We start from the raw sequence: 55,585 nt of genomic DNA, 5'->3' as shown, positions 1-55,585 counted from the left end.
TGCGCAAGCAGAATGCCTTTGGTTTCGCGCACTTGCGTCGCCAGAATTTGCGAGAAGCGGGTTCGCTCGCCAATGCGGTAGATCAGTTTCTTGCTGTTGGCAACGAAGGTGCCGCGCCCCTGTTCGGCCCGCAGGACACCTTCCTTGGTCAGGGCGGCTATGGCGCTGCGAGATCGTGTGGCGATTGACGTCGAAACGAGTAGCCAATTCAACTTCCGGTGGCATTCGCGCCCCGCTGGTCATTTTCCCCGCCGTGATGTCGCCCCTGATCTGATCGGCGATCTGGCGCCAGATGGCCACGCCACTGTTGCGGGTGATGAATCGTTCTGAAGGCACGCTCTGTCATGCTCCTGTCATTGACGGGATCTATAGCTAGGTTTATTGTCTAGTTGTATAGATGAATAGACAAATAGCAGTGAGGTGTCAATGAGCAACGAACATTCTGGGGCCACCCCAGCCGCTGGCGAAACTGATTTCGGGCGCAAAGCCGCCATGGCTTTGCTGGCGCAGGCGACCGTGCAGGAGCTGACGCAGTTCTGGGGGCAGTGGGCTGACAAGCCGCGGGTTGAAACGCTGCGCGGGCCGGAAACCGGACTTGTGATGGTGCGCGGACGGATCGGCGGCGGCGGCGCTCCCTTCAATCTGGGCGAAGCGACTGTGACACGCGCGACCGTACGGCTCGGCAGCGGCGCAGTTGGCCATGCCTATGCGCTCGGACGGCAGGGCGAGAAGGTGCGCCTTGCGGCTGTCTTTGACGCGATTTGGCAGGAACCGGTTCATCGCAGGGCTGTTGAGGATGCGATCCTTACTCCCATTGCGCAACGCCTTGATGACAATCTCGAACACAGACGAGCCGAAACGGCAGCGACGAAGGTCGATTTTTTCACAATGGTGCGGGGGGACGACTGATGCGTGCAACGACACAGGTTTTTGAGGGCGGCTTCAGGGATACGGTGCGCAATTCGCAGGAAATTTTCCGGGCGCTCATGGACGCTATGGCCAACCCTGGTCGCGTCATGCCCGTGCGCGATCTTGTCAACGCCCCCGCGCCACTCGCGCCGGTTGCCGCATCGATTGCAGCGACACTGTTCGACCATGACGCAACCGTTTGGTCCGACAAGGCAATCGCCGGTTCAGAAGCTGCAATTGGTTGGCTGAAGTTTCACACGGGGCTTGAATTGACAACGAATCCATCCGACGCGCAGTTTGCCCTCATTAGCGACGCCGAAACCATGCCTTCGTTCGAAGCATTCGCCAAAGGAACCTCGGAATACCCGGATCGCTCGACGACCCTTATCTTGCAGATCGACGGTTTCGATGGTGCCGGGGAACTAAGGCTCGAGGGTCCCGGGATCAAGGACATCCAGACCTTTGCGCCAAGTCAGTTGCCGAAAATGTTCATCGATCAATGGGCCGCCAATCGCGGTGCCTTTCCGCGCGGTATTGATCTGATCTTTGCTGGCAAGGGCGCGCTCGCCGCTTTGCCGCGCACGACACGCATTTCGAAAAGGGAGGCTTGAGCCATGTATGTTGCCGTCAAGGGCGGTGAAGCCGCCATTCGCAATGCGCACAAACTGCTGGCTGACCGCCGCCGTGGTGATCGCTCCGTGCCTGCGATCGGGCTTGAGCAAATCGTCGAGCAGCTGGCGCTGGCGGTAGACCGCGTGATGGCGGAAGGTTCGCTGTACGACACGGAACTCGCGGCGCTGGCGGTAAAGCAGGCGCGGGGAGACATGATCGAGGCGATCTTTCTCGTCCGGGCCTATCGCACGACGCTGCCGCGTTTTGGCTATACCAAACCTGTCGAGACTTCGCTGATGGCGATCGAACGCCGCATCTCGGCAACGTTCAAGGACCTGCCAGGCGGCCAGTTACTGGGACCGACATTTGACTATACCCATCGCCTGTTGGATCCGGAGCTGGCAGGGGATGTCGCGGTAGAAGTCCCTGAACGCCGGGTTGAATCGCATGAACAGACACCGCGCGTCACCGACATTCTTGGTCATGACGGCATGATCGAGATCTGACGGCGATATGCCAGAGGGGGCCGATACCGGCGATCTCACGCGTGAACCTTTGTCGTTTCCGCTGGAGCGCGACTTGCGACTACAGGCGCTGGCGCGCGGCGATGAAGGTTTTCTTCTCGGGCTCGCCTATTCGGCGCAACGCGGCTATGCGCGCAGCCACCCCTTTGCCGGCGAAATCCGCATTGGCGAAGTCGAAGTCGAGCTTGAGGTTGCTGAACTCGATTTTCCGCTGACGCTTGGCCGCATTCGGGTGACCGAGTGCCAGATGGTCAATCAGTTCAAGGGTTCATCGAGCGAGCCCCCGCAATTTACGCGCGGCTATGGCCTTGTCTTTGGGCAGAGCGAGCGGAAATCGATGTCGATGGCGTTGTGCGATCGGGCTTTGCGGGCGCGGGAACTAGGCGAAGACATTACTGCTGCAGCACAGGACGAGGAATTCGTCATTTCCCATAGCGACAATGTGCAGTCGACCGGTTTCGTCGAACATCTGAAACTGCCGCATTACGTCGATTTCCAGGCGGAACTCGACCTGATCTCGCCGCATGCGCTCCGAGCATGAGCGCCGCCACACCGAAAACAATGGTACTCAAGAGGCAGCAGAATGACAGAGCTTGCGACGTACAATTTCGCCTATCTTGACGAACAGACGAAGCGGATGATCCGCCGTGCAATTCTCAAGGCCATAGCCATTCCGGGTTATCAGGTGCCTTTCGCCTCTCGCGAAATGCCGATGCCCTATGGCTGGGGGACAGGCGGCGTCCAGGTGACTGCCGCAGTCATTGGCCCTGACGACACGCTGAAGGTGATCGATCAAGGCGCCGACGACACCACCAATGCCGTATCGATCCGGGCCTTTTTCCAGAAGACCGCCAACGTTCGCGTAACCACGAAAACGACGGAAGCGACGATCATCCAGACGCGCCATCGCATTCCAGAGGCTGCGCTGCAAGCGGGGCAAACGCTTGTGTATCAGGTGCCAATTCCGGAGCCGCTGCGTTTCCTCGAGCCGCGCGAAACCGAAACGCGAAAGATGCACGCGCTTGAAGAGTATGGGCTGATGCACGTGAAGCTCTACGAAGACATCGCCCGGCATGGTCATATCGCCACCACCTACGCCTATCCTGTGAAGGTCGAAGGCCGGTATGTGATGGATCCTTCGCCCACCCCAAAGTTCGATAATCCGAAGATGCACAATTCACCGGCGCTGCAATTGTTCGGGGCAGGGCGCGAAAAGCGTATCTATGCCATTCCGCCTTATACGGAGGTGGTTAGCCTCGACTTCGAAGATCATCCATTCGAGATCCAGACATTTTCGCAGCCCTGCGCGCTGTGCGGCGCCAAGGGAAGCTATCTCGACGAGGTCATCCTCGACGACAAGGGCGGCAGCATGTTCGTCTGTTCCGATACGGATTTTTGTGAAGACCGGCAGGCAGAAGGCCAGCTTTCGGCCAACCCAGCGGAGGCAGCAGAATGAGCGAGACACCACTCCTTAAAGTCAGTTCGCTTTCGAAATTCTACGGGAGCCGGATCGGCTGCCAGAACGTCACATTCGAGTTATGGCCGGGTGAGGTCCTTGCTGTCGTGGGCGAGATCCGGTTCGGGCAAGACGACGCTGCTTAATTGCCTGGCGACGCGGCTTGCGCCATCTGCCGGGTCGGTGGAATACCGGATGCGTGACGGTCAATTCCGCGACCTCTACCGCATGAGCGAGGCCGAACGGCGTTTCCTGATGCGCACCGATTGGGGGTTTGTCCACCAGAATCCTGCCGATGGATTGCGGATGACTGTCTCTGCCGGCGCCAATGTTGGCGAACGGTTGATGGCAGTCGGCGACCGGCACTATGGCAAGATCCGCGCCACCGCGACCGATTGGCTGGGCCGGGTGGAGATTGCCGAGGACCGTATCGACGATCAGCCGCGCGCTTTCTCCGGCGGCATGCGCCAGCGCCTGCAAATTGCCCGCAACCTTGTGACCAGCCCACGTCTTGTCTTCATGGACGAGCCAACCGGAGGTCTCGATGTATCGGTGCAGGCAAGGCTGCTCGATCTTCTGCGCGGCCTCGTCAATGATCTCGGTCTCGCAGCAATCGTCGTTACGCATGATCTTGCGGTGGCACGTCTTCTCTCGCACCGCATAATGGTGATGAAGGATGGCCATATCGTCGAAACAGGTCTCACCGACCGCGTGCTGGACGACCCGCAGGCGCCTTACACCCAGCTTCTCGTCTCTTCCATTTTGCAGGTCTAGAAGCAATTCCAGGAAAATGTGCAGCGGTTTTCTGTCCGGAATTGCGATAAAACAAAAAGGTAAAATCATGCCGACACCTCTCGTTGTTTCCGATGTCGCCAAGAGCTTCACCATGCATCTGCGTGACGGCATTCGACTGCCCGTCGTGGCAAACGTCTCCTTCTCCATCAAGGCCGGTGAATGCGCGGTGCTTGGTGGTCCATCCGGGGCTGGCAAGAGCTCGATCCTGAAAATGATCTACGGCAATTATGCCGTGGATGCCGGCCAGATCATTGTGCCGTACCGCGATCGGCTGATTGATGTCGCAGCTGCCGATCCGCGCACCATGCTCGGCATTCGACGCGACATGATCGGGTACGTCAGCCAGTTCTTGCGCACCGTGCCGCGTGTTGCGGCATTGGACGTGGTGGCCGAACCGCTGATCGCGCGCGGTGTGGATCGCACCGGGGCCCGCGACAAGGCAGCGTCATTGCTTGCCGGGCTCAACCTGCCGGAACGTTTGTGGTCGCTACCGCCGGCCACATTTTCCGGTGGTGAGCAGCAGCGCGTCAATATTGCACGCGGCTTCATTACCGACCATCCGATCCTGCTGCTCGATGAGCCGACAGCATCTCTCGACGCCAAGAACCGCGATGTCGTTGTCTCGATGATACAGCAGAAGAAGGCTTCCGGCGTTGCCATGCTCGGGATCTTCCACGACGAGGACGTGCGTGAGGCTGTTGCCGATCGCATTATCGATGTTACGGCGTTTTCAGTATCAAACGAGGCTGCAGCATGACCAGGCTTTCAGAAACGCCGTTCATTCACGCGACCGCGTCTGTTCATGATTGCCAACTCGGTCGATACACGGAAATCTCCGAGCGCTGCCGCATCAGCGAAGCCATCCTTGGCGACTACTCCTACATCATGCAGGACGGTGCTGTCTGGTGCGCAACCATAGGCAAATTCGCGAACATCGCCGCGAGCGTTCGCATCAACGCGCCCAATCATCCGACATGGCGGCCGACACTGCATCATTTCACCTACCGATCCAGTGACTATTGGGAAGATGCCGGCGTCGACGAGGCATTTTTCGAATGGCGCCGGACGAACTTCGTCACCATTGGCCACGACGTCTGGATCGGCCATGGCGCAACCATTTTGCCGGGTGTCACCGTTGGCAACGGGGCTGTGATCGGGGCGGGGGCGGTCGTCTCCAAGGATGTCGTGCCCTACACCATTGTCGGCGGGGTTCCCGCCCGCAAAATCCGCGATCGCTTTGATGGGAAAACGGCTGAACGCCTGCAGATCCTGGCATGGTGGGACTGGGATCACGCAAAATTGCGCATGGCTCTCGATGACTTCCGCACGTTGGATATCGAGGCTTTTCTAGAGAAACATTCAGCCTGATCAAAGCTTTACACAGTTGTCACGCAACTGAAATCAAACTGCCATCGCAGCTTCACACAATCGCTTTACGACAGTTCAAGGCCAAAGGGATGAACTGATGCTGAAGATTGAAAATGTGACGAGGCGTTTTGGCAAGTTCACTGCCATCGACGATGTCAATTTGGAAATCCCGCAAGGTCAGATGGTTGGTATTATCGGCCGTTCAGGCGCGGGCAAATCGACCCTGCTGCGCATGATCAACCGGCTGGTCGATCCCTCCGAAGGGTCAATCTTCTTTGAGGGAACCAATGTTGCGCAATTGAGAGGTTCGCAGTTGCGAAATTGGCAGCGTGACTGTGCGATGATCTTCCAGCAATTCAACCTTGTGCCGCGCCTTGATGTTCTCACCAATGTGCTGCTTGGCCGTCTCAATCACCGGTCGACCATCAAGAGCCTTTTCGGCATGTTCTCTCGCGAGGAACGCGCCATGGCGATCGCTGCTCTCGAGCGGCTGGATATCGCCAAGACCGCCTTGCAACGGGCCGGAACGCTCTCCGGAGGGCAGCAGCAACGCGTGGCCATCGCACGCGCCCTCATGCAAAACCCCAAGATCATTCTTGCCGACGAACCCATCGCCTCGCTCGATCCACGCAATGCCCAGGTTGTGATGGAGGCGCTGCGTGACATCAATGAGAAGGAAGGTCTGACAGTTGTCACCAACCTGCACACGCTGGATACGGCGCGGCATTTCTGTCAGCGGATCATCGGCATGCAGGGTGGCAAAGTTGTCTTCGACGGAACGCCGGACGACCTGACAGAACTTGCTGCGCGCCGCATCTATGGCGCCGACGGTATCAAGGACGCGTTTTCAGAAGCCATTACATCGACAAGCATCAGCCGCGGCGCACCAAAGCCGATACCGGAGCTGGAGGCCATTCTGGCCGCGCGTTGAGCGCAACGAGATCGTCTCGCCCACGTACGGGCTCATATGAAAATAGATCGCAAACCCATTTTTGGACGTTTGACAGGAGAGAACCATGTTGCTCAAGAAAGCCCTACTGAGTGCAATCGCAATCGGCGCAATGCTCGCTGGTTCGATGGCCCGCGCTGAAAACCTCGAAACATTCCGCGTTGGCATTATCGGTGGCGAAAATGAGGCCGATCGCCTGCGCAATTATCAGTGCATTGTCGATCAGCTGCCGAAGGTCCTCGGCGTCAAGGAAGTGAAGCTTTTCCCGGCGACCGATTATGACGGCGTTATCCAAGGTCTGCTAGGCGGTACACTCGATTATGCAGAACTTGGCGCGTCCGGTTTTGCAAAAATCTACCTGACCAACCCAAAGGCGGTCGAGCCAATCCTGACGACGGTTCAGACCGATGGTGCGACCGGGTATTATTCGATCATGGTTGCCCGCAAGGACAGCGGCATCAAGTCTCTCGCTGACATGAAGGGCAAAAAGCTTGGTTTTGCTGATCCGGATTCCACGTCCGGCTATCTTATCCCTGTGACTTCACTCCCGAAGGACATCAAGACTTCAGTCAAGGATTACTTCAGCGAAACGGGTTTCGGTGGCGGTCACGAGAACCTCGTGCTGGCCGTCAAGGACGGCAAGTTCGATGCCGGCACCACCTTTGGTTCGGGTGTTGGTAAATTTGACGAAGGCTATACATCAGGCAACCTGCGCAAAATGGTCGACAAAGGTGTCATCGACATGAAGGACTTTGTCGAACTATGGAAATCGCCGCTCATTCCGAACGGTCCGATCGTTGTTCGCACATCGCTCGACAGCAACCTGAAGTCCAAATTCAAAGACTACATGATGAACTTGCCGAAGTCCGATCCCGCCTGCTTTGCAGCGACAATGGGCGGTGACTTCAAAGGTTATACGGAAGTGAACACCGAATTCTATCAGCCGATCATTGACGCCCGCAAGGCTCAGATCGGCGGATAATTTCACAAAAACCGCCCACGGCCAGTTCCCCCGGGATCTGGCCGTGATTTTTTTGTGCCCTGGAAGGATAGATCAATGAGCCGAGCCATTTCCGCCGAGCTTTCCGCTGACGGCATCCAGATCGAACGGCACTGGCAGGAGCTCGCCGCCCGCCGCCGCGCTTATTCCTGGCTCATCTCGATATGCCTGCTGGTTGCAGTGGCTGGCTCCCTCTGGTTCGCCAATGAGTCAAATGCCGGCAAATTCTTCGACCGGCTGCCACATTTTTTCGATTTTGCGGGCGATCTCATTCCGCGTGACGGCTGGGAAGTCTGGCGTGCCATGTTCGATCTGCCATCGCCCTATTTCGACGGAAGTATGAAATATGATTATCCGGAGGGGGCGGGTCTATCTGTTTGGCGGATTCTACTTTCCGGAATATTTCTATAAAATGCTGGAAACGCTCAATATTGCGATCCTTTCCACGCTCGTTGGCTTTATTTTCGGCTTCCTGCTCTGCTTTCTCGCCGCCAAGAATCTGGTGAAGAGCAAGCTGATCCGTTTCGCGGCGCGCCGCTACATGGAAATCCTGCGTGCATTCCCCGAAATCGTCATCGCCGGCTTCTTTGCGGCGATATTGTCACTGGGCCCGATCCCCGCAATGTTCGCCGTCGGCATCCACACGATTGGAGCGCTGGGCAAGCTGTTCTTCGAAGTCGTCGAGAATGCAGATATGAAAGCGGATGAAGGTCTGCGGGCCGTTGGAGCAAACTGGTTCGAACGGGTCGGCTTCGGCATTGTCCCGCAGGTCATGCCGAACTTCATGTCCTACGCACTGCTCCGTCTGGAAATCAATGTCCGCGCCTCGACCATTATCGGTGCTGTCGGTGGTGGCGGAATTGGCGAGGAGTTGCGGCTGTCGATCGGCCGGGGCCATCAGGCAAAGACGCTCGCCATCGTGCTGCTGTTGCTGGTGACGATCATCGCCGTCGATCAATTTTCCGCCTGGTTGCGCCGCCGTCTTGTCGGCAATCAGGCCTTCGCTTTTGGTGGGAAGCAATCATGAATGCACTCTCGTCCGCCGCCATCACCGATTTTGAAACGCGCCACCCTGCTGTCTTCAACCCACCCGTGTGGAAGCGCTTTATGCCGCTTCTGATCGGTGCTGGCATTGTACTTTATGTCGTTTATTGCTGGTGGTTCTTTTCCATAGGAGCCGTGCTTTCCAGCGGCCAATGGCAGCGCGCCGAACTCTATGCACGCGACTGGGTTTCCTACGCAGTCAGAACGACCGTACGCATGTCGCCCACAGCAACAACAGTCACATATCCGCGGTTTTCCGAGCTCGGCGACAATCCAAAACCGGATTGGGTGGTTCAAAACGGCAACAATGTCGCCATATCGTTCGGCGCGGGCAAATCGCTTGATATCAATGACAGCCGCGTGATCGCCACACGCAATGGCGAAAGCCTGACGGTTCTGATCGCAGCCGACGGTGCCAAGCCTCAAGGGGCGCTGCCTGAATGGGCGACGCTGAAAGAGGATCAGGTGACCGTCACTTTCGGTTTCGCCGGTCAGGCGGACATCATTCCGGAACGCGTTGTGGTGAGCCGGCGGTTTCCCGGATGGGCGAATTTTGTGTTCGATACCAATTCGCCCTTCTGGAACAAATCATTCGGCGAAGTGGCATCGATGATCACAAGCGGCGAACGCATCAAGCCGGAAATGTCCAATGCTGCCCTCGCATTCGACAATATCTGGTACAATTCGTCATGGCAGCACGGCGACGTCTGGACGAAGCTGATGCAAACCATCGTCATGGCCTTCATGGGAACGCTGCTTGCGTCACTGGTTTCGTTTCCGTTAGCATTTATTGCCGCCCGCAACATCATGCCGAATTTCTTCGCCAACCAGATCACCAAGCGCTTCTTCGATTTCTTGCGATCGGTCGATATGCTGATCTGGGCGCTGTTCTTCACCCGTGCCTTTGGTCCTGGGCCGCTCGCCGGTATCTCGGCCATCTTCTTCACAGATACAGGCACCTTGGGCAAAGTCTATTCCGAGACCTTGGAAAATATCGACGACAAGCAGCGCGAGGGTGTGAAATCAGTCGGTGCCTCGCCATTGAATGTGCAGCGTTACGGTGTCGTGCCTCAGGTACTGCCGGTCTTTGCCAGCCAGGCGCTGTATTTCTGGGAGTCCAATACGCGGTCCGCGACCATCATCGGTGCAGTGGGGGCAGGCGGCATTGGTCTCAAGCTCTGGGAGGCTATGCGTACAAACACCAACTGGCACAATGTCGCCTATATGGTGGTGCTCATTCTTGCGGTGATCTTCATTTTTGACAACATATCCAACGCGCTGCGCTCACGCTTGATGGGAAGGCAGCAGCATTGAGGCAGGTTGTGTTCAAAGGCTTGTCATAATCGGAGCGTAACGCGAGAGTGTTCCGGAGGAATCAATATGCGCTATGCAATCTACTTCACGCCGCCATCCAGCGATCCGCTGCTCAAAGTAGCGGCGAATTGGCTCGGCCGAAATGCCTTTACCGGTCAACCGGTGAGAACACCGCAGATTCTGTGACCTTGCGCATGAAGATTTTGCCCAGCTAACGGAATCGCCGCGGCGCTATGGATTTCATGCGACGCTGAAAGCGCCATTTCACCTCGCGGACGGCATCGAGGAACGAGAACTCTTGTCCGCACTGATGCATTTTTCCTCTTCAATCGATCCGGTTGAGATTCCGAAACTGCGGATCGCCTGTCTCGACGGGTTCTTCGCGCTCATTCCTGCAGAGCCGCTTGATCGTCTCGATCAATTGGCGAATGATGTCGTTGTCGCATTCGACCGTTTTCGCGCACCGCCAAGCGAGCAGGAGATCAAACGTCGCGAGCCTGACAAAATGAGTGTTGCACAGCGCCGAAATCTCGAACTGTGGGGCTATCCTTATGTATTCGAAGATTTTCGCTTCCACATGACACTCACTGGACCGGTGCCTGAACGGGATCGGCCGAAAATTGAACGTATCTTGAGTGAGTTCCTTGAGCCAGTTCTTGAAGAACCGGTCGAAATCAACAATCTCGCTCTGTTCACTGAAGCCGAAGCCGGGTTCCCTTTTGAAATACACTCGCTTCACCCGCTTGCGGGAACCAACCGAAGAAAGACTGCATAAATGTCTGCCGAACTGATCTTGAACAATGCAAAAATCGTTCTCGAAGATGAAGTCATCGCAGGATCGGTTGTGATCCGTGACGGCAAAATTGCCGGCATATCAGAAGGCAACGTTGAAGGCGGAGAGGATTTTGAGGGCGATTATCTGATTCCCGGTCTGATCGAACTGCATACCGATCACCTTGAAGGCCATTATTTGCCGCGCCCGCGGGTACGATGGAATCCGATTGCCGCCGTTCTCGCACATGATGGGCAGATCGCGACGTCGGGCATCACGACCGTTCTCGATGCCCTGCGGGTAGGGTTGGACGAGGACGCGGACATCACAGCTGCAGAAACCCGCAAACTGGCCGACGCGATTGAAAACAGCGTCAAAGAGGGCCGTCTGCGTGCGGATCATTATTTCCACCTGCGTTGTGAAGTTTCAGTGCCTGATTGCCTGGAGGGCTTCGCCCATTTTGATAATGACAGCCGGGTTCGGCTGGCATCGCTGATGGATCACGCGCCTGGTCAGCGCCAGTTCGTCAATCTGGAAACTTATACCTACTACTATCAGCGCAAGCTGAAACTCTCCGATCAGGAATTCAATGCATTCTGTGAAAAACGCATAGCGGAATCGGCCAGGAATTCCGGCCCGCAACGAAAGGCGATTTCCGATTTGTGCCGCGAGCGGGGCATTGTGCTGGCCAGTCATGACGATGCGACTGCTGCCCATGTCGATGAAGCGGTCGAGCAAGGCATTCATGTGGCGGAGTTTCCAACGACGCTGGAAGCCGCCGCCGCCTCAAAACAGGCAGGCCTGTCAGTGCTGATGGGCGCACCAAACGTGGTGCGCGGCGGCTCACATTCGGGAAATGTCTCGGCACGTGAACTGGCCGAGCATGGCTATCTCGACATTCTTTCATCTGACTATATTCCGTTCAGCCTCATCCAGTCGACGTTCTTCCTCAGCGAGGCGGTCGATGGCATTACCTTGCCGGACGCTGTGCGTCTGGTGACAAAGAATCCAGCACAGGCTGTCGGGTTCGACGATCGCGGCGTCATTGAGGTCGGCAAGCGCGCTGATCTGGTGCGGGTGCGTGTCGATGAACATATTCCTGTGGTTCGTACCGTGTGGCGCGAAGGCCGACGGGTTGTATGATGGCGGCTGCGATGATCGAACGTGCCCTCAATGAGGCGTCTGCGCCGCTTCGCAATGGTGCCTTTGTCGCCGTGGTCGGGCCGAGTGGTGCCGGCAAGGATACCATCATCGATTTCGCCAGGGCGGTGCTTGGCGGCGAGCCGGGCTATCATTTCGTGCGGCGGGTCGTGACACGTCCGTCCTCCGCCGATACGGAAGTTCATGACACGTTGAGTGAGGAGCAGTTCCTGGCGGCAAAAAGGGCAGGGGAGTTTAGCCACTCCTGGGAGGCCCACGGTTTGTACTATGGCCTGCCACGATCTGTCGACGACGAGATTGAACGTGGTGCAGTCGCTGTTGCCAATGTCTCGCGCGGGGTCCTGCCTGCACTTCGCGAGGCCTATTCCAATTTTCTGGTCGTCCATATCACGGCTTCGCATGAGGTTCTGGCGAAACGGCTGTCCTCCCGCGGACGCGAAGATGCTGAGGAAATCCGCCGGCGTTTGACGCGGGCCGCTCCAAATCCATGCGATCCTTCCGGCGCGGTCATGATCGATAATTCCGGGGCTGTCAGCGATTCCGGTAATGAGTTTGTTGCGGTATTGAAAAGGACCGCCGCGTTTGTGGCCGTTTCCGAACAGATGTAGTGTTTAAGCAAACAGCCGGTAAGTACTGAAAGAAATGGGAAAAAATCCGGAAGCGACGCTTCCGGATTTTCATAAGAGCAAGACGGTCAGAAATCGCGCTGGAAACGGATGATACCGCCCAGTGCGTCGTCGTTGCCGCGATCTCCGTCAAACCTGGTGTAGTCCACTTCTGGCGTTACCGTAAAGCCGGGAACAAGCACGTAAGCGACGTTCAAAGCCGCAGCGACTGTGCCTTCAGACTCATAGGCGAGCTGAGCATTGACGGTTGCCTTGTCGGTCACTTTGGCGGCCAAGCCACCCCATGCAGCCCAGTCTCCGTGCCAAGGCGCTAGGAAATTGCGGTTTGTGCGTGTGTCGTCATAATTGGACTGATAGCCGCCCATGACCCAGGCTGTCACCGCGTCGGTGATTTTCACGTCCAGTCGAGCCTTGCCGGCAAATTCTTCGACGTTGGAATCGTACCCTGCAATGGCGGAGATTGTGCCCCAACCCTGTTCATACTTCACCCCGGCTAGAACATGAGGCATGTAGTCCTCGATGACGTAGTCGGCATAACCGTCGTTGATCGAGCCCTGTTCGGCGGCAATGATTGCAGAGAAACCATTACCGCCAGCAAAGGTATAGCTGATCTGGTTCGTTTCCCAACTGTTGTAGTTGATCACATCGTCCTGGATGATATCGCCAGCGTAACCGTTCCACGAGCCGAAAATTTCATCAGCAATACCGACACGGAAGCCGCCGAGCTCGATGAATGCCTGGGGAATGCTCGCGCCTTCGTTCAAACCATCTTCGAAGTCGAAGCGCGTTTGGATGTAGGAGCGCAACGTACCAAGTTCGGTTTCCGACCGGGCATCGAAGCGGACCTCTGCGCGCGTGTGCTTGACCCAGGTACCTAACTCGCCACCGTTGTAGACGTCATCGCCGCCTTGCGCGTCATAGCGTACATAGCCGCTGACCTTGAGGCAGGTTTCTGTACCCGGGATATAGAAGAAGCCGGCGCCATAGGCGTCGCATACGCGGACATATTCAACTGGTTCCGGTTCGGCCACGACGACCGCATCCGCGGCGCGCGCACCAGAAACTGCGATCAGGGCAGCAGTGGAACCCAGGAGAAGGCTCTTGATATTCATTTCAGATCTCCGATCAGGAAAGATTTTCATACAAGCTCATGTCCCCGGAACGGATGCTTAGTCCTGTTTTTTGAATGGCGCAAAACCGATCTATTATCGAACCGCGGGTTCGGAAATCGGTGTTGCGATTTTAACACGTGACTAACAAACAGTGAGATTCGGAACCTGGTTGTCAGCATCAGGGAAATCAATTGTGCTAATCATTGGCGGCACACCTTCCGGGCATCACCGGCGGTCGCAACCTGTCTGTAAAGGTGATAACTAACGAATTCATGCAAACGAAAATCTATCGGGGAATGCTGAAATGAGATTAGCCTGCTACGTCCTGGTTGCCGCCGCTCTCGTCTTTTCAACGTCATGCACGACGCCCAATGTCGACACCAATCTGGCGACCAACTCCCTCAGAAACTCGGTATATGACGAGTGTGGATGGGCACCCGACGCCTCTACCCTCTCCGGCTTGATTCCCGCCATTTCACAGGGGCGGGACGGATTTCAAAGAACCACCAGAGCAGTCTGCGCTGCGGCAAAGGGCGCGCCGGCTTCCCCAGGGGAGTTCGTAACTGTCGAGGTCGAGGGAAAACAGGTTCGCGGAAGGTTTCTCCAGCCGGGAGAGAAACTCACTTAAGGCCCGTAGGGTCGCGATGAGATGAACTCTCGCCGAGGTCAATGCACGTCGATGACATGAGCCTGCTCGTATTCATCACCGTCAGGAGCAGGCTGCGTCCAAATCGTGCCGCCTGCCCCTTTCAATATTAGCTTCGTTAATGCCTCGTCTCCGTTCCCTCAGACCCGATAGCGGCTAGAAGGTTGGGAGTTGCACAATCGAAATTCCATAGAAAATATAGGCACCGATAGCCGTAGTGATTGCGATAACGATCAGCATTGCCCCATCTGTTAATTCGAACATTTCGCCCTCCTTATTATTATTTTTCACAAGTCTAGCAAATTGCGTCGCCCTTGGCTGCACATCAACCTGAGCTAACCAGGTAGAGTTAATTGGCTGATGGCCAATGGCATCGATGTCTCACGATCCCGTGAGCAGTGAAACACGGCGTGGGCACCCCGCTGAGTTTCATGTTATGAGTTGCCGATCACGATGACATCCCACTCAAGCCAGCACGAAATGTGCCAGCCAGATGCGGAGTTCAAGCATGGTTACTTTCAAGCTCAACGGACAGGAACGGAGTTTTGACGGGGATCCCGAGACCCCGCTGCTCTGGGTCTTGCGCGATTTCGAGAAACTCACTGGCACGAAATATGGTTGCGGCATCGCCCAATGCGGTGCGTGTACCGTCCATATGGACGGTACGACACGCCGAAGCTGCATCACGCCGGTCTCAACGGTCGATGGGTCGGAAATCGTCACCATCGAGGGTGTCACCGGCAAGGAGGCTGACGCAGTCAGGAAGGCGTGGGTCGCGATCGACGTCCCGCAATGCGGCTATTGCCAATCAGGGCAGATCATGTCGGCTGTTTCCCTTCTCCAAATGACCCCGAAACCCACTGACGAGGATATTGATGGAGCAATGGCAGGAAATATCTGCCGCTGCGCCACCTATCACCGCATCCGGCAGGCGATTCATGACGCCGCCGATATCCTGGAGGGTTAAGCGATGACCCTGCACCACATCACAAGCACGCGCCGCTCCTTCCTGGCAGGTGCTGGTTTAATCATCGGTTTTTCGCTCGCACCAAAGATTTTTGCGGCAAGAGCCTTCGAAGGTATTCAGGCGGGAGGGGATGAAGCGCTTTCGGCGATGAATGCCTTCGTGAAGATTGGCACCGATGACACAGTGACTGTGCTGTCGAAGCACATAGAGTTTGGTCAGGGCCCATTCACGGGACTTGCCACCATCGTAGCAGAAGAGCTCGATGCCGACTGGAGCCAGATGCGGGCTGTTCATTCGCCGGCCGATGACAAGATCTACGCCAATCTCGCATTCGGTCTGCAAGGTACCGGTGGTTCCACGTCGATTGGCAACTCATATGAACAGCTTCGAAAAGCCGGCGCGACGGCAAGGGCAATGCTCGTCTCGGCGGCCGCCGAAGAGTGGGGTGTTCCGGCGAGCGAAATAACGTAGAACATGGCCGCATCAAACACGCCGCATCGGGCAAGGAGAGCGGGTTTGGTGCATTGGCGAGCAAGGCTGCCAAGCAACTCGCTCCTGCCGAGCCAAAGCTGAAGGATCCCCAGAACTTCACGCTCATCGGCAAGGAACTTCCAAAGCTCGATACCCTCGGCAAGACGAATGGGACAGCCGTTTTCACGCTCGATATCACTGCAGACGATATGTTGTATGCGACCGTTGCGCATGCTGCACATTTCGGGGCGACGGTCAAATCCGTCGATGATGCGGAGGCTCGCAAGGTCCAGGGCATAGTCGATATCAGACAGGTACCCCAAGGCGTGGCCGTCTACGCTGACAACACGTTTGCGGCGCTGAAAGGTCGTGAGGCGCTGAAAATCGAATGGGATCTCTCCAAAGCCGAAACTCGATCAAGTGACGAGCTTGCGGCCGATTACGCTAAGCTTTTCAACGAGAAAGGTCTCGAAGCGACAAATACCGGCAATGTCGAAAGTGCATTCACCGGCAATGGCGTGCAAACGTTGGAGGCAGAGATCACCTTTCCGTTTCTCGCCCATGCGCCCATGGAGCCGCTCGACGCGGTGTTCATCAAGGCCGCCGATGGATCGGTTGACATCTATAATGGCGCCCAGTTCCCGGGAATGGACAAAAACACTGCAGCAAAGGTGCTCGGTCTCGATCCTGGGAAAGTGCGGGTGAATACGCAACTTGCGGGCGGGAGCTTTGGCCGCAGGGCACAATTCGGGTCGCCCTACATCCAAGAGGCGGCGGCGGTTTTCGGAGCCACTGACGGCAGCCGTCCGGTCAAGCACATGTGGACACGCGAGGACGATATTCGCGGTGGCTTCTACCGGCCCATGTATGTTCACAAGATGCGTGGTGCGATAGACCCGGACGGGCGGATTATCGGTTGGGACCAGGCAATTGTTGGTCAATCGATCTTGGCAAAAGCTGACCTGGATGAAAGTTCGGTCGAGGGCGCTTCCAACTTGCCCTACGTAATTCCCAATTTGCGCGTCATTTCGCATAATACCACGCTTGCCGTGCCCCCGCTCTGGTGGCGTTCGGTCGGTCACACTCATACGGGATTCGCTGTCGAAACCTTCGTCGATGAATTGCTTGAGAAAGTGAACAAGGATCCCGTGGAAGGCCGGCTGGCGCTCCTGACCAGGGAGCCGCGACATATGGCGACACTGAAGAAGGTTGCCGAAATGGCGGATTGGGGTTCGCAGGTTCCGGAAGGGCGCCAGCGCGGCGTTGCGGTGGTAAAGAGTTTCGGGACTTATGTGGCGCAGATTGTGGAAGTATCCGTTGCCGACGACGGCACTCCCCGGGTGCATAAGGTATGGTGCGCTGTCGATTGTGGAGTGGCAATCAATCCCAATGTTATCACGGCTCAGATGGAAGGAGGTATCGGGTACGGTGTCGGGGCAATCCTGTTTGATGCGATTACACTCGGCGAAGGCGGCAAAATCGTTCAGTCCAACTTCCATGATTACCGCTCACTGCGCATCAATGAAATGCCCGCAGTCAAAGTCGCGATAATCCCCTCAACCGAAAATCCGACCGGTGTTGGCGAACCTGGGGTACCTCCGGTGGGGCCGGCAATAGCCAATGCATGGCGACGGCTTACGAATAGTCCGGTTCGGCGTCTGCCGATCGTAAGTGTCCTTTCCGCATAGGGGATGCACGCTATGAGACGAAATATCGCCTTCATTTCCATTGCGCTGTGCCTTGCCGTCAATGCGGCAGTTGTGGCCACCAATATTTCATTCGCCCAAGACAAGTCGGTGCCGGAGAAAGATAGTCTAAAGCCGGCGTCGGCATTCCAATCTATTTCTGATGAAAAACAGCGGTCTGTCGCCCTTTTCGAAGAGGCAGGGAAAGTCATCCAGCATCCGCGATGTGTAAATTGCCATCCGGTGGGTGACCGGCCATTGCAGGACATTGCCATGCATCCGCACCAGCCACCCGTCTCGCGCGGTGAAGCTGGCATGGGGCTTCCCGGAATGACCTGTAACACTTGTCATGGGGCTGAGAACGTTAAGGTCGTCGGCCAAGCGGAGACGATCAAGAGCATTCCTGGCAATCCCAATTGGCATTTGGCACCGATTGAAATGGCTTGGGAGGGCAAAACCCTAAGTTACATCTGTAAACAGATCAAAGATCCGCAGCGCAATGGCGGCAAATCGCTGGACGGCATCATTGAACACATGGCGCACGACGACCTTGTCGGCTGGGGCTGGAGCCCTGGTGAAGGCCGCGAACCGGTTCCGGGGACACAGAAGGCGTTCGGAGAACTGATCCAGGCATGGATTCAAAGCGGAGCCGCATGCCCATCATAGTTGACCGATCCTGTTAGGCTTGTTCTCATGCTAAAGTGAATCGTCAATGACTGCCATTGCGTCAACCTCGAGAAGGTAATCGGGTCTGGACAATGCGGCTACTCCCACCAGCGTATCGGTTGGCTTGTGATCTCCGAACAACGAAATTCGCCCTTCCTCAATCATGGCCAAGTGTTCGCGCTTATAGTTGGCCACAAAGATTGTGAGCTTTGTCACTTGCTGCGGCCGGGCGCCGGCCGCAGCAAGTGCCCGTCCGATGTTGGCAAACACCTGGCGGGCCTGGGCGGTCATATCGCCGGAGCCAACAACATTGCCTTCACGGTCCTCAGCTACCTGTCCAGCGATGAAAACCAGCCTGCTCCCCGTGGCAACGATCGCATGGCTGTAAGTGAGAGGGGTAGGTATGTCGGTAGGATTGATACATTTCAATGTCATTGATCTGGTCTCTCGCGTTCAAGACAACTCTGGATGATTTGGCTCTTCCGATTTCGACTGCCGGTTTCGCTTTGCGGCGCGTTATCCCGTGCCGTCGCAACTCGGCGTGATCGGGGGGCTCCCGGTGGACAGTTTCACCGTTACGGACTATGACGATCTGACCGTTGTACCCGAACGTTTTTCGCTGTCTTGGTGCGGCACCCTTGGCTGCATTTTAGGGCCAAATAAATGGAAATGGTCAAGAACAGCTTTGAGGGGCAGCCAAACGGACATTTTGGAACTGACGGCAAGTGATTGAAAACTCGAAAAAACGCAACGATTACAGCGACAGCCGCTTCGCTGTAGCGCCGATGATCGATTGGAATGACGTTCGAAATTTAGCATTATAATCATGTACTTGGAAACAGGCATTTCTGAATGTCGTACTATCGTCGTACCCGCAGGCCAAAGCCCCTGTCGATCAGGTATCAAATTTGGCAGAAACTGCCTTGAGCCGTTCAGTTCCTGCTGGATCATATCAAACTCGGACCGTACCTATCTCGGCATCGAAGTTGATGATGCGCTGAGGATCGCTGAGCAGATTAAACTCTGGCCTCCGACGATCAGGCAATTTGACCGATGGTCGCTTTCGTGCCAAGAGCGGACGCTATCCCTGACTTGAAAGAACGACCGATTCGGGGCCGATTCCGGTCAGGCAGCTTTCAAGAACCGCCCTGCGAAAGCAGACGTTTAAGTCGGCTGCCGTGATGTCTGGGTCTGGCCCAATGCGGTCATAGGCAGCCGTAAAGTTCAATGGTCGGAACGGCCCTGAGCTCCGGGTTTTTCCCCAACATCGGCGCTCGATTGTTCCGTCAGGATCGCGTCCGATATGACGTCGAATAGATGATCCGCGCGTGACACAAGCGGAGGGTAGTCAGCGAGCCACGCCAAGGCGCTGATCAGCGCGAACAGGTCGCTACCATAAAAGCCAGTCGGCTTCCGTCCATTTCAACACCCAAATGGATGTGTATCCACCCCTGCGATCGGGGCGTATGGTTTGGAGTGGTATTTTTGCCGCTAGAATTGTTGGGAGGATGACATGGTTAGACCGCTGACTTCAATCTTCACCGTGATTTGCCTTAGCCTCTTCGCGTTGACGCCGGCCAAGGCCGACCCGGACACCGATGTGAAGGCGGCTTACGCTGCCTGGGACGCAGCCTTCAATAAAGCGGATGCCAAAGCGCTTGCAGCGTTTTACACCGACGACGCCATGTTCTTGCCTGCCAGCCATGATGTTATCAAGGGGCCTGCCGGGGTTGAGAAATTCTTTAGCGGACTCTTCGGCATGGGCGTGACAGGTCACAAGCTTGAGCTCATCGAGGCGCAGGGCGATGGCAACATGATGGTGGGCGCAGCGAAATGGTCGGCCAAAGGCAAAGATGCCAAAGGCGCTGACCAGCCTTGGGGTGGAGTAGCCACCCATGTTTTTGAGAAACAGGCTGACGGAAGCCTGAAACTCAGCGTGCACACCTTCAATTGACGATATTTTGCGGCCCGATACCGGATGAATGCCAAGTTCTGAGATTGGGTTCGGTTTGCTGGCAGCGTGCTAACGCGGCCAGCCTGCGTTGGCTCGGAAAAATTTCGCGGTCATCAGCCCGAGTTAGAAGACGATGGTTCGGATCGGCGCAATTGGCCGTGGAGCGATCGCATTACGGCTGAATATTTTGGTTCATGTGGAACAGGTTATGAGGATCGTAAGTCCTTTTGACTTCCTGAAGTCGTGCATAGGTTTTCGTACCATATGCATTGCGCACGAGATTGTCGCCCTCTCCAAGTCCGGGGAAGTTGAGATACATACGGCCAGTGGAATGACGCTGCATATCTTGCCAGACATCGCGAACCCAACTGATGTTGGCATCGTCGACGTCGGCGTTGGACCAGATCGCATCGAGGCTGAGCATGAAGGGCATAGTACGATCGCCAAACGCGGTGGCATCGGCACCAACGCGCTGCACCGCACCACCGAATTTCCAGATCGAAGCATAGGTCATTTCCGACGGACGCTTCGTCAGGTGGGTGGTGATCTCTTCAATGACATCGTCGTGTAGGTTTGAAAGGTACGTCGATTTCCAGTAGCAGCGATCCCGACCCTTGGGAAACAACCCGTCATAAAGGGTCTGAAGAACCCGGTAAGGCATCCTGCCGCTGAAATCGAGCAGCGGTTCTCCAAAGCCGCGCAAAGGCTGCATGACACGCTCCCCATCTCCAGCTGGACCATCATAGACCGTGGCGAGTGCCAAGACGCGCTTCCCCCAAGTGTCCTCAGGATAGGCTGGATCACAAGGAATGGTAGAGAACTCCGCGAGACCGCTCACCTCGTCGGGAGCTGTCGCCATGTAGTCGCGCCATTGCGGCAGGATTTCATTCGCCCGTTCTTCGGGATAAGCGGGAGCGCAGAACATCATCTCTTCAGCGATCGGGTGCAGACGGAACTCGAAGTTCACGACAACGCCAAAATTGCCGCCGCCACCCCTCAGCGCCCACAGCAAGTCCGGGTTCTCGGTGTCGCTCGCATGGATTAAACGCCCATCGGCGGTGACCACGTCGGCGGCAATGACGTTGTCGCAGCTGAGACCGTGTGTGCCGCGGAGCCAGCCAATGCCGCCCGACAGGGTGAGCCCTGCCACGCCCGTCATCGAGATAAGTCCTCCGGGTGTGGCGCGACCGAACGGTGTGGTTGCGGCATCCACGTCTGCCCATGTGGCCCCGCCTTCAACATAAGCCTTATCCAGTCCAGATGCTATCCGAACGGCATTCATGAGCGACATGTCGATCATCAGCCCGCCGTCGCAGACGGCATAGCCGGCAACATTGTGTCCGCCACTTCGGACGGCGATAGCAAGGTCATGAACCCGCGCGTAAGCGACCGAGGCCAGCACGTCGGCAGCGTTGCGACAACGGGCAATCAGGGCGGGTCGCCTGTCGATCATCCCGTTCCACACGACCCGGGCGTCAGCGTAGCCAGCATCTGGCGGTTCAAGCAGTTCGCCGTGCAGCTGGGTACGGAGTTCCTCATGGGTCATCTCAGTTCCTCCTGGTTTCAGGCAACCTAGCACTGCTGGACGTTCGGTACTAAAGTTGTAAACGCTGAAAGGCGGTCGATTCTGCCATGCCTGGACAAGACGCCCGGATCAATGTTGCCATCCTCGCGGTGCCGGAAGTCACGGCCTCGGCCCTATATGGCATGTTTGACCTGTTCTCGTCCCCCGGCCGGGACTTCCCCTTCATCGTAACGGGGGAGGCCGGCGAACAGCGCATGCGGCCCTACACCGTCGCCCGCACCAAGGACGGGTTTCAGGCCGCCAATGGCATCTGGGTAAAGCCGGACCACGATTTCCAAGACTGCCCGCGGCCCGACATCGTGTGCATTCCGGATTTCTTCGTCGATCCGGGCGAAAGTGTCAGCGGAATGTATGACCCTGAAGCGCAATGGCTTAAGCGATCCCACGAGGGTGGTGCGATGATGGCCAGCGCCTGTTCGGGCGCGGTGCTGCTCGGCGAGGCCGGACTACTCACCAATTGTGATGCCACCATTCACTGGGGCTATGTGAAGACGCTGACCAACAACTATGCGGGCGTGCGCGTCAGATTGGATCGGTCCCTCGTGCTGAGTGGCGAGGCGCAGCGCATCATCATGGCGGGAGGCGGATCGAGCTGGCAGGATCTGGCACTTTATCTTATCGCGCGGTTTGTCGGCCTAGAGGAAGCCATGGAAGTCGCCAAGGTCTACATGCTGCAGTGGCATGATATGGGACAGCAGCCATTTGCTTCACTCACGACCTTTCGGCAGACCACCGATGCCGTGGTCAACGGTTGCCAGGAATGGCTGGCGATGAACTACAAGACCCACGCCCCCGTTGCCGCGATGGCAACACGTTCTGGTCTGCCGGAACGCTCGTTCATCCGCCGTTTCGCCAAGGCAACGGGCATGAAACCCCTCGACTATGTGCACGCGCTACGGCTCGAGGAAGCCAAGCAAATGCTGGAAACCACCGATCTGCCGATCGAAGCCATCGCTAACGAGGCTGGCTATGAGGACACGAGCTTCTTCGGTCGCCTGTTCCGCCGAAAGACAGGGCTAACCCCAACCCAGTATCGTCTACGTTTTGGTGCCTTACGTCAGGCACTGAAGCACGACCAGAAAGAGATGCGCCCTGAAGAAGCTGCACACCGTTGAACCCCAGCGCGGCAAGATCGAGGCTCTCGATGGAGACATCAACGGCCCGAACAGAATTGTCTTCGGACACGTAGTCATCGAGCACCGGGGGAAGCAACATGCTCTGACCGCGGTCTATTCCTTTGACGAAACCAGGCATTAATTCATCCAGGAATGGTACCATATTTGGCGTTTTCACATAGCCTGGGCCCTAAGCGGACATTCCCAAACACCGATCATTCAATTCGCGAGATTGCTATTCCATTCTTTCGAAGCGTGACGGGCGTCGTTGATCTCGTGCACAAGGAGATGGGAAGGCGGGTGGTGAAGAGTCCTCCAGCGATGGCGACTGCCAAGTCACCGCGACATTGGAGGGTTCCGATTAAGTCGCTTAGCCAAGAGCGCGTTGACCGCTTGCAAATGCATCTATCGAAGTTGGTCGAGCAACGCCTTGGCATCGACGAGGTCGCGCGTCTCAAAGCCCTCGGTGAACCAGGCGTAGACAGGGGCGAGCAGGTCGTAGGCCTTGTGCCGCTCCCCGTGGTGGACCCACAGGCGGGCAAGCGAGGTTGATGCGCGCAGATTGAGGGATGCCGCGTGCTGTTCCCGAGCGACCTCGATGGCGCGAAGATAATGTGCTTCGCTTCGTTCGACATCGAGTGTTGCTGAACTGAGCAGGAGATTTCCGGCGATCCGGTGAAGTTCCGACTCCCAGAGGTGCGCGCCGGTGGCCGCCACCTCTTCTATTGCTGGCTTCAGAGCATTCAGGCCGATATCGGCTTCACTGGCAAGTCCACAGGCGGTGGCGAACAGGCACACATGAAACCCCGTCACCTCAACGTCATTTGACAGGTGGGCTGCCAGCGCTTCCTGGATCGCGCAGATACACACCCGAGCTTGCTGTTTGTTCTGATGCGCCGAGATGTAAGCCATTTGCAGGGTGGCATAGGGGATCCAGCGCGGGTTCCAGTCATGCGCCATCTGGAGCACCGCCTCGATTTTTTCCCGAGCTGCGTCGGCATCGCGGCGAAAGCAGTGAAGGACGATTGCATACCAAAGGGCGTGCATGATGCTGGGGGGGTGGGCCAGTTTGCGGGCGAGGGTCACGGCTTCTTCCGCCCGGGCCAGCGCCCGGTCCGGAAAGCCGAGCATCCACAGGCTCACCCCCTCGTGCGCCGTGGCGCATACTGCTGGGTCGTGACCGCCGTACATGAAAGCGTGAGAGAAATGCTCGCGTCGGTAGAGGGCAAGACCCCGTGCGGTGTGCTCGCATACCGACCGCCACTCGCCGAGGCAGTAATGTGTCGTCCATTGGGTGTGATGGGCCTCCAGCAGCAGGGACTGGTCCCCCGAGCGCCGGGCGATCGTGACGAGCTGGTCGGCGAGGTCGCGCGCCGGGTGCATCTGTCCCCGGGCGCGATTGCAGGTCCACAGTCCACGCAAGACAGGGAAGAATTGGGATGTCTCGCTGCCGTGTCTGTTGCACAGCTCCTGTGCCCGTGTGTAGGCCGCCATGACCTCGGCTGACCCATGGCCTTTGGCGGCGACCTGTGGAATGCCAAGTGCAAGCTGGAGGTCGATCTCGCGGTTGTCGCGGGCCGCAGTCTCGGGAAGGGTCGCGAGAAGATCCAGGCCTTTGGAGAGGTGGGCAATGGCTTCGGCGTTGGCCGAGCGATAATTGGCGCGCAGTCCCGCCTTGTGCCAGTACGATACGGCATCATCGAGCAGACCGCCCTCGGTTGCATGATGGGCAAGCACCTCCGGCTCCGCCTCCGCTCGGTCGGGAAAGCGCTCGCGCAGGACCGTGGCGATCCGGCAGTGGAGTTGCTGGCGTCGGCTCTTCAGCAGCGACTCGTAGGCGGCATCGCGCACCAGCGCATGCTTGAAAGTGTAGATTGCATCCGGGGGCGTGTCCCGGCAAAACGCGAGTTCGGCGCGCACGAGTTCATCCAGAGCGGTCCTGAGCTTCGGCTCGTCCATCTGCGCGGTCGCGGCGAGCAACTCGTAGCTGAACTCGCGGCCGATGACAGCGCCGATCTGCGCTATCTCCTTAACCGGCATCAACCGATCGAGGCGAGCCAGGAGCGAGTCCTGCAGCGTCGAGGGGATGGCGAGCGGCGGCAGCGAACCGGTGACCTCGTAGCGCTTGCCGGTCTCGCGCAGCAATCGCGATTCGAGAACCGCCTTTGTCAGCTCTTCGACAAAGAGTGGCACGCCTTCGGTCTTGGCGAGAATCTGTGCTTGCACGTCGACAGGAAGCGGCCGCCCGCCGGAGAGATGGTCAATCAGCACAGTGCTTTCGTTCTGCCCTAGACGATTGAGGGTCAGCAGTGTCACGTGCGGCCGGCTGGTCCAGCGCGGCGCGAACTCAGGCCGAAAGGTAACAACGAGCAGCACCGGCAGCCGTTCGATCCGATCGACGACGCGATCGAACAGTTCGAGGCTTGTGGGATCGAACCAGTGAACATCCTCGGCCGTCATGAGCACCGGCTGCTTGGCCGCAAGGCCCTCGAGCTGGGCGATCAGCGTCTGAAATGTCTTCGCCTTTTTCTGTTCCGGTGCAACCTCGGGAAGGGGGTATTGACCTGATGTCGGGATCGCCAAATGCTCGGCGATCAATGGCATCGCCGATTTCGGGTCAGGCACAGCCAAGGCAAGCAGTGCTTCCAACTTGGTCAGTTTCACCTCTGGCGTATCCTCATGCTCGAAACCAGCGGCCCGCCGCAACTGCTCCAGCACCGGGAACAGTGCGCTGTTGGTGTGATAGGGCGAGCCGTGATAGCGCAGGGACACGCATTCCTCGCCGCGGAGACGCTCGCGCAGGGCGATGGCGATACGCGACTTGCCGATGCCCGGCTCGCCCGACAACAGCGCTACCTGACCTCTGCCGGCCTTGGCCCGCCGCCAGCATTCGAGGAGCGCGGCCAGTTCCTGATCGCGGCCGACGAGCGCCGTGAGCCGCATCCCATGCAGCGCCTCGAAACGGCCCTCGGCTAGGCTCGCGCCAACCACCCGCCACGCTTGCACCGGATGGGCGAAACCCTTGAGGTCGTGAGTGCCGAGATCGACCAGTTCGAAGATTTCGCCAAGCAGCCGCCGCGTCGGTCCGGCCACGACCACACAGCCGACCTCGGCCAGTGATTGCAGTCGTGCCGCCAGGTTCGGCGTCTCGCCAACCACCGCCGCCTCCTGCGCCGCGCCCTCGCCGACAAGGTCGCCCACCACCACTAATCCCGTTGCGATGCCGACACGGGCACCCAGCGGCTCGTTTGCTGGCGTCACCAGCTTGGCAACCGCCGCCGTAATGGCGAGCCCGGCCCGCACCGCCCGCTCGGCCTCGTCCTCGTGCGCCCGCGGCCAGCCGAAATAGGCGAGCACGCCATCACCCATGAACTTCGCGACATGGCCATCCACACGCGTGATTTCCCCGGCCACCGCGTTCTGGTACTTGCCGATCACTTCGGCCATCTCTTCCGGGTCCAATTGACTTGACAATGCGGTGGATCCGACGAGATCGACAAACATCACCGTCAACTGGCGACGTTCGGCTTCGACGCGGGGCGTTGAACCGGCCACCGGCTTAGGATCGCGCATATCGGCGTTGCCAAGCCCCGCAATGGCGGCCAACACGAGCTTCCTCGGGCCCATCGGCAGGCCCAGGGCTTCAAGGTCCGCATCCGACAGATGCGGGAGCACTTCGGGAGTGATCTCGTTTTTAGCAAAGATCGTGGCATACTTGGCAAGCCCAAGGCCCGAGAGCCACGCGGCAATGTCCATGACATCCTCCGTGTAGTCCAAGGCAGTTTAGCATTGTGCGAGCGCGCTGAGGACTCCTTCGGAGTGCGCTACTCTAGGCAATGCCAGCTAGCAGGGAGCAGATTGAGGGCCAATGGCGGCTTTTGGCGCATCGTCAACACACTATTGGCGTCCAATATGGGGGCGCAAAGCAGCCGTAATCCTTTGATCACTGATATCCGGTTTGGGCCGACAGGCGACCACGGCTGGCGTCTCGTTCGCGCCAGAAGCGGCGATCGACGCAGCCGTTCACGCGTCAGCACCGGGAATTTGTTCTGATCTGTAATTGTTACAGCATCTAGGCGTTCACTCCCAAGCGGGCGACTTCAATTGCATCACCCGTGAGCCAGCAGCAACCGGTATCGCTCACTCCGTCATCCGGGTTATGATGCATAGCTGAGAACGGGCGCGGTCGCCGCGTCGGACCACCTACTCAGGAGGGCAATGTGAAATCGCAAACCGTGAGAGTTATGGCCGCGGCCGAGGAAGATCTGGCGGTCGAAACGGTAATGCTGGCGTTTGCAGCGGACCCAATGGCGCGATGGACCTGGCCGCATGCACACCAGTACGTTGCGGCGATGCCGCGAATGATCCGGGCGTTCGGGAGCAGCGCGTTCTCTAACGGAACTGCCTTTTGTACCGACGGCTACGCCGGAACGGCGCTCTGGCTATCGCCCGGCGCGCATTCCGACGAGGAAGCGCTTGGTGCGGTGCTCGAGAGCACAGTTGCGCGTTCTCTTGCCCCCGAAACAACGGCCATATTCGAGCAAATGGCCACCTTCCACCCGACCGAACCACACTGGTACCTGCCCCTGATCGGCGTAGACCCGGCGCATCAAGGCGAAGGTCACGGGGACGCCTTGATGGCGTACGCACTCGCACGGTGCGATCTCGATCACGCGCCAGCCTATTTGGAATCCTCAAACCCGCGCAACATTCCGTTCTATCGACGTTATGGCTTCGAACCGCTCGGCGCGATCCAGGTCGGTTCGTCGCCGACGCTCGTCCCGATGCTGCGGCGGGCGCGTTGAGCTTCATTCGATCACACAGTTGTGGCCCAGGGGCGTCGTTCGCGGCCCAGCCGCGAAACGAAGATGGAACGGGCCGGCGAGACCGCTTATCGGCGGCCGCTTAATCGGAAATGATTCCCGCTGTGAGCGGCTGGCGGCCACGGGACCGACGGCAGACTGTCTGCTACAGGACGCATTGAGCGAATAGCTTTCGTTCAGCAAACGACCTCATTTCGGTCGTAGAGGGTGTCATAAATACCCGCCGAAATACGACCAAAATCCAAAATCCTCAATCCGACTACTTCGGCTGACTCAGACAGCCGCCTCTGCACTCAGTTCCACCGAGAGGAAACCTTTACGCGCGTTGACCGTTGTAGCTCCAAGACAGAGGTGAAGGTTGAATGGCATCTGTCCGATACATCGTTGGGGACGTCAATGAGGCGGTCGCGTTCTATCGAGACCATCTCGATTTCAAGATCGACAAGCACAATCCGGGCTGCGCGACGACTTGACGCTGTATCTCAGCGCCCCAGGTGCGGGCAGCGGTGGCCAGGCGGGGCGGCGATCCGAAGCCGGGCGGGTGGAACCGATTCATGATCGTTACGAACGAGATCGATGTCCTCATTGAGCGGTTGCGTCGGGCTGATGCAAGATTCCGCGGCGAAATCAGCGACGGCGGGGCCGGCCGCGCCATCTTGCTTGAAGATCCATCGGGCAACGTCATCGAGTTATTCGAGTTCAAGAAGGACTGAGCGAGCCTGACGTAATACTGATGGTGGCGGGCTGGGGGTTTCGATACGTCTGTTCATGGTCATGTTGCGTTGCGTTCCGCCACCGACGGCAGATTTCTGCCATCTTTGACCAAAAGCGGACGGGCCGGAATCCACCAGTCATGGAATTTGCAGTAACCTAAGCGGACCGGCGACTGTTCGGAGTCGCCGAGGCGGCTGAAACGACCGAAATGGGGGTCGCAAAGCAGCTGTTTAAACCTTTGATCACTGATATCCGGTTTGGGCCAATAGGGGCCAGCGGCATTTGCCTTGGGGCTCTGATTAGTGAATCCTGAATCTAGCTTGTCAGCTGCCTGATTTCTTTGACCGCCGCTGCGCGCCGCTCATCCAAATAGTTGGCCAAGTCTTGCAGATGGATGCCTTTGGCACACTTCTGGCTGTGCTCCATTCGGACGAGTGGAATGGTGATTTCGCCTAGACTGACTTTGCGGACGAATTTTTCTGGTGTGAGATGGGAGAAGTAGTCTTTGCAGACCTTTTCGACTGGAATGATGGCAGAGCCGTTGTACTGCGCCATTAGAAGGAAAGCCGTGTTCATGACTACACCTCGAAGCGGTCGGGCTTTGGCGATGTAGGCGTATCGCCGCGATTTTTCTTGATAGCGTTGCGGCTGGTGACCATGGAGAAGCCGTCCGCAAACCGAACGGAGCAGCTATTCATCGTTCCGCGCGCTGTGACCTCGCAGGGCTGACCTTTGCGATCCATCCGGTTCCAACGATAGATGTATGGCAGGATTGTCACTTCACCATCTCCCATAGGGATCGTAGCGCGTTACGGTCAGCCAACGATAGAAGCTGACGAACATGAAAACAAAGAATGCCAGCCAAAGCGACCACGGCGAAAATACCCACACCAAACCGACAACGAACAGGGCGAAGACGAAAGCAACCATGTGAGTGCCCGTCATAAGATCCTGGCCTCGCGAATGATGCTTTCGCCGGCCTGCTCGTCACCGGTCGCGCGCCACAGCGCCATTGCCACCAAAACGGGATCAATACCCTTTCTGCGCCACCATAGTTCCTCGTCGCCGAAGTCGTGCTGTTCCCGGTGCATTTTTGTGGAAAGGGGAACTACCCATTGATCGTCAGGCTTTTCCCCCATGCCTGTTGAGCGTTTTCCCCATCGCATATTTCCATAACGGATGTGGGCAGCCTCTACGTCACGCGCGCCAGTAATCACGCACGGTAATGACCGGATGAAATCGAGGTGTGCCATGAGCTTCTGCCGTGGTTTCTTCACTACGGCCGGCTTGGTGATCGAAAAGGCAGTGGGAAGCCTGCGGATTGCCATCGCCATCAGTTTGCCTCCCACTGTTGAGCGGAAAGAACGCTCTCGAGATACCGTGCCAAAGCAGGTTCGCACATCGCATCGAGCCGGAGCCGTTCTTGTATGGCCTCTTGCTTTTCGATGAACTCGGCAAGGCGCGTTTTGGACCGGCGGATATGACTTGGGGCATACAGTGCGGAGGTCATGCGGCCTCGCTTCGCGCAGTCGCGCCACGCTCGACACCAAGAAGATCATCGATGAAATTGAGAACCGCCTCTTTGCTCTTCTGGAACTCTGTTGCGCCCATGGCCTTCATGGACTGGCTTTTGGCCGTCAGGACGTGGACAACGCAGTTGAGCGGGACGACCACGCAATAATCATCCATAGGACGAATGAAGGCAGCTACGCGCTCGGCTTCGGCTTTTGATGCGCAAACGATCGACCGCTCGTCGCGGTATCCGGTGCGGATGAGCGCTTTCTTCCGCAGGTGCTCTGCAGTCGGATATTCGCCAAGCATGGAATCATGCAGGTTATCGAAGCCATTCTTGACGGAAGCGAAATAGTGGCGGTGCGTATTGTCAGAACGGTCGTGATGTTCGATCAGCTTATACAACTCGCCCACGACGTATTGCTTATCGGCCGAGCGTGCATGAAACGAGCCAGCTGGCTGAAAGACGCCGTCGCCTTCATATTGGAAAAGAATTGGTAGGGTCTGCATTGTCCTGTCCCTTTCTGGGCGCATTCGCGCGCCCGTATCTGGGTTGCTAACCGGCCATCATGTTTCGAACAGCAGTAGGCTGATCCATGATGTTTGAAGGAGGGGCTTTACGCTTTGCAGTGGCTTCGATGAGTTTCTTGAGCTCAAGAGCATCCGTCGGCGATTTCGCCCAAAAGGTCCGCAGCGGGTCCCGATTGGTGTCAGCCCATTTGGCAACAGTAAGCGGGTCGCTGTCGCCGATGAACTGTTCGGCGCGATCGAAAAACTTGCCGACCGGCACGTTTTCGAGCGCCCAACCGTCGCCCCAGGTAACGGTAATGGCGTCATTACCGGCGATAAGCTTCATCCGGTTCTCTTCGCGCTCATGCTCGACTATTTCCGACGCTGTCAGGTCAAGCATCTTTGCGCGGTCAAGTTCAGCCTCGTCATAAAGACCAGTGAACTGTTCCGGCCATCCGGCGCGCAAGGCCTGCATTTCGGCGCACTTGGCAATCATGAGGCGGGGCATGCGCGCCCAATTGCCGGAATCATCGAGTGAAGCGACGGCGTCTGGTTTCAATGTCTTTTCAAACTTGGGATTGCCGTCCGGCCAAGTCTCGCCAGTATCTACCTTGATGTACTGGCTGACAGCAAAGGAGAGCGGTGCGAACTCATCCCAATAAGCCTGTCCGGCCACTTCGAACCATTCAGCAGTTTTTGGATCCTGCTTCCACAGATAAACCGTTGCCGAGACAATACCGTGCGGGTTCGCTGATCCCTTGAGACTGGCGTCAGTCTCATATGTCGGTGTCTTGCTTGCGGGACGATAATCACCGCAGCGCTGCGCAATGACACGTTGACCGTCGCGGCTGATGATGATGGTCATCTTCCGCTTCTTGGCGTTGTCCTTGGAGAAGATCATCGGAATGATCTGACCGAGGAACGGGTCAAGACCCTTTGCTCGTGCAACCTCAATGAACAGGTTAAACTCCGCGGTGTTGCAGTCCTTTGCAACGGTGCTTTGGATAAGCGCGATCTGTTTGGTCGAATGCGTATAGGGGGCAATCGCGTTCATTATTTTCTCCTGATGGAAATGGATACGGAACCGTTGTCGAGGTGAGCGCCTGGAACCTCTTCTTTGGCCTCAAGCGCTTCTTTCAGCGCCTTCTTGTCGAGCTTCGGTTCAACCTTGGGGATGGTCCAATAGGTGGCAGGAATGTCCGCTTCGTTGTCGATGACGATGTTGGGCTTTCGCTTGGCGAGATAGATGGTTGCCGTCGGGAGCGTGACCTTCTCCTGCTCGGTTACGATCAAAGCCTGTTCAATCGATGCCCGGAGACGTTCAGCGCGTTGGTCGATGACTTTGCGGCGATCGGCAAAGGCTTCTTCCTTCGCCTTCAATCCGGTAACCAGAACCTCGCATTCATCGATCTGCGCCAGCGCTTCATCGATCGCTTCGAGCAACGATGTTTCGCCCTCGATGGCAGTCTCGACAATCTCCTGATCGTCGGCACTCCCGCTTTCCTTGAGACCGGCTAACAGTCGCTTTGCTGCTTCCGCCTGCCTATGCAGAATATGGGTTGCGTCACTCACGCTGCTCTCCTTTGAAACTCTTCTGTCCAGTTCGCGATGCGAAGGAAGGCAGCGTTCTGCCAAGCCTCTGGACTCATCTTGTTGTGAAGGGTGAGGGCGATCCGGCGCAGGTATGCGAGCGGATCGGCTTCGTTCTTAGCTTTCTGTGCGATCACGCAGAGGTAGATATCCGACAGTTCACAGCCCGCCGTTCCACCTGGAGGCGTATCAAGTTGTTCGGAACCGCGTATATCGCCGAGATAGTCGAGGAGATGGGAGTATCCGGTCATTTGAAATCCCCGCAGTTCGGGTTAAGCTGCGGTGATGACGCCACACCGTTTTCTAGAAGCCCTTGGTCACGTGCACTGGACACAGAAACAGGTTGCACAGTTGCTGGAATGCGACCTGTCCCTGATCGAAGCTTGGGCAGCTGGAAAAGAGCAGATACCTCCAGCAATCGGGATGTGGCTCGAAGCATTGGCCGAAACTCACGAAGCCATTGGTGTTCCCCGTTGTTGTCGAGGGGATAAGCCGCAGGCTGCGGAGAAAAGCTGATCATTGGCGACGTATAGATTTGTTGCGCGGTCATTTGGAACCGTGTGCGTTGCCGTTGCTGTCATGGCTACCGCCGCGGAAATCGCAGTTGTAGTCACCGCTGGCGCAGGATCGCTCGTTGTAGGCATCGACCGAAGTTCCGGTCTTTGGCGCCCAACTGTTGTAGGTGCCGCAGCCTGATAGAAGCACTGCGGCTGCGATCGCTATTGAGATTGAGAAAAACGCCTTCATCAGTTTGCCCTCGACTTGAAGCCGCCGCAGATGATGTGCGTCTCACGCGAAAGAAGCTCTTCCGTTTCCCTCATGTGCCCAAGCAAAGCGTACTGCTCGACCATCTGTTCCGCCGCTTGGCGGTTGAGAGGGATCAGCGCTTCGAGCTGCTGGTAGACTGTCCAGCAGTCGCGCGGCAGTTTCCCCAAAGCGACTGCTGTTTCGAGATCCCCAGTCAGATTGGCGTGATCTGTGAAGAGAGCGGAGGCCGTATTGCTGTAACGCGTCCGCACCCAGAAGGAAGCTTTGCCGTCAGCAGCTGCGAGACAGGCAAAGCGCTTGGAATTGGTGTCCGGGTAATTGCGCAGCGCATCGCCAATGCTCTCGATGATGAAGCCGGTTTCGGCTGCAACTTGGTCGGGCGTTGGGAATTCGTGATTGATGATGTTCATTGCATCCATCCGTTGTTCGATGGATTACAATTAGCGGTATTATTACCGCACGTCAACAGGAAAAGGTAATTTTACCGCTAGGCTAGCGAATCTTTTATGGCTTGACGTTCTGCGTCTTGTTCAATTCTCAAGCTCTGTGCTCTTAATCTAGCGGTTCGTTTTTCTCTCGATTTCTGGAACAGATGTGCAGCCACGCCAACAGCCATAAGGTATATCAATTCGGCGCCAAGAATGTGCCTTCCACTGAGATTGTAGATGGCCATGCCAAAGAGGCCAGCGACAAATATCAAAATCGCTCCGAACAATATACCGAGAATCACGAACAGCTTAAGGAGCATTTCTCGTTCACCTCCGACGTGGGAGTGTCGGCCATCGCTGTCACGTACGACTGTCCGTGGTATCGCGGATAGCAACGCGATTAATTCAGCCCCGCAGGCCCAACTGCCCCTGGAGTCCACCCTGCTTGTTCATTTTGCGAAGGGATGCTGGGGGCAAGACAGCGAAGATCTCTCCAACCCATTCAAGGATGACATCCTCGATGGGCGCCGCGTTCCACGATAGAAGGTTCACGCCCGTCGCGCCTCTCATGATAGTCTTGATATAACGGCGGCCTTCCCGCGTCCGAACTGCAGCTTCCTCACCGTAGAATGACTCAAGAGGCTTTTTTGTTCGCGATACACGACGATCACCGCGCCATCTTTGAACACAGGTAGCATCGAGTCTCCGCGCACTTTGAACGCAATCATTTCATCGGGTAGCGGAAACGGTATCTCAACGTGGTCGATGCCCTCGGGCGGCACTTGCTCATAGTCCGGTTCAACTTCTGCACCTGCGCCAAGATAGCCCATAACAGGCACAACATACTTGCCTGTTGAGGTGCCGCTTTCTTCACCTTCGCCCTCTAGCAGCCACGCGACAGAAGTCTGGAGGACGGGCGCTAGAGCAGTGATCGTTTTGGTGGATACGCCAGCTCGCCCTTTTTGTTGGACTGCTCGATGCATATTGCGGATGGCGTCCTTACTCAGTCCAGCACGAATTGAAGCCGCCTGAGCTGATAGCCCAACGGCAGCGAGCCTTTTTTCTACTCTTTCAAAAACTTCATCAAGCATGAGCGGTAAAATGACCGCTCATGGCGATTTTGAATAGCGGTAATAAAACCGTTGACATAGGCGGTATAATTACCGCATATAGAGCCATGATAAACCTTCAGCACCTCCTCGACGTAGCCGTTGCGTATCGCAAAGCGGAAGGCATCGAAGACAAGACGATAAGCAACCGCGTCTTCGCGGATGCCAAGAAGCTAACCGCACTTCGATGTGGCGCGGATATAACCATTACCCGCTTCAATGACGCGCTCATGTGGTTCTCTGCCAATTGGCCCGATGGCGCTGAATGGCCCAGTGCCGTGCCTCGTCCGGTCACGGAGTTTGCAGCATGAGTTCCGGGGCTGAAATCAAACAGTTTATCGATCGCATTCTTCGCCTCAAGGAAGAGCAGGACACGCTCGGCGAGGATATCCGAGAAGTTTATGCCGAGGCAAAGGGCAGGGGTTATGACAAGACCGTACTTGGCAACGTCGTTTCCCATCTGCGCAAGGTCGAGAAGCTTGGACGTGACACGCTCAGCGAGCGCGAAGCGATCTTCGAATTGTACCTGACAGCCTACGAAACCGGTGGTCGGGCGCATGCGCCCGCGCGTGCACGAGAAAACATTGAAGAATTTCCGCTTACCGCGCAGCTCGTTGCCACTGTCGCAAACGCTGTTCAAACCGAAGCTGGTCGCAAAACTCTCGGTACTGCCGTCGACATCATGATCGAAGGGGACGAGGCAGAATATATCGACCCTGAAACGGGTGAAATTGCCAATTCGCTGGAAACGGCAAACAAATTGGACGACGGCGCAATCGCTGCAGTGAAGGACAAAGTCCGACTGGCGAACGCCGATGGCGTTGAACCGTCGTCGTCCAACCCCACGAGCTCCGGGCAACCTGCTTTTCTGATTAAGGACCAGCCGGCGAAGACAATGCGCGACTATCGTCCTCACTGTCAGAAGCCAGAGGCCTGCAGCGGGTCTGGGCTCAAGCATTGCTACTCCTGTTCAAAACTGATGGCAGCTGAAAGTGAGGTCGCATGACGCTCCCAAGCTGCGCCTCACTTGAACTGCCTTTTCGGCTAGAAATTTTCGTTGGGCTGTTCGTCCAGGTAGCATCCATTGCGCACGATGGGAGTGCTGTTGAGCTGCGCGCGTGCCCCCTTCATCACCGTTGCAGCAGCGTTCGGATCTGCGATAGTATGGATTGCCACTATGCCCCTGTATCCTCCCAAAGTAGTGGCGGAACTGACGGAGGACGCCGCTTCGTCGGCATCCTCCGTCCTCTTTCTCGCTTGATATGCGCGGGACAGGATGCGCCTCGCGAGAACCCCAATAACTTCAAATCCATCAACGCTGTGATGCCCATCGCTAGCGCTGATGTCATTCGCCCCATCCGGGGGCAATCCCACTTTGTGCGTCTGTTCCTCCTTCGGGTTGCTCGTCATGCGATCAACCTAGCCAAGGAAATCGAGCATGACGTGCAGAGAAACTCAGCACCAGGAACACGAATTAACTTCGGAGCGTAAAGTCATGAGTAGCGCCGAAACAGCCAGCGGTTACGTCAACCGCATGATCGAACGAGAAAGTCGCGGCTGGGGCGATACCAGCAACGCCATGGAGCGTTTGCACCGAAGGTATGGTCTCCCGTTCTGGACTTTGAATCACCTGAGAACGAGGCGCGCCAAAACAATCGACGCCACGCTCTTCCACCGCATACGAGCTGCCTACCTTGACATGTGCGAGCGGCAGATCGCCCACCTTCGACACGAATTGGACCTCGAAAAGGAAGTGAACCCTGATGCTCTTATGGAAGATTTCGAGAGCGAGGCTTCGCAGCTTTTGGCGAAGGTTCGTGAGGCGAAGAAAGCTACCTAGGGACGAACAACCTATTCGAGAAGGCGCAGAAAAATGAGCAAATTCTATAGCCCGGACAAGCCAACCAGGTTCTGGCACGTCGCCGTTTGCGCCGTACTCCTACTCGTAGCGGCTGCTTGGCTCATTGTTCCTCTATTCTTCATAGGGAGGATTTGATGCATCTGTTCAATTGGCCGTTCGGTGACATCAATCCCCACAGCTTCGATATGATCATGGCTGACCCGCCTTGGCCCTTTGTGGTGCGATCACCAAAAGGCGAGGTGGCCTGCTGCCGGTTTCATAGACACTGAGTTAAGGTGTTCTGCGTGAAACCGGAGAGTATGAATGCAAAGACGAAAGTTCAGCCGCGAATACAAGCTTGAAGCGGTGAAGCTGGTGAAGGAGCGGGGTGTCGCTGTTGCACAGGCTGCCCGCGACCTCGATGTCCACGAGAATGTACTGCGCAAATGGATCAGGGAGCATGGCTCCGATCCGGTCCAGTCCTTTCCAGGGCATGGACAGATGAAGCCCGAACAGCTTGAGATCGAACGGCTGCGGCGCGAGGTCGCGAAGCTGAAGGCGGAGCGCGATATTCTAAAAAAGGCCGCAGCCTACTTTGCAAGGGACGCGATATGAAGTTTGCGTTTATTGCAAAGCACCGTTCGATCTGGCCGGTGGCATGGCTCTGCGAAGCGCTGGGGGTTTCTCGTTCCGGCTTCCATGCCTGGCTCAATCGCTCGCCGAGCGACCATGCCCGCTACGATGAGGTTCTGCTGGACAAGATTGGGCAGAGTTTCAAGTACAGCGACAGAACCTATGGTGCCCGGCGTGTCTGGCATGATGTGCTGGCTGAAGGCTTGTCGTGCGGTCTTCATCGCATTGAGCGGCTGATGCGTCAGAACGCGCTCCGAGCGAGACCACGGCGGCGCGGTCTGCCGAAAGATGCCGGCGACCGATCTGTCATCATGCCCAACGTCCTGGATCGCCAGTTCGCAGCCGACCGACCGAACCAGAAATGGGTGGCCGACTTCACCTATATCTGGACGGCCGAAGGCTGGCTTTATGTTGCCGCCGTCATCGACCTGTTCTCACGCCGTGTCGTCGGCTGGTCGATGAATGCGAATATGACGGCGCAGCTCGTCACCGACGCCCTCATCATGGCGATATGGCGCAGAGGAAAGCCGGATGCGCTGTTGCATCATTCCGATCAGGGCAGCCAATACACCAGCGAACAGTTCCAGCGCCTGATGGGCGATCACGGCATCACCTGCTCCATGAGCAGATCGGGGAACGTCTGGGATAACGCAGCGATGGAAAGCTTCTTCTCATCACTGAAAACGGAGAGAACGGCACGAAAGGTTTATCGGACAAGAAATGATGCAAGGGCGGACGTATTCGATTACATCGAAGCGCTTCTACAACCCAAGGCGTCGCCACTCAACACTGGGCTATCTCAGCCCGAACGATTTTGAAACCAAGGTGGGATTAGCTTAACCTCGTGTCCGAAAAACCGGCAGCAGGCCAGATTGATCAAACTCCGATCGATGCGGCTCGCAGCCAAGATATGCGATCGGCATTGCAGAGCATTGCGCAAAAAGGTTGTGATCAGGATAAGCTCAAGGCTTTCATGGAATGGCTTTTGGGCTTCCGCCTCTTAAAGGCTCACAGAGAAGCTCTCGATGTGCAATTTCGGCTAGATACCGTGGAATCAAAAACTGCTGCCTTACGAGATCTGGTTCTCGTGAGCAGCGAAGCTGGCATATTGAATGGAATTTTCTTGTTGCTTGACGAGTTAGAAAAGCAAGATGGCGTGCTTGGTCCTACTGCCGTGGTGAGGTATCTTTCAGCAATGCGAGCAATCATTGATTCATTGCCGAACCACCTCTTCATGATGATTGCGGTCACGCCAGATGCAATGCGGAGATACTCCGCGGCGCTTCCCGCATTTCGGAGCCGTCTTCAAAATCAGATCACCTTGTCGCCACTGACTGAAGTTTCGGAGGCTGTGGCATTGGCTGATTTCTATATGGAGGCAGCGCGTGAGCAAGCTCAAAAAGATTAAAAGTGGACCCCCAGGGAGGCTTCCCGTGGTCTCTGCTGCTCAGATCGGAGAGGTATTTGACAATTTACGTAGATTGAGCGAGCGCCGCGGCGATACAGGCGTGCGGCAACGGGAGTTTCTTCATCAATTGCATAGCCTAGCAGAAACTGCCATCCAAGCCGCTTAGGTTGTTATTGATCGCCAAAGCGCGTGGATCCCAGGATGAAGATTGATTTCGGCGAAGGTGCTTGATCCATTTCGCAGGCACGTCATCGATATCAAAGATGCGCTTAATCACGCCCGTTGTCGCTACGATGGGGCGCGATTTGATCTTGGTGACGGTCTCGGACTTCAAAGTCCGCGGTGCTTCACAGGAAATTTTCGCCGTGGCGGGTGAAAAGATGAATGTCGTTGACGATATGCTAGACGAACTCTATCGGCAGCTATCTGACGCCGATCGGATGCTCGAAGCTTACGCGTCAAAACGAGAGTGACAGAAGGCCCGCTCGTGCCGCGATTGTCGAAGCGATCTTTACCAAAGTTGACTTGCGATTCTGACGACACCCGCTGCGCTCGTCGGCGGAGTTATCGCGCTTATCGAACTTTTTAGACGCCTAACGCCAGTTGAATTCGAGCCGAAACAACTCAGCCCTGCGGCATAGACCGACTAAATTCTGCTTCGCGCACTAGCTTACTCTTATCGGTCTACTCTCGTGACTGCCGGTCGGCGTCACGCCCCCGTCGACAGATGCTTAAAGGGCATAGACCGTCATACGGTTACAGCTTCGGGCGATCCTTGCTATTGTTTCCCCACCGAATGCCGTGGCTACGAATTTATCTCAGTAGAAATTGAGAAAGGAAACGTCATGAAATCAATGACCCGCCGTATGTTCACCGGATCCCTTGCGTCGCTTGCCGCCATCAGCCTCCTTTCAAAGGTCGTGCTGGCAAAAGATATAGCCAAGGCAACAAACGTCGTACTTGTCCACGGCCTGTTCGCTGACGGTTCATGCTGGTCCGACGTAATTGGACGCCTTCAGGCGACGGGGTTAAACGTGACCTCGGTACAGAACCCGCTGACGACGCTTCCGGAAGCCGTCGCCGCCGCCAAACGCGTTCTTGACCGCCAGGACGGGCCAACGGTTCTTGTCGGGCATTCTTTCTCCGGGATGATCGTCACAGAAGTTGGAGTGCATCCGAACGTCTCCTCGCTTGTCTACATTGCCGCCCGCGCTCCGGATGCCGGAGAAGATTACACCGCCTTGGCCAAGACCTATCCGACACCGCCAGCTACCGCCGGCATTGTATTCGACGGCGATGAGGGTCGACTGACCGAGCAGGCCTTCCTTCATGACTTCGCGGGCGACGTGGCTGAGAAGCAAGCCAAAATTCTCTATGCCGTACAGGCACCTTTCAACAAGGCCTTGCTGGCTGGCAAGACGACACAAGCCGCCTGGCGATCAAAGCCGAGCTTTTACGCGGTCTCCAAGAACGATCGCACCATCGATCCTGACCTTGAACGCTTCATGGCAAAACGCATGGGCGCTAAAACGATAGAGCTGGAGTCCAGCCACGTGTCGATGATCTCGCAACCAGAGGCCGTGGCGGCGCTCATCCTCGAGGCGGCGCGCATGGACACGAAAGGTTGAGAGGGCCCTTTTTGCTATGTTCGGCGGTATCGTCGATGCTGTCACAAATGCCGGCAGAGTGATCGCGCTTGTTGATATCTTCGGACGCGTGACGCCAGTTGAATTGGAGGCGAGACAGCTCACCGCTGCGGCATAGACGTACTTAATTTCTGCTTCGCAGATTTCAGTCATTGACAGCAGGTGCAACAAATGACCGGCCTCGATCCGAGGCGGACATCCCTGAATCGTACGCCTAAGGTCTGAAACCGGCTGTGAGAGCAGACCTTTAACTGGCTGACACGCTTGAGCGCTTGAAGCCGTGAGGTTGGGGCCAATTGTTTGACGCTGACGGGAGAGCTTTTCCTCGCTACTGGCGCAGATAGGGAGTATATTTGTTCGTTGACGCTGAGACATTGGGGCCCAGCGACAGAGAACTCAAGACACCTTTTAAATTGGGTGCGTTCTGTATTGACACTTACTTGGCACGCTTAAGTTTTCTGTCCTGCCTAACTCGTCCTTTGCGTAATTCTGACCGGAATCTTTATTGCTTAGTTTGGAGAGGCAGCGTTCCGATGCAGATCATCCAGAGCTGCGGCACACGCTCATTATCCTAAACGGCCGCACAGCCGCATTCCGGGAACGTTGAAATCGAAAGGAGGACTCACCCATGAAACCGCGATCCCTCAGCGCGCGCCGTATTGGCGTGCTCATGTTCTCACTGTGTGCTTTCGGGTTGATGACGTCAGCCTCGATGACCGCTGAAAGCAAATTCGTCGTCGAGCTGGTGGTTGAAAAAAAGGTGAAGGAACTGCCGTCCGCAGCGTTGTACTGGCGGGTGGAGAATTTCCCGACGCTGACGCAGGCCCAGGGCGCTGTGGGCTCGACCTCGCTTGCGGCTGAGGTCGCGGGCAAGGTCTGGCTGTTCACGCTAGGACCGAAGGATGGCTCTACGCCCGGTGGAACCAAGGTCGCCGAGATCGGACCCCTTCCGCCGATCAGCGCGAGCGAGTATTTGCTGCGCATCAACCGCGCCGGTGGAGCGCCCGGTGCCAAGTCGTCCATCCATACACATCCGGGACCGGAGGTCTTCTATGTACTGGCCGGCAAGCTCGGTCAGAGAACGCCCCACGGCGTGGCCTATGCCGAAGCCGGCACGACCATGGCCGGACACGGGGCCGACACGCCGATGGAAGTGTTCAGCGCCGGTACAACCGATCTCAATCAGCTGGCCATCTTCGTGGTAGACGGGGATCGGCCGTTCTCGTCCCCGGCCAAGCTCGACTGAGGCGAAGTTTCGCGGGGTGGCGCATGTTTGGCACGAGCTGACGCGGCACCCCAGCGAAGATCCGCAATCTATCTCGCCTAAATCGACCTGCAGCTCGATGACGCCCGTACCGCTCGCATTCATCGCAAGAAAGAGGTCGAAGAAGGCAAGAACAGAAAGTGAGTTCTCCCCAGGTCGATCGATTTTCGCCACCGAAGGAGGGACCCCCTTTTCCACGTTCGGCGGTGTAGTTGATACAGTTACAAACTCCGGCCGAGTGATCGCGCTTATTGATATTTTCGGACGCATGACGCCAGTTGAATTCGAGCCGAAACAGCTTACACCGGCGGCATAACACCGACTTGGTTTCCGAAAGTCACGTCTCGATCCAGAGGCGACATTCGCCTGAAGGCACTGCCGATCAGCTAAGGCTAGGTGGTTTACAAGTAAGGTCTCCGACCCGGTGCCGGTTACTCACGTTCGGCACTTGCGGAGAAAATGCTCCTGCGTAAAGCAGGCAACGATTCCGACGCTCAGGCAGTTCCGGCTCGATTTCGAGCTACGACATCATCATGGGTGAGATTGACGCCGGCTTCCATGAACTGCTGGATTAGACCGTATGTTCTCGGGGTGAAGGTGGCCCGCCCCCGCAGTAAGCTGAATTCGGGGGTTGCTCTGGATAGGCCGGAGCCGAGCCCCACGCTTAGCGAGGGCGAACCATGAAAGAGAATAGCGTAATTTTCATCGGCTTGGATACGTCGAAGCTGAAGATTTCAGTTGCGGTTGCGGACGGGGTGCGCAACGGCGAGGTGCGGTTTTTCGGCGACATCTCTTCGGAGCCGGCGTCGGTGGCGTCGATGGTCGACAAGCTTTCCCGACGCGGGGCCAAGCTTCACTTTTGCTACGAGGCCGGCCCGACCGGTTACGGTCTTTACCGGCAGATTGTTGAATTGGGGCACGATTGTGTGGTCGTGGCGCCGTCCCTGGTGCCCAAGCGTGCGGGTGACCGGGTGAAGACAAACCGCCGGGATGCCGTAAGTCTGGCGCGCCTGCACCGGGCGGGCGAACTGACCTCTGTCTGGGTTCCGGACGAAGGCCATGAGGCGATCCGCGACCTGGTGCGGGCTCGCGAGGCTGCCAACGATGCGCTGAAGCAGGCACGCCAACAACTCCAGTCTTTTCTCCTGCGCCACGGCCGGATCTATACTGGCCGCACGCCTTGGACGCGCGCCCATACAAGATGGCTGGCATGCCAGGCCTTCGATCATCCCGCCCACCAAATTCTGTTGGCAGAATATTGCCAGGCCATCGAGGATGCCGGCGTGCGTCTGGATCGGCTGACCAAGCTGGTGGTGGAGACCGCAGCATCCTGGTCGATGGCACCGGTTGTGGCAGCCTATCAAGCGATGCGCGGCGTCGCGTTCATGACTGCGGTCACCTTTGTGGTCGAGATCGGCGATGTCAGGCGTTTCGATAATCCCCGTCAGTTGATGGCCTATCTGGGTCTTGTGCCGTCGGAACGCTCAACGGGCGAAAGGGTCAAGCGCGCTGGGATCACCAAGGCCGGCAACACAAGGGCTCGAAGGGTACTCGTTGAAGCGGCCTGGACATATCGCTTCCCGGCTCGCGTGAGCCCGAAGATCCAGGCGCGGCCGGATGACCTGCCAAGAACGGTTCGCGAGATTGCCTGGAAAGCCCAGGTGCGGCTTTGCGCGCGCTATCGAAAACTGATGGCGGCAGGCAAGCCGAAGGTCGTCGCCGTCACCGCCATTGCCCGAGAAATGGCAGCATTCCTGTGGGCGATTGGACAGGAGGTCGCTCCCACAGCTAAAGGCTAAATGCCGATGGTCAGCTTGAAGAGAGACGCTTAACCCAAAATTTAAAATCATCTGCTGTTGGACAAAGATGGAGGCAGGGCTCCGGTGGGGAACCCTCGCAGGCTCTATGTGGCGGATAAATTCCAAGTCCGAGATTAGACAGAGGCAGCCCCAGACGAACACACGGAAATGCGGTACCCAACCCGCGCATAAGAGTATGCCAGCCGTCGTCTAAACGCCCTGCCTCCTCCTTTGTTCAACAGCTTCGCGCATGTGCTTTCGTCGTCAAAGCCGGAAAGGAAAGAGTCGTGACTAAAGAGCTTGCAAACGAACATAAGAGAGCCTCACGATTTTCAGGCGCGCGAGCCTTGTCTGCGGATTGAAGAGCCGCTTTCAACTCGCTAGTTGTTAGTTCCGTGCAGTAGGCTGGAGTGCTAGGCTGTTGTCGCCAAGAATTCAAAAGACCAACTGAATCCACCGGATCGAAGCCGGTAGCATCGACCAGCTTCGCGGCGACAGCCTTCGCTTCGGGATCATCGCCGGCAACTGGAACAGCAATACGCCCAGATGCTCCGCTTGGCTGCCCTTTTTCTGCCAGCGTCACAGCGAGTACAGCGTTAAATGCTTTGACGACGGGACGGCCTATCTGCTCGCTAACCCAAACGCTCTCGGGCTTCCCACCGTCGATGTCAGCGATCGCGCGTTCGCGGAACGGGTAATAATTGGAAGTATCGATTACGACGGTGGCTTCAGGCACATTATTGAAGAGCGGGGCAACATCGGGATATTTGGCGAACGGGATCGAAAGAACGATTGCCTCGACGTCTTGAACCGCTTCCTCCTTGGAAACAGCTTTGGCTCGTTTCTGGCGGCGGCCGGCGGAAAGGCGGAGGAAGCCGCGGATCCCCGCATGGCGGCCGCTATCGATGAAAAAAATCTTGCGGTCCATTTCAATTACCCTTCTTGACGGGCACAGTTTTAGGTTTGATTGCAATCTAACTCTAAATTTGTTATAGATGTCAAATGACATCTAACTGGAGGTCGAAATGCGAGTCAGCCGTGCGCAGGCCGAAGCAAATCGCGAAGAAGTGATAAACGCCGCAAGCCGGCTCTTTCGGGAGCACGGCTTTGACGGCATTGGGCTGAAGGATTTGATGAAAGGCGCCGGCCTTACTCAGGGCGCGTTCTATAAGCAGTTCGAATCCAAAGCTGATCTTGCCGCACAGGCATCAAAGCGCGCGATGGAGAGCGCAACCCTCAGATGGTCGACAGCAGCTGCGGGCAATCCTGATCCACTTGAAGCAGTTGTTTCGTTCTATTTGTCCATGGGCCATCGCCAGGAGAGGAGCGACGGGTGCCCTCTGGCGGCACTTGGTTCTGATGCCGCGCGCCAAAGCAAAGAGGTACGGGTTCCGTTTCAAAACGGCATCGAAGCTCATCTGCAGATCCTCGATGAGTTGATGCCGAAGTCGGAGAGTTCCAAACCTTGTCATAAAACGATGGCCATACTTTCTCTCATGGTAGGGGCCATAACGATCTCTCGTGTCATGACAGATGAAGTTATCTCGCAGCATGTTCTCGAAGCAGCTGCTGACGAGGTCAGGCGCATTGCGGCCTCCGCCTGAAAAGTATGAAATCATCCTCGCCATCCCGTAGCGGCGTCATAGCTCCAGCCGCGCCGACACAATGCGCGATAGGGGCCGCGCCATGACCCATGCTCGCGTCGCGCAGGTTCAACATGCTCCACGCATCGCCGACGCAGGTGGGCCTCTGACTGCGCTTCTGCTAGCTGACAATTTGTTCGGCGACAGCTTCTTCGAGGCCAGCTGCCGCTTGGGCGGCAAGACCGCGGGCCGCTGCTTGTGAATCTTGAAATTCCTCGAGTGCATAGACTCTGCCCCACCGCAGGGTGAACACGTGGAGACCACGGTTGACGTACGACGCGTCGCCGTTGAGCAGCGTTGCGGTGCCGTCCCACTGGGCAAACACGGTGGTATGCCACGGCCAGCCCTTCACCCAGATGTGGTTGACCGTGAGATGGAGAGTGGGCAGGACACGGCCGAGGCGCTCAAACCAGCGGCGCAGGGCTTCTTTCTCGTGGCGCTCACCACCAAGCGCGTGGGCTCCGGAAACGCGGTGATGGACATGCGGCGCGACTGCTTTCACCGCCTCATCCCAGCGATGGTTGTTGACATGGTCGAAGCTCTGTCGGATCGATTTCTCGACAAAATAACGGTATAGCATTTGACCTCTCCTCCAAACTTATTCGATGGCGTGATCGAGGGCGCCGTGTGGCGCTCCCGTCCGGTGATTTTTGACAACGCTCGCCGCCATTGCGGAACGCTGGCCTACACTTTGATCCGGTGGAACCTTAGTGGTTTTCGGTCCGGTGGTCGGAGCCGTGGCCGTATCTAACGCGGCTTTCGCCTGCTCATAGCGCTGTCGCGAAATCCATCCGAACAGGACGCCCGCCAGCACAATGGCGGGTCTCGTTTTCATGCCCATCTCCTCATATCGAGTAGATTGCGTTCGACCTCTACATCGGCCGCGCGGACGCGAGAGCCCACGGCCAGCAGCACGCATGCCGCGGTCTGCACGGCGGATCAGTTCATTAGCGCATCGGCGCGCGGGTGCACGTCGGTCCCGGACGAGACCGTCACCTCCTCGCCGGACCTCGAGAACGCGTAGAGCGAGTCCCGGTGGCCCGGCATGGAAAAGGCCACGGAGTCGCCGTCGGAGAGGCCCATGGCGACGCGCAGCGGATCGCCCCCGGTCTTCGGCGCGAAGGTGGCGGTGACCTCCAGGAGGTCGCCGTCCACCGGGACGTAGTAGACCACCATGTCGAGGTGTCCCTCGTGCAGGGTGGCGCCTTCGATCGGGCGTCCGATGGTGGCGTCCTCGGCAAACGCCGGGGTCGCCAGAAACAGCGCGGCCAGGAGCGATGCGCTCAGGGTTCTGCGGATCATCTCGTATCTCCTCTTGATAGATTGCGTTCGACCTCTATACAGGAGATAGATTACAAATGCAATCTAAAATGGTGTGCCTTCCCGACCGCGCGCATCTTGGGCAACAAGACAAGCCGGATAAGTGGGTTCATATCTCCGACGCAGGGTATCTTGGAAATGAACAAGCCCTCCGCCACCAGTAAGGCATGGATGCGGCGCAGCGTGCCGGCAAGTCGCGGACCAGATCGAGATAGTTGAATCCCAGAACTGCGTCGAACTGCACCTCTTCGGGCCTCAGCGCCTCCGCGGTGGCGGCGCGGAAGGTAAGCGCCGGGATAGGATCGGCAATACGCTTTCCTTCGGCAATAGCGACCATTCCAGTGGAAATATCCGTCGCGAGATAGCTTTGCACATTGGCTGCCAGTCGGAGCGCTGTTGTTCCTGTTCCGCAGCCTAGTTCCAATACCCGGTCGCTTGATCCCAACAGAGAGCGGGTCCGGCCCAGCGTGCGATCATATCCGGCCGGATCCGCAATCGTCATGGCATACTTTCGTGAAGTCCGATCCCAGAAACGGGCGTCACTCGCTGTGCTCATGGTGGGTTCTTCTGCCTTTCAAATACGGGAATGGGTCGATACCGGACGGCAATAAACCCGTTGCATAACGCAGTGGGACGATCAAACAGGGGCTCGCTAGGCAACAACTCCGAGAAATTCCTCGTCTACGATGATAAGATCAATGAGTTGATCTCGTTCATTGAGCACGTTGATGAGGTCCGGCCGGGATAGGGGGCGAATGGTAACACGGTACAACGCCGTCGGTCCAAGGTGATGATCACCACTCTCGATCAGGCTTCTGCGATGATCGGCGGCTTCGGCTTTCGCATGCTCAAGTGTTGCTGCGAAACTCAGGATATCATCATTGCCAGGAATGATTTGAAACGCATAGATGTGCTCGAGGTGGGTCATCGTGGATCCTCCGTGGAACACAATTTAAAGGCAGATCCAGAGATCGTTAACTCGTAAAAGTGCGAGTAGGGAGCTCTGCAAATGATTAAGCGGCATGCGATAGGGAACCCTCTCAGCCCCGATCCATTTTCTCCCGCAATTCGGCGAGCGCATGCATCGTTGCTTCCTCGCGCGTCATGCCCTCTTTCATGTACTTGATAATCAGACGCTCCTGAAGTTCCAGCTCTTGCACAGTGTGTTCGTCTAAGGGGCTCTCCGGGGATTTGGACTTGCGCTTCATGGCCGCTCCACTTCGGTTTGCCCCGAGTGTTGTCAGGAAAATGTGGCATTTTATTCGTTATGCTCAAATGCGGGAAATATGCTCGGCGCGCTGACGATGGTTCCTGAATTAATCAGAGAGAATTTTGAATGGCAGCTTAGTGTTTGTCCAATCTTTCGAATAACAATGACTTTGCATGCGTCACGCTTTGGTGCTGCCCCGGAGGTCTCCAGAACTGCGATAGCCATCGACCAGGTAAGGTGTCACCGAGAAAGTAAACCCGGTCGCTACGTTCGGCGGTGTTGTCGATGCAGTCACAAATGCCGGCAGAGTGATCGCGCTTATTGATATTTTCGGACGCATGAAGTCGCGTCGAGACAACTCACCGCTGGATAGCGTCATTTAAACATTCCGGTCAGATGTCCGAGGTGGGCAAGTGATCAAGGCAACATAGTCTCGTAAAATTTCCGGGGCTTGTCAGCATTTTGAATTTGAATAAAGCACCGTTGCAGCAGAATCGCTTTGGTGCGGGGGCCAGCAAAGTGCGGGCTGTCCCATATTAAGTTCGGAAACAGCCCGCGGCACAAGACAGCGCCTAAACAATTCCTATATCGTGGGGGCAAAACGTATGTTCGGCCTATGTACTTATTCCCGTACAGGCCTTTTGCCCAGGCGCAAGGTAGATGGCAAAACGAAGGGCCGCGTTTTAAAGCGCACGATTTCTTGCTGCCTATCCTACCAAATTTTACCCACGCGGAAGTGCTGCGTTCGTCATCTTGGCCTACTGGTGAATCGTGAAATGCGGATGATTACGTTGAGGCAACATTCGGTTCTATCGGCGGGTGATATGTTCCCCCGTTTTTCAAGAGAGCCCAGATGGTTCTTGCCATCTTATTGGCAACAGCGATAGCCACGACCTTGAAAGGCCGCCGTATCATCAGCTTCGTAAGCCAGGAGGAAGAGTTCTCACTCTTTCGAGATTGGCGGAGAATGGCCCTCGCCCCCATGTATAAGAGCGACCGTAAGACCGAGTTCCCCGCTTTTGAAATGCTGCCGAGGCGTGTTTTTCCACCGCTGGCATGCACTTTTGGAGTAAGACCGATCCAAGAAGCAAAATGACGAGACGACTTAAATACTCCTGCGTCACCCACATATGCCTTGATCGCCGCGGCCGTCGTCTTGCCGACGCCGGGAATGGTCATCAACCGTTGGAAATCCTCGTCTTGCTTGGCCTGAGAAGCAATTTGGGCATCGAGCTGGTCAATTCGCACATCCAAATGCTCGATTTCTTCCATAATTTCGCAAAGCGCAAGGCGGGCGACTTGAGGCATTTGACCGTTGCCATCGTCTTTCAGTAGCGAGAACAATGCGGTCACCTTCGTTGTACCAGCAGGGACTACGAGGCCGAATTCGGCCATATGGCTCCGTAAGGCGTTGGTTGCCTTTGTTCGCTGACGCAAGAACAGGGCGCGCACTTTCAGCAACATCGAAAAGGCCTGCTGCTCGGCCGATTTCACTGGAATAAACCGCATCTGTTTATGCAATACCGCATCACAAATGGCTTCGGCATCGATAGCATCCGTCTTGCCGCGCTTCACAAAAGGTTTGACGTAAATTGCAGGCATTATTCTGACGTCATGGCCGAAAGACGCGATCTCTCGGGCCCAGTAGTAAGCGCTGCCACATGCTTCCATACCCACCGTGCACGGAGGAATGTTCTCAAAGAATTCCTTCACCTGAACTCGACGCAGTTTTCGGCTAAATGTTGGACTACCCTCAGCATCTGAGCCGTGAACGTGAAATACTTGTTTGGCCAAATCTAAACCGATTGCGGTAACAGCTTTCATACTTGATCCTTTCATTTGACGTGACGGCTATCTTCGTAACTCAGAAGCCTGCGTTCTCCCAAAGTCTTTGAGAATTTTTCACGGTCTGGGGAAAGAACATGCCTCCATTTCTGGTTCTGATCCCTTTTCCATACAGCGTTCTCGATAGTTGACCGATGATTGGGTTTTCCAGTCACCAGCCAGATGGCCGAAGAGTGATAAGGCAAACGCTTTCGCCTCAGCCTTGTTCTTCTAGCCAACGCCGCAAAAAGGTGAAGCTGGAAATCCGTCGCATTCGGCATTTCCGCGATTACCAGCGGAGCTCCTTTCTCCATCATCGTGTCAATGAAACTTACCGTAGTGGCTTTCTGAATTGGTTCTGTGCCGGTGCCCTCGAGACTAGGTAATTATACCTAGATCCTGAAATTAATCCTTTATTTGATGGTGCAAATCAGTTATACGGGCCAGAGTGATTTGCAGCTGACTGGCGGACTTAGGGACAGGGAACTCGCTCGGCGCATGGGAAGAGCCTCTCGGCTTTACGGAAATTCGCTTTAGAGTTGCACTAAACGGATCCCATCCGTGTCCCGCACGACCGCGCAGTTAGCAAACCCGGCGTTCGCTTATTCTCCAAACCGTAACGGGACCAAAGCCTCTTATTTCTTCACTGCCCAAGGGTTCGCACCGGAACTTTTCGACCAGAGCGTCCTTGGTCTCTTCGGTGGTAAGAATATAACCCGGTTGCCCAATGGCTTCGAGCCTGGCGGCGAGATTTACCGGAACCCCCCAAATGTCGAATGCGTACTTCGATCTGCCAAGGACTCCAGCTGTCAGCGGCCCTGATGCCATTCCAACTCGTAGCTTTAGTTCGACACCGTGCCGCTCTCCGACCTCACGAGCAATATTAATTGCGCCAAATCCGAAAGCCGTCATTGCCCCCTCTGGGTCTGCTACTTCTCGCGGAACTCCTGCTACCGCCAGGTACGCGTCTCCAATTGTCTTGATCTTCTCGACACCAACGGTTGTTGTGAATGCGTCGAGCCTAGTGAATAAGTCATCCAGCATAGCCACTGTTCGCTTGGAGCCAATTTCATTTGAGATGGTCACGAACGTCACGATATCAGCAAGCAATACTGTCGCCCTTTCGTAATTCTCTATTATTCCTTCCTCATTTTCGAATAGCCGATCGACGATTTCGTCTGGCATAATAGATCTCATCAGGCCCTCTAATCTATTTTGCGCATTTCTTGCGAGTGAGAACGCGTAATAGGTTACTGCGAAGGACCCTAAGATAGCGGTCACGATTGCCGACGAATAAACCAATTGCAGGAAGCGGGTATCGCTATAGATGCCTGGCTTCGGTTCGGGAAATACAATTCCCGACAAAATAATGAGAATCGCCGCCAAGGTGCTAAGCACTGCGACGAGTGCGGCGTGTTCCCGTCCAAGGATTGCAAATGCAATGGGTGTGACGACGATGAGATTGAGCATCACCCCGGAGTCTTTGCCGAGGAGCGAAGTGATCCATGTAAGAGCGGCGGCACTGATCGCGAATTCCCAAACCGTGGAAGCCTCTCGTCCAAATCGATGAAAGAATGGCGTAGCCAGGGCGGCCAACGCTAGGAGCAAGTTCACTATTATCAATGGAAGTAGGCTTCGCTCGCCGGTAAGCGTATAGATGAAAGCGAAAGAAAGAGCCGCACCGGCGATGATAAAGGCAGTAACATTCGCGACCGCAATTCCCTGACGGTCGACACGGCGGCATCTGGCAACTCCAAGATTAGAAAGCCATATGATCGTCCCAAGCCATGACACGTTCATCTCCATCGCTTCTCTCAATAATGAAGATATTACAAAGGCAGACCATATGCACGCTCACTGAAAGCAAAACCAGAAATGGCCGTCTGCCGCCGTAAAGCGGCCGTCCAACTCTCTAGAAGCAGCTGTAGGTAACTATGCCTATTACGAGAAAATAATCCTTTATGGCAAGCGAAAATTAGTATATACGCGCAACAGGTGATTTGCAGCTGACTGGCGGACCTAGGGACAGGGAACACTCGCCGGGCGCGTGGGAAGAGCTTCACGGCTTCCCGTCATGGAAATCTATTCACCAAATTCAGTTTCATCCGGAGTGGAGAAGTGGTCATCTCGTCTGGCTCATAACGAGAAGATTGCAGGTTCAGAATCCTGCCTCTTCAACCAAATTAGCGCTTCGATCTGCGCCAGCCGGCCTTTTTAGCTTCGTCTTCAGAGCAGAACCACTGTTCACCGTACTGCGTTGAGATGGTGGTCTTCGTGTAAAACATCTGGCCTGGGACGTGATAGATGCGTTCGCCTTTATCGATGCTGATATTGCCCTTTATGTTGCAACCGGGCGAGAGCGTTTTCAGCACGGGTATTGGAATTTCACCTTTGCCAACCAGAGCGCCTCCTGCGAGGGCTGCAATAGCCGCAACGATGGTCAATAGGCGGAAATCGGACTTTCGGCCGGATTTCGGCTCAATTCCTCGATATCTGTAATCGGTCATCCTGCCATGAACCCATGAGATGGCGCCCTATTCAAACGAGTTCTAGAAACCGGGTGAATGGATCGCGAACGACCACCGTAAAATTTAAATCATCCCGCACTTCATGTGCGACTGCAGCGGTCCTCGGGCGACTATTTCCATATGGAGGCCAGCATGAACCGACGCGCGTTTATCGCTGCCATCGGCTTGCTGTTGTCTGCAGGTAGAAGCCGCAGCGAGTGGCTAGTCGTGCAGGAACCGTAACTTGATCTTGATACCACTTCCTGAAGCTTCCTTGGATCGGCCTCCCAGAACAATATCGTCCCCGTCGATTTCACCTTCCATATCAAGGGCATTCTTGTCGCGTCCCAATACGGGTTCCACTCCCTCGATGGGCATCCCTTTGTACGGAAAAGCTTTTACCCGGGCTGTGACCTCGGTTCCCGGAAACTGAATAGGTACCTACATAGTAGATCAAGGTATCTCCGCCATATACGCGACCATCGCGCAGAACCACTAATCCAATCCCCTCCATGGTGAGGGTATTGAATTCCGCTCTGTATATGCCTTCGCGAAATTGCTTAGCCATTTGATCCTCCATTCTTCAAACGATCAATCGCTACCCCAGCTATAACGCACGAGGAGCAGATCATCGGATGGTTCGGCCATGTGCCATGGCGGATGCCAGCGGACCGCCGCAGTTCCGCGGTCAGCGACGTTTAAAACAGGCACCCCGCAGGAGCCCCTATCGGCGGAGCGATTACCCCTTCGATCTCGACGAGGATCACCAGAGACTCCGGCACCACCCCGTCGAAGGCCATCGCATCGGCGGCCGCCTTGCTCTGCATCGCCGCCTGCAAGGCATCAATATCCGGAACGTCCATCATCACCGCCACGCGAGTCGGATCTTGCGGATCAACAAACGTTCGGATGTTGGTCACCCCGAGCGGACCGAAAAGCTCCTTGCGCTTCGGTGAGGTGAGCCAGTGGTTCGCGCCCTTTGTGATGTTGTGATGGCCAATAATCGTTGGCATAGCACCCTCCCTGCGACGACGCCGACGGCCGGATCAAGGGCCGCGCTCCATATCGCAAGGCTACTGTGCGCTGTTTTTGCTGGGCTGTAAATTGTGGCGGTCAGGGCGCGGGGACGGTTGAGCGAGGGGCGCAGATACAGATGATGAAGATCGCCTTGTCGTCACTCAGCAACTGCCGTGTGGGAACGCCGGCCGACTGCCGGAAGGACCCTTGAAATGCCAGTTCTGAAAAATCCACGGCACGAGAAATTCGCCCAAGCAGTCGTGGAAGGCAAGAGCGCCGCCGAAGCATATGCTGATGCAGGCTTCAAGCCACAAAGGCAGAACGCCGCTCGATTGATGACAAATGATGACGTTGTGGCTCGGGTCAAAGAGCTGCAGGCCGAAGGCGCGGAACGCACCCTGGTTTCGATTGAAAGCCTCACAAACGAACTTGAAGAAGCCCGCCGTTTGGCCATGGCCGATGAGAAGGGCGCAAGTGCTGCCGTTGCTGCCGTAATGGGCAAGGCAAAGCTACATGGGCTGCTGATCGAGAAGAACGAACACACAGGCAAGGGCGGCGCGCCAATCGAGGTACGATCTCTTGCAGACTTCTACTCCGACCTTAACCCCGGCCTTTAGGAGCTTCTGGCTGACGCCGGCACGCAACCGCGTCCTGTATGGCGGACGCTCAAGTTCGAAATCCTGGGATGCTGCAGGGTTCGCGGTGTTCCTTGCCACTCAATGCAGGATCCGTGTTCTTTGCGCCCGTCAGTTTCAGAATAAGATCGCGGAATCTGTCTACACGCTGCTGAAAATCCAGATCGGGCGGTTTGGGCTTACGAATGAGTTCGTCATCACCGAGAACTCGATCAAGCATAAGCTGACCGGCTCGGAGTTCATGTTCTACGGCCTTTGGCGGCATATTGACGAAATCAAGTCGCTGGAAGGCATCGACATCTGCTGGATCGAGGAAGCGCACAACCTCACCGAAGAGCAGTGGAATATTCTTGAGCCTACGCTGCGTAAGGAAGGCTCGCAGTTCTGGATTATCTTCAATCCGCGCCTGGTCACGGATTTCGTCTACCGGCGGTTCATCTCGAACACGCCGCCCGACACGATCAAAAAGCAGATCAATTACGTCGACAATCCGTTTTTGTCCGCAACCATCCTCAGGGTCATTGAGGCGAAGCGGCACGAAGACGAGGAAGAGTTCCGCCATATCTACCTGGGCGAGCCGCTCACGGACGATGATGCGGTCATCATCAAGCGGTCGTGGATCCTCGCTGCGGTCGATGCTCATAAGCAGCTCAAGATTGAACCTACCGGCGTCAAACGGGTCGGATCTCGACGTTGCAGACAGTGGCGACGACAAATGCGCTACGGTGGCAAATCACGGGTTCCTTGCGACGCATGTTGATGAATGGAAGGCGCGAGAGGACGAACTGCTGAAGTCAGCGGGCAGGGTGCATGCAATCGCCCGAATGCTTGACGCCTCGATCGACTACGACAGCATTGGTGTTGGAGCGTTCGCCGGCGCACACTTTCAGGCGCTGAACCAGGAGCACAAGGTCAAGATACCGTATTTTCGGTTCAATGCTGGTGGAGCGGTTCTCAATCCAGAGCGTCGTATCGATCCCAAGGATCCGAAATCACCGCTGAACAAGGACTTCTATTCGAACATCAAAGCGCAATCGTGGTGGGAAGTCTCGCGCCGGTTTCGCAACACCTTTAATGCATTGGAGAAGGGCGAGCAGTTCGCATCGGATGAGCTGATCGCGATATCCAGCGACTGCGATCATCTGGACCGGCTGATCGACGAGCTTTCGACACCACGCAAGGACTACGACAACAGCGGGAAATCAAAGGTCGAGAGCAAGAAGGACCTGGACAAGCGGGACATCCCGTCACCGAACCTTGCCGACGCTTTCGTAATGGCCTTCGCGCCACGTACCTCGCACACATTCACGCTGGCGCATATCAGTTAGGACCATGATGGGAAACGTCATTGCAATGGCTCGCGATAGCCTTGTCAGCTTTGTTTCCCGCCTGGGCACCGAGCGCGACAAGGCGGCGACTGTTTTCTTTACGCAGCCCATCCTCACCGACGAGCAGATCGTTGCTGCCTATCGTGGTTCGTGGCTGCCGCGGAAGATCATCGACATTCCTGCACTCGACAGTTGCCGTAAGTGGCGCGACTGGCAGGCTGATGACAAGGTCATTGAGCTGATCGAGAAGGAAGAGAAGCGCCTGAACGTCAAGGGCAAGATCCTTGAGGCATCAAAGAAAGGCCGTCTGTTCGGCGGCGCTGCGCTGATATCGGAACCGGCGACACTGACACATCCGAGCGGCTCGATCTCGAACGCATCGGCAAGGCCGGCATCAAGCACCTGACCGTGCTGACACGTCGTCAGCTCAAGGCCGGCACGATCGACCGCGATCCCGAATCCGAATGGTTCAACCGACCGGAGAATTATTACCTAACCGGCTTGAACGGTAAGCAGTTGATCATTCATCCCTCGCGCCTGGTGCTTTTCAATGGGGCCATGGCGCCCGACGACGATATCAGCGGCGCAACGCAAGGCTGGGGTGAAAGCATCCTCACCGCCACCCTCGACGCGATCAAGAATGCGGACAGCACGGCTGGGAACATCGCGAGCCTGATTTTCGAAGCCAAGATCGACATCATCAAGATACCGGGCTTCACCGAGAATATCGGCAACAAGGCCTATGAGGACGCTGTCCTCAGCCGCTACACATTGGCGAATACGATCAAGGGTATCAATGGCACACTGCTTCTCGATGCCGAGGAAGAGTATGAGAGCAAAAGTGCGCAACTTGCTGGTTTGACTGATATTCTCATGGCTTTCATGCAGATCGTTTCAGGCGCCGCCGATATCCCTGTGACGCGCTTGCTCGGACAATCTCCGGCCGGAATGAATGCGACCGGCACAAGCGACATGAAGAACTATCATGATCGCATCCAGTCTATTCAGGAACTCGAACTGACGCCAGCAATGGCTCGGCTCGACGAGTGCATCATCCGATCGGCAACCGGCACGCGGGACGATGCGATCTATTACGAGTGGGCACCACTTGAGCAGATGTCCGAGAAGGAGCGTGCGGATATCTTCAAGACCAAGTCGGATGCCGCTCGCGCTTTGATCGGCTCATCCTCGGGGCAGGAGATTATCACCCGCGAAGCCCTGTCCGACGCGTTGGTGAACACCTTCACAGAAGATGGCAGCTTGCCAGGGCTCGACGGCTTCATCGAGGAGTACGGCAAGCTATCCGAACAAGAGCCCAGTGAGGCT

Annotated in this window: 58 protein-coding genes and 10 pseudogenes (2 of these 68 only partly in view); 36 read left to right on the top strand and 32 right to left on the bottom strand. The window is 56.5% G+C overall.

Features of this window, described 5'->3' with window-relative positions:
- Nucleotides 1-336 (bottom strand): annotated as a pseudogene (gene phnF, locus N8E89_RS00925) (phosphonate metabolism transcriptional regulator PhnF); it reaches 403 nt to the left of the window's first position.
- 90 nt (nt 337-426) lie between these two features.
- Between phnF and phnG the strand changes: the two are divergent.
- The 15 genes and pseudogenes from phnG to phnN all read left to right on the top strand — a co-directional run bounded on the left by phnG (nt 427) and on the right by phnN (nt 12,512).
- Entirely contained in the window at nt 427-909 is a 483-nt protein-coding gene (gene phnG / locus N8E89_RS00920) for a phosphonate C-P lyase system protein PhnG (protein ID WP_106662889.1), read from the top strand.
- Nucleotides 909-1,520, top strand: coding sequence for a phosphonate C-P lyase system protein PhnH (gene phnH / locus N8E89_RS00915; RefSeq protein WP_106662890.1), 612 nt, complete (start codon nt 909-911; stop codon nt 1,518-1,520). Before phnG ends, phnH begins: the two co-directional genes overlap by 1 nt.
- A gap of 3 nt (nt 1,521-1,523) precedes the next feature.
- Nucleotides 1,524-2,632, top strand: a pseudogene (locus N8E89_RS00910) (carbon-phosphorus lyase complex subunit PhnI).
- On the top strand, nt 2,629-3,501 hold the full coding sequence (locus tag N8E89_RS00905; RefSeq protein WP_106662892.1) for an alpha-D-ribose 1-methylphosphonate 5-phosphate C-P-lyase PhnJ: 873 nt from the start codon (nt 2,629-2,631) through the stop codon (nt 3,499-3,501). Before N8E89_RS00910 ends, N8E89_RS00905 begins: the two are co-directional and overlap by 4 nt.
- The gene (locus tag N8E89_RS00900; protein WP_262261995.1) at nt 3,498-3,647 is read left to right on the top strand and encodes a hypothetical protein; all 150 of its coding nucleotides are present in this window, start codon (nt 3,498-3,500) and stop codon (nt 3,645-3,647) included. The genes N8E89_RS00905 and N8E89_RS00900 overlap by 4 nt, the downstream gene beginning before the upstream one ends.
- Nucleotides 3,592-4,275: a phosphonate C-P lyase system protein PhnK gene (phnK, locus tag N8E89_RS00895; RefSeq protein ID WP_262260874.1), complete on the top strand. Its 684-nt coding sequence runs from the start codon at nt 3,592-3,594 to the stop codon at nt 4,273-4,275. The genes N8E89_RS00900 and phnK overlap by 56 nt, the downstream gene beginning before the upstream one ends.
- A gap of 67 nt (nt 4,276-4,342) precedes the next feature.
- Nucleotides 4,343-5,053, top strand: coding sequence for a phosphonate C-P lyase system protein PhnL (gene phnL, locus N8E89_RS00890; RefSeq protein ID WP_106663304.1), 711 nt, complete (start codon nt 4,343-4,345; stop codon nt 5,051-5,053).
- Nucleotides 5,050-5,664: a DapH/DapD/GlmU-related protein gene (locus N8E89_RS00885; protein WP_106662894.1), complete on the top strand. Its 615-nt coding sequence runs from the start codon at nt 5,050-5,052 to the stop codon at nt 5,662-5,664. Before phnL ends, N8E89_RS00885 begins: the two co-directional genes overlap by 4 nt.
- Before the next feature lie 97 nt (nt 5,665-5,761).
- Nucleotides 5,762-6,595 carry a phosphonate ABC transporter ATP-binding protein gene (gene phnC / locus N8E89_RS00880; RefSeq protein WP_106662895.1) on the top strand — a complete coding sequence of 278 codons (834 nt, stop codon included), beginning with the start codon at nt 5,762-5,764 and terminating at the stop codon, nt 6,593-6,595.
- A gap of 88 nt (nt 6,596-6,683) precedes the next feature.
- Nucleotides 6,684-7,595 carry a phosphonate ABC transporter substrate-binding protein gene (gene phnD / locus N8E89_RS00875; RefSeq protein ID WP_106663305.1) on the top strand — a complete coding sequence of 304 codons (912 nt, stop codon included), beginning with the start codon at nt 6,684-6,686 and terminating at the stop codon, nt 7,593-7,595.
- A gap of 75 nt (nt 7,596-7,670) precedes the next feature.
- Nucleotides 7,671-8,640, top strand: a pseudogene (gene phnE / locus N8E89_RS00870) (phosphonate ABC transporter, permease protein PhnE).
- The gene (gene phnE / locus N8E89_RS00865; RefSeq protein WP_106662897.1) at nt 8,637-9,971 is read left to right on the top strand and encodes a phosphonate ABC transporter, permease protein PhnE; all 1,335 of its coding nucleotides are present in this window, start codon (nt 8,637-8,639) and stop codon (nt 9,969-9,971) included. Before phnE (N8E89_RS00870) ends, phnE (N8E89_RS00865) begins: the two are co-directional and overlap by 4 nt.
- A gap of 66 nt (nt 9,972-10,037) precedes the next feature.
- A pseudogene (locus N8E89_RS00860) lies at nt 10,038-10,746 on the top strand (DUF1045 domain-containing protein).
- Entirely contained in the window at nt 10,747-11,886 is a 1,140-nt protein-coding gene (locus N8E89_RS00855; RefSeq protein WP_106662899.1) for an alpha-D-ribose 1-methylphosphonate 5-triphosphate diphosphatase, read from the top strand.
- 11 nt (nt 11,887-11,897) lie between these two features.
- Nucleotides 11,898-12,512 (top strand): phosphonate metabolism protein/1,5-bisphosphokinase (PRPP-forming) PhnN, encoded by a 615-nt coding sequence (phnN, locus tag N8E89_RS00850; protein WP_262260873.1) that lies wholly within the window; start codon nt 11,898-11,900, stop codon nt 12,510-12,512.
- Nucleotides 12,513-12,598: 86 nt separating this feature from the next.
- On the opposite strand, the gene N8E89_RS00845 is transcribed toward phnN, so the two are convergent.
- Complete coding sequence (locus N8E89_RS00845; protein ID WP_106662901.1) at nt 12,599-13,642, bottom strand: porin; 1,044 nt, start codon at nt 13,640-13,642, stop codon at nt 12,599-12,601.
- A gap of 1,154 nt (nt 13,643-14,796) precedes the next feature.
- Between N8E89_RS00845 and N8E89_RS00840 the strand changes: the two genes are divergently transcribed.
- From N8E89_RS00840 to N8E89_RS00830, 3 genes and pseudogenes are all read left to right on the top strand, one after another.
- Nucleotides 14,797-15,255 (top strand): (2Fe-2S)-binding protein, encoded by a 459-nt coding sequence (locus N8E89_RS00840; RefSeq protein WP_262260872.1) that lies wholly within the window; start codon nt 14,797-14,799, stop codon nt 15,253-15,255.
- 3 nt (nt 15,256-15,258) lie between these two features.
- Nucleotides 15,259-17,414 (top strand): annotated as a pseudogene (locus tag N8E89_RS00835) (molybdopterin cofactor-binding domain-containing protein).
- Between the two features lie 12 nt (nt 17,415-17,426).
- Complete coding sequence (locus tag N8E89_RS00830; protein ID WP_106662905.1) at nt 17,427-18,077, top strand: Isoquinoline 1-oxidoreductase subunit; 651 nt, start codon at nt 17,427-17,429, stop codon at nt 18,075-18,077.
- 30 nt (nt 18,078-18,107) lie between these two features.
- Here the strand turns inward: N8E89_RS00830 and N8E89_RS00825 are convergent, their stop codons facing one another.
- Nucleotides 18,108-18,512, bottom strand: coding sequence for a RidA family protein (locus N8E89_RS00825; RefSeq protein ID WP_106662906.1), 405 nt, complete (start codon nt 18,510-18,512; stop codon nt 18,108-18,110).
- Nucleotides 18,513-19,590: 1,078 nt separating this feature from the next.
- Between N8E89_RS00825 and N8E89_RS00820 the strand changes: the two genes are divergently transcribed.
- Nucleotides 19,591-20,031, top strand: a complete 441-nt coding sequence (locus N8E89_RS00820) for a YybH family protein (protein ID WP_262260871.1) — start codon at nt 19,591-19,593, stop codon at nt 20,029-20,031.
- Between the two features lie 172 nt (nt 20,032-20,203).
- On the opposite strand, the gene N8E89_RS00815 is transcribed toward N8E89_RS00820, so the two are convergent.
- Nucleotides 20,204-21,577 (bottom strand): FAD-binding oxidoreductase, encoded by a 1,374-nt coding sequence (locus N8E89_RS00815; RefSeq protein WP_262260870.1) that lies wholly within the window; start codon nt 21,575-21,577, stop codon nt 20,204-20,206.
- A gap of 86 nt (nt 21,578-21,663) precedes the next feature.
- Between N8E89_RS00815 and N8E89_RS00810 the strand changes: the two genes are divergently transcribed.
- A complete protein-coding gene (locus N8E89_RS00810) occupies nt 21,664-22,731 on the top strand; it encodes a GlxA family transcriptional regulator (RefSeq protein WP_262260869.1) in 1,068 nt (355 codons plus the stop codon).
- Here the strand turns inward: N8E89_RS00810 and N8E89_RS00805 are convergent.
- Nucleotides 22,721-22,870: pseudogene (locus N8E89_RS00805) on the bottom strand (IS5/IS1182 family transposase); the annotation flags it as partial. The gene N8E89_RS00810 and the pseudogene N8E89_RS00805 overlap by 11 nt on opposite strands.
- Before the next feature lie 266 nt (nt 22,871-23,136).
- Nucleotides 23,137-26,487 carry an adenylate/guanylate cyclase domain-containing protein gene (locus N8E89_RS00800; protein WP_262260868.1) on the bottom strand — a complete coding sequence of 1,117 codons (3,351 nt, stop codon included), beginning with the start codon at nt 26,485-26,487 and terminating at the stop codon, nt 23,137-23,139.
- Nucleotides 26,488-26,951: 464 nt separating this feature from the next.
- Between N8E89_RS00800 and N8E89_RS00795 the strand changes: the two genes are divergently transcribed.
- Together N8E89_RS00795 and N8E89_RS29225 are read left to right on the top strand one after the other, a co-directional pair.
- Nucleotides 26,952-27,536 carry a GNAT family N-acetyltransferase gene (locus tag N8E89_RS00795; RefSeq protein ID WP_262260867.1) on the top strand — a complete coding sequence of 195 codons (585 nt, stop codon included), beginning with the start codon at nt 26,952-26,954 and terminating at the stop codon, nt 27,534-27,536.
- 380 nt (nt 27,537-27,916) lie between these two features.
- A pseudogene (locus N8E89_RS29225) lies at nt 27,917-28,267 on the top strand (VOC family protein).
- A gap of 316 nt (nt 28,268-28,583) precedes the next feature.
- On the opposite strand, the gene N8E89_RS00780 reads toward N8E89_RS29225, so the two are convergent.
- The 13 genes from N8E89_RS00780 to N8E89_RS00720 all read right to left on the bottom strand — a co-directional run bounded on the left by N8E89_RS00780 (nt 28,584) and on the right by N8E89_RS00720 (nt 34,167).
- Nucleotides 28,584-28,844 carry a pyocin activator PrtN family protein gene (locus tag N8E89_RS00780; protein ID WP_113173398.1) on the bottom strand — a complete coding sequence of 87 codons (261 nt, stop codon included), beginning with the start codon at nt 28,842-28,844 and terminating at the stop codon, nt 28,584-28,586.
- A gap of 2 nt (nt 28,845-28,846) precedes the next feature.
- Nucleotides 28,847-29,047: a hypothetical protein gene (locus tag N8E89_RS00775; protein WP_262260864.1), complete on the bottom strand. Its 201-nt coding sequence runs from the start codon at nt 29,045-29,047 to the stop codon at nt 28,847-28,849.
- 1 nt (nt 29,048) lies between these two features.
- Nucleotides 29,049-29,213 (bottom strand): hypothetical protein, encoded by a 165-nt coding sequence (locus N8E89_RS00770; protein WP_262260862.1) that lies wholly within the window; start codon nt 29,211-29,213, stop codon nt 29,049-29,051.
- A complete protein-coding gene (locus N8E89_RS00765) occupies nt 29,210-29,602 on the bottom strand; it encodes a DUF968 domain-containing protein (protein WP_262260861.1) in 393 nt (130 codons plus the stop codon). The genes N8E89_RS00770 and N8E89_RS00765 overlap by 4 nt, the downstream gene beginning before the upstream one ends.
- A complete protein-coding gene (locus N8E89_RS00760) occupies nt 29,602-29,778 on the bottom strand; it encodes a hypothetical protein (protein WP_262260860.1) in 177 nt (58 codons plus the stop codon). The genes N8E89_RS00765 and N8E89_RS00760 overlap by 1 nt, the downstream gene beginning before the upstream one ends.
- Nucleotides 29,775-30,290: a hypothetical protein gene (locus N8E89_RS00755; protein ID WP_262260859.1), complete on the bottom strand. Its 516-nt coding sequence runs from the start codon at nt 30,288-30,290 to the stop codon at nt 29,775-29,777. Before N8E89_RS00755 ends, N8E89_RS00760 begins: the two co-directional genes overlap by 4 nt.
- A gap of 46 nt (nt 30,291-30,336) precedes the next feature.
- Nucleotides 30,337-31,344, bottom strand: a complete 1,008-nt coding sequence (gene bet, locus N8E89_RS00750) for a phage recombination protein Bet (protein WP_262260858.1) — start codon at nt 31,342-31,344, stop codon at nt 30,337-30,339.
- Entirely contained in the window at nt 31,344-31,862 is a 519-nt protein-coding gene (locus N8E89_RS00745; RefSeq protein ID WP_262260857.1) for a siphovirus Gp157 family protein, read from the bottom strand. The genes bet and N8E89_RS00745 overlap by 1 nt, the downstream gene beginning before the upstream one ends.
- Entirely contained in the window at nt 31,859-32,131 is a 273-nt protein-coding gene (locus N8E89_RS00740) for a hypothetical protein (protein WP_262260856.1), read from the bottom strand. Before N8E89_RS00740 ends, N8E89_RS00745 begins: the two co-directional genes overlap by 4 nt.
- 295 nt (nt 32,132-32,426) lie before the next feature.
- Nucleotides 32,427-32,627, bottom strand: coding sequence for a lipoprotein (locus N8E89_RS00735; RefSeq protein WP_262260855.1), 201 nt, complete (start codon nt 32,625-32,627; stop codon nt 32,427-32,429).
- Entirely contained in the window at nt 32,627-33,058 is a 432-nt protein-coding gene (locus N8E89_RS00730) for a hypothetical protein (RefSeq protein ID WP_262260853.1), read from the bottom strand. Before N8E89_RS00730 ends, N8E89_RS00735 begins: the two co-directional genes overlap by 1 nt.
- A gap of 77 nt (nt 33,059-33,135) precedes the next feature.
- On the bottom strand, nt 33,136-33,396 hold the full coding sequence (locus N8E89_RS00725) for a hypothetical protein (protein ID WP_262260852.1): 261 nt from the start codon (nt 33,394-33,396) through the stop codon (nt 33,136-33,138).
- Nucleotides 33,397-33,642: 246 nt separating this feature from the next.
- On the bottom strand, nt 33,643-34,167 hold the full coding sequence (locus tag N8E89_RS00720) for an XRE family transcriptional regulator (protein ID WP_315975662.1): 525 nt from the start codon (nt 34,165-34,167) through the stop codon (nt 33,643-33,645).
- Between the two features lie 86 nt (nt 34,168-34,253).
- Between N8E89_RS00720 and N8E89_RS00715 the strand changes: the two genes are divergently transcribed.
- The gene (locus N8E89_RS00715) at nt 34,254-34,496 is read left to right on the top strand and encodes a hypothetical protein (protein ID WP_262260851.1); all 243 of its coding nucleotides are present in this window, start codon (nt 34,254-34,256) and stop codon (nt 34,494-34,496) included.
- Entirely contained in the window at nt 34,493-35,191 is a 699-nt protein-coding gene (locus tag N8E89_RS00710) for a DUF2312 domain-containing protein (protein ID WP_262260850.1), read from the top strand. The genes N8E89_RS00715 and N8E89_RS00710 overlap by 4 nt, the downstream gene beginning before the upstream one ends.
- A gap of 38 nt (nt 35,192-35,229) precedes the next feature.
- Here N8E89_RS00710 and N8E89_RS00705 read toward each other — a convergent pair whose 3' ends face one another.
- Nucleotides 35,230-35,361, bottom strand: coding sequence for a hypothetical protein (locus N8E89_RS00705; protein WP_262260849.1), 132 nt, complete (start codon nt 35,359-35,361; stop codon nt 35,230-35,232).
- Between the two features lie 319 nt (nt 35,362-35,680).
- On the opposite strand from N8E89_RS00705, the gene N8E89_RS00700 reads away from it, so the two are divergent.
- The 7 genes and pseudogenes from N8E89_RS00700 to N8E89_RS00670 all read left to right on the top strand — a co-directional run bounded on the left by N8E89_RS00700 (nt 35,681) and on the right by N8E89_RS00670 (nt 42,775).
- Complete coding sequence (locus N8E89_RS00700; protein WP_262260847.1) at nt 35,681-36,025, top strand: hypothetical protein; 345 nt, start codon at nt 35,681-35,683, stop codon at nt 36,023-36,025.
- A gap of 324 nt (nt 36,026-36,349) precedes the next feature.
- Nucleotides 36,350-37,498, top strand: a pseudogene (locus tag N8E89_RS00695) (IS3 family transposase).
- Between the two features lie 4 nt (nt 37,499-37,502).
- A complete protein-coding gene (locus tag N8E89_RS00690) occupies nt 37,503-38,066 on the top strand; it encodes a hypothetical protein (RefSeq protein ID WP_262260846.1) in 564 nt (187 codons plus the stop codon).
- 263 nt (nt 38,067-38,329) lie between these two features.
- Nucleotides 38,330-38,539, top strand: coding sequence for a hypothetical protein (locus tag N8E89_RS00685; RefSeq protein WP_262260844.1), 210 nt, complete (start codon nt 38,330-38,332; stop codon nt 38,537-38,539).
- 372 nt (nt 38,540-38,911) lie between these two features.
- On the top strand, nt 38,912-39,694 hold the full coding sequence (locus tag N8E89_RS00680; RefSeq protein ID WP_262260843.1) for an alpha/beta fold hydrolase: 783 nt from the start codon (nt 38,912-38,914) through the stop codon (nt 39,692-39,694).
- Between the two features lie 646 nt (nt 39,695-40,340).
- Entirely contained in the window at nt 40,341-40,958 is a 618-nt protein-coding gene (locus N8E89_RS00675) for a cupin domain-containing protein (protein ID WP_262260841.1), read from the top strand.
- A gap of 698 nt (nt 40,959-41,656) precedes the next feature.
- Nucleotides 41,657-42,775 carry an IS110 family RNA-guided transposase gene (locus N8E89_RS00670; protein WP_262260839.1) on the top strand — a complete coding sequence of 373 codons (1,119 nt, stop codon included), beginning with the start codon at nt 41,657-41,659 and terminating at the stop codon, nt 42,773-42,775.
- Nucleotides 42,776-43,010: 235 nt separating this feature from the next.
- Here the strand turns inward: N8E89_RS00670 and N8E89_RS00665 are convergent, their stop codons facing one another.
- Complete coding sequence (locus N8E89_RS00665; protein WP_262260837.1) at nt 43,011-43,703, bottom strand: NADPH-dependent F420 reductase; 693 nt, start codon at nt 43,701-43,703, stop codon at nt 43,011-43,013.
- A gap of 97 nt (nt 43,704-43,800) precedes the next feature.
- Here N8E89_RS00665 and N8E89_RS00660 point away from each other — a divergent pair, with 97 nt between their 5' ends.
- A complete protein-coding gene (locus N8E89_RS00660) occupies nt 43,801-44,379 on the top strand; it encodes a TetR/AcrR family transcriptional regulator (RefSeq protein WP_262260835.1) in 579 nt (192 codons plus the stop codon).
- Nucleotides 44,380-44,539: 160 nt separating this feature from the next.
- Here N8E89_RS00660 and N8E89_RS00655 read toward each other — a convergent pair whose 3' ends face one another.
- The 11 genes and pseudogenes from N8E89_RS00655 to N8E89_RS00605 all read right to left on the bottom strand — a co-directional run bounded on the left by N8E89_RS00655 (nt 44,540) and on the right by N8E89_RS00605 (nt 52,292).
- On the bottom strand, nt 44,540-44,998 hold the full coding sequence (locus N8E89_RS00655) for a nuclear transport factor 2 family protein (protein WP_262260834.1): 459 nt from the start codon (nt 44,996-44,998) through the stop codon (nt 44,540-44,542).
- Between the two features lie 18 nt (nt 44,999-45,016).
- The gene (locus N8E89_RS00650) at nt 45,017-45,253 is read right to left on the bottom strand and encodes a hypothetical protein (protein ID WP_262260832.1); all 237 of its coding nucleotides are present in this window, start codon (nt 45,251-45,253) and stop codon (nt 45,017-45,019) included.
- A 104-nt stretch (nt 45,254-45,357) separates the two neighbouring features.
- Entirely contained in the window at nt 45,358-45,720 is a 363-nt protein-coding gene (locus tag N8E89_RS00645) for a hypothetical protein (RefSeq protein ID WP_262260830.1), read from the bottom strand.
- A gap of 74 nt (nt 45,721-45,794) precedes the next feature.
- Nucleotides 45,795-46,294 (bottom strand): annotated as a pseudogene (locus N8E89_RS00640) (class I SAM-dependent methyltransferase); the annotation flags it as partial.
- Between the two features lie 96 nt (nt 46,295-46,390).
- The gene (locus N8E89_RS00635; RefSeq protein ID WP_262260828.1) at nt 46,391-46,666 is read right to left on the bottom strand and encodes a hypothetical protein; all 276 of its coding nucleotides are present in this window, start codon (nt 46,664-46,666) and stop codon (nt 46,391-46,393) included.
- A 112-nt stretch (nt 46,667-46,778) separates the two neighbouring features.
- Nucleotides 46,779-46,946, bottom strand: coding sequence for a hypothetical protein (locus tag N8E89_RS00630; protein WP_262260827.1), 168 nt, complete (start codon nt 46,944-46,946; stop codon nt 46,779-46,781).
- A gap of 788 nt (nt 46,947-47,734) precedes the next feature.
- Nucleotides 47,735-48,772 carry an IS110 family RNA-guided transposase gene (locus tag N8E89_RS00625; RefSeq protein ID WP_262260825.1) on the bottom strand — a complete coding sequence of 346 codons (1,038 nt, stop codon included), beginning with the start codon at nt 48,770-48,772 and terminating at the stop codon, nt 47,735-47,737.
- Nucleotides 48,773-49,354: 582 nt separating this feature from the next.
- Complete coding sequence (locus N8E89_RS00620) at nt 49,355-50,578, bottom strand: adenylate/guanylate cyclase domain-containing protein (RefSeq protein WP_262260823.1); 1,224 nt, start codon at nt 50,576-50,578, stop codon at nt 49,355-49,357.
- Nucleotides 50,579-50,955: 377 nt separating this feature from the next.
- Nucleotides 50,956-51,279, bottom strand: coding sequence for a sunset domain-containing protein (locus N8E89_RS00615; protein ID WP_262260821.1), 324 nt, complete (start codon nt 51,277-51,279; stop codon nt 50,956-50,958).
- Between the two features lie 222 nt (nt 51,280-51,501).
- Nucleotides 51,502-51,630 carry a hypothetical protein gene (locus tag N8E89_RS00610; RefSeq protein ID WP_262260819.1) on the bottom strand — a complete coding sequence of 43 codons (129 nt, stop codon included), beginning with the start codon at nt 51,628-51,630 and terminating at the stop codon, nt 51,502-51,504.
- A 347-nt stretch (nt 51,631-51,977) separates the two neighbouring features.
- Nucleotides 51,978-52,292, bottom strand: coding sequence for a hypothetical protein (locus N8E89_RS00605; protein WP_262260817.1), 315 nt, complete (start codon nt 52,290-52,292; stop codon nt 51,978-51,980).
- 216 nt (nt 52,293-52,508) lie between these two features.
- On the opposite strand from N8E89_RS00605, the gene N8E89_RS00600 reads away from it, so the two are divergent.
- The 4 genes and pseudogenes from N8E89_RS00600 to N8E89_RS00585 form a co-directional block, all read left to right on the top strand.
- Complete coding sequence (locus tag N8E89_RS00600) at nt 52,509-52,913, top strand: terminase small subunit (protein ID WP_262260816.1); 405 nt, start codon at nt 52,509-52,511, stop codon at nt 52,911-52,913.
- The gene (locus N8E89_RS00595) at nt 52,876-53,691 is read left to right on the top strand and encodes a PBSX family phage terminase large subunit (protein ID WP_262260814.1); all 816 of its coding nucleotides are present in this window, start codon (nt 52,876-52,878) and stop codon (nt 53,689-53,691) included. Before N8E89_RS00600 ends, N8E89_RS00595 begins: the two co-directional genes overlap by 38 nt.
- Before the next feature lie 64 nt (nt 53,692-53,755).
- The gene (locus N8E89_RS00590; RefSeq protein ID WP_262260812.1) at nt 53,756-54,259 is read left to right on the top strand and encodes a terminase large subunit; all 504 of its coding nucleotides are present in this window, start codon (nt 53,756-53,758) and stop codon (nt 54,257-54,259) included.
- Between the two features lie 7 nt (nt 54,260-54,266).
- Nucleotides 54,267-55,585: pseudogene (locus tag N8E89_RS00585) on the top strand (DUF1073 domain-containing protein) (it continues 36 nt past the right edge of the window).

This window comes from Phyllobacterium sp. A18/5-2 (assembly GCF_025452215.1).
GTDB classification, from domain to species: Bacteria; Pseudomonadota; Alphaproteobacteria; order Rhizobiales; family Rhizobiaceae; genus Phyllobacterium; species Phyllobacterium sophorae.
Note: the sequence above shows the minus strand (reverse complement) of the source record. Positions and strands in the feature narration are given on the sequence as shown.

Bases quoted from the DNA above. Each gene is read 5' to 3' on its own strand.
- phnG (WP_106662889.1), top strand. From the start codon at position 427: ATGAGCAACGAACATTCTGGGGCCACCCCAGCCGCTGGCGAAACTGAT.
- phnH (WP_106662890.1), top strand. From the start codon at position 909: ATGCGTGCAACGACACAGGTTTTTGAGGGCGGCTTCAGGGATACGGTG.
- N8E89_RS00905 (WP_106662892.1), top strand. From the start codon at position 2,629: ATGACAGAGCTTGCGACGTACAATTTCGCCTATCTTGACGAACAGACG.
- N8E89_RS00900 (WP_262261995.1), top strand. From the start codon at position 3,498: ATGAGCGAGACACCACTCCTTAAAGTCAGTTCGCTTTCGAAATTCTAC.
- phnL (WP_106663304.1), top strand. From the start codon at position 4,343: ATGCCGACACCTCTCGTTGTTTCCGATGTCGCCAAGAGCTTCACCATG.
- N8E89_RS00885 (WP_106662894.1), top strand. From the start codon at position 5,050: ATGACCAGGCTTTCAGAAACGCCGTTCATTCACGCGACCGCGTCTGTT.
- phnC (WP_106662895.1), top strand. From the start codon at position 5,762: ATGCTGAAGATTGAAAATGTGACGAGGCGTTTTGGCAAGTTCACTGCC.
- phnE (WP_106662897.1), top strand. From the start codon at position 8,637: ATGAATGCACTCTCGTCCGCCGCCATCACCGATTTTGAAACGCGCCAC.
- N8E89_RS00855 (WP_106662899.1), top strand. From the start codon at position 10,747: ATGTCTGCCGAACTGATCTTGAACAATGCAAAAATCGTTCTCGAAGAT.
- phnN (WP_262260873.1), top strand. From the start codon at position 11,898: ATGATCGAACGTGCCCTCAATGAGGCGTCTGCGCCGCTTCGCAATGGT.
- N8E89_RS00845 (WP_106662901.1), bottom strand. From the start codon at position 13,642: ATGAATATCAAGAGCCTTCTCCTGGGTTCCACTGCTGCCCTGATCGCA.
- N8E89_RS00840 (WP_262260872.1), top strand. From the start codon at position 14,797: ATGGTTACTTTCAAGCTCAACGGACAGGAACGGAGTTTTGACGGGGAT.
- N8E89_RS00830 (WP_106662905.1), top strand. From the start codon at position 17,427: ATGAGACGAAATATCGCCTTCATTTCCATTGCGCTGTGCCTTGCCGTC.
- N8E89_RS00825 (WP_106662906.1), bottom strand. From the start codon at position 18,512: ATGACATTGAAATGTATCAATCCTACCGACATACCTACCCCTCTCACT.
- N8E89_RS00820 (WP_262260871.1), top strand. From the start codon at position 19,591: ATGGTTAGACCGCTGACTTCAATCTTCACCGTGATTTGCCTTAGCCTC.
- N8E89_RS00815 (WP_262260870.1), bottom strand. From the start codon at position 21,577: ATGACCCATGAGGAACTCCGTACCCAGCTGCACGGCGAACTGCTTGAA.
- N8E89_RS00810 (WP_262260869.1), top strand. From the start codon at position 21,664: ATGCCTGGACAAGACGCCCGGATCAATGTTGCCATCCTCGCGGTGCCG.
- N8E89_RS00800 (WP_262260868.1), bottom strand. From the start codon at position 26,487: ATGGACATTGCCGCGTGGCTCTCGGGCCTTGGGCTTGCCAAGTATGCC.
- N8E89_RS00780 (WP_113173398.1), bottom strand. From the start codon at position 28,844: ATGAACACGGCTTTCCTTCTAATGGCGCAGTACAACGGCTCTGCCATC.
- N8E89_RS00770 (WP_262260862.1), bottom strand. From the start codon at position 29,213: ATGACGGGCACTCACATGGTTGCTTTCGTCTTCGCCCTGTTCGTTGTC.
- N8E89_RS00765 (WP_262260861.1), bottom strand. From the start codon at position 29,602: ATGGCGATGGCAATCCGCAGGCTTCCCACTGCCTTTTCGATCACCAAG.
- N8E89_RS00760 (WP_262260860.1), bottom strand. From the start codon at position 29,778: ATGACCTCCGCACTGTATGCCCCAAGTCATATCCGCCGGTCCAAAACG.
- N8E89_RS00755 (WP_262260859.1), bottom strand. From the start codon at position 30,290: ATGCAGACCCTACCAATTCTTTTCCAATATGAAGGCGACGGCGTCTTT.
- bet (WP_262260858.1), bottom strand. From the start codon at position 31,344: ATGAACGCGATTGCCCCCTATACGCATTCGACCAAACAGATCGCGCTT.
- N8E89_RS00740 (WP_262260856.1), bottom strand. From the start codon at position 32,131: ATGACCGGATACTCCCATCTCCTCGACTATCTCGGCGATATACGCGGT.
- N8E89_RS00735 (WP_262260855.1), bottom strand. From the start codon at position 32,627: ATGAAGGCGTTTTTCTCAATCTCAATAGCGATCGCAGCCGCAGTGCTT.
- N8E89_RS00730 (WP_262260853.1), bottom strand. From the start codon at position 33,058: ATGAACATCATCAATCACGAATTCCCAACGCCCGACCAAGTTGCAGCC.
- N8E89_RS00725 (WP_262260852.1), bottom strand. From the start codon at position 33,396: ATGCTCCTTAAGCTGTTCGTGATTCTCGGTATATTGTTCGGAGCGATT.
- N8E89_RS00720 (WP_315975662.1), bottom strand. From the start codon at position 34,167: ATGCTTGATGAAGTTTTTGAAAGAGTAGAAAAAAGGCTCGCTGCCGTT.
- N8E89_RS00715 (WP_262260851.1), top strand. From the start codon at position 34,254: ATGATAAACCTTCAGCACCTCCTCGACGTAGCCGTTGCGTATCGCAAA.
- N8E89_RS00710 (WP_262260850.1), top strand. From the start codon at position 34,493: ATGAGTTCCGGGGCTGAAATCAAACAGTTTATCGATCGCATTCTTCGC.
- N8E89_RS00700 (WP_262260847.1), top strand. From the start codon at position 35,681: ATGAGTAGCGCCGAAACAGCCAGCGGTTACGTCAACCGCATGATCGAA.
- N8E89_RS00685 (WP_262260844.1), top strand. From the start codon at position 38,330: ATGCGCTTAATCACGCCCGTTGTCGCTACGATGGGGCGCGATTTGATC.
- N8E89_RS00680 (WP_262260843.1), top strand. From the start codon at position 38,912: ATGAAATCAATGACCCGCCGTATGTTCACCGGATCCCTTGCGTCGCTT.
- N8E89_RS00675 (WP_262260841.1), top strand. From the start codon at position 40,341: ATGAAACCGCGATCCCTCAGCGCGCGCCGTATTGGCGTGCTCATGTTC.
- N8E89_RS00670 (WP_262260839.1), top strand. From the start codon at position 41,657: ATGAAAGAGAATAGCGTAATTTTCATCGGCTTGGATACGTCGAAGCTG.
- N8E89_RS00665 (WP_262260837.1), bottom strand. From the start codon at position 43,703: ATGGACCGCAAGATTTTTTTCATCGATAGCGGCCGCCATGCGGGGATC.
- N8E89_RS00660 (WP_262260835.1), top strand. From the start codon at position 43,801: ATGCGAGTCAGCCGTGCGCAGGCCGAAGCAAATCGCGAAGAAGTGATA.
- N8E89_RS00655 (WP_262260834.1), bottom strand. From the start codon at position 44,998: ATGCTATACCGTTATTTTGTCGAGAAATCGATCCGACAGAGCTTCGAC.
- N8E89_RS00650 (WP_262260832.1), bottom strand. From the start codon at position 45,253: ATGAAAACGAGACCCGCCATTGTGCTGGCGGGCGTCCTGTTCGGATGG.
- N8E89_RS00645 (WP_262260830.1), bottom strand. From the start codon at position 45,720: ATGATCCGCAGAACCCTGAGCGCATCGCTCCTGGCCGCGCTGTTTCTG.
- N8E89_RS00635 (WP_262260828.1), bottom strand. From the start codon at position 46,666: ATGACCCACCTCGAGCACATCTATGCGTTTCAAATCATTCCTGGCAAT.
- N8E89_RS00630 (WP_262260827.1), bottom strand. From the start codon at position 46,946: ATGAAGCGCAAGTCCAAATCCCCGGAGAGCCCCTTAGACGAACACACT.
- N8E89_RS00625 (WP_262260825.1), bottom strand. From the start codon at position 48,772: ATGAAAGCTGTTACCGCAATCGGTTTAGATTTGGCCAAACAAGTATTT.
- N8E89_RS00620 (WP_262260823.1), bottom strand. From the start codon at position 50,578: ATGGAGATGAACGTGTCATGGCTTGGGACGATCATATGGCTTTCTAAT.
- N8E89_RS00615 (WP_262260821.1), bottom strand. From the start codon at position 51,279: ATGACCGATTACAGATATCGAGGAATTGAGCCGAAATCCGGCCGAAAG.
- N8E89_RS00605 (WP_262260817.1), bottom strand. From the start codon at position 52,292: ATGCCAACGATTATTGGCCATCACAACATCACAAAGGGCGCGAACCAC.
- N8E89_RS00600 (WP_262260816.1), top strand. From the start codon at position 52,509: ATGCCAGTTCTGAAAAATCCACGGCACGAGAAATTCGCCCAAGCAGTC.
- N8E89_RS00590 (WP_262260812.1), top strand. From the start codon at position 53,756: ATGCTTGACGCCTCGATCGACTACGACAGCATTGGTGTTGGAGCGTTC.